Annotated in this window: 53 protein-coding genes (1 of these 53 running past the window's edge); 38 read left to right on the forward strand and 15 right to left on the reverse strand. The window is 50.1% G+C overall.

Going from position 1 to position 57,671, the window contains the following annotated elements; translation table 11 throughout:
• Positions 1 to 778: 778 nt before the first annotated feature.
• The gene (locus CWE11_RS08740) at positions 779 to 1,123 is read right to left on the reverse strand and encodes a DUF4870 domain-containing protein (protein ID WP_126777242.1); all 345 of its coding nucleotides are present in this window, start codon (positions 1,121 to 1,123) and stop codon (positions 779 to 781) included.
• A 111-nt stretch (positions 1,124 to 1,234) separates the two neighbouring features.
• Here CWE11_RS08740 and CWE11_RS12260 point away from each other — a divergent pair, with 111 nt between their 5' ends.
• The 12 genes from CWE11_RS12260 to CWE11_RS08800 all read left to right on the forward strand — a co-directional run bounded on the left by CWE11_RS12260 (position 1,235) and on the right by CWE11_RS08800 (position 12,598).
• Complete coding sequence (locus CWE11_RS12260) at positions 1,235 to 1,858, forward strand: alpha-ketoglutarate-dependent dioxygenase AlkB family protein (RefSeq protein ID WP_126777243.1); 624 nt, start codon at positions 1,235 to 1,237, stop codon at positions 1,856 to 1,858.
• 46 nt (positions 1,859 to 1,904) lie between these two features.
• A complete protein-coding gene (locus CWE11_RS08750) occupies positions 1,905 to 2,228 on the forward strand; it encodes a BolA family protein (protein ID WP_126777244.1) in 324 nt (107 codons plus the stop codon).
• A gap of 80 nt (positions 2,229 to 2,308) precedes the next feature.
• A complete protein-coding gene (gene fabV, locus CWE11_RS08755) occupies positions 2,309 to 3,487 on the forward strand; it encodes an enoyl-ACP reductase FabV (protein ID WP_126777245.1) in 1,179 nt (392 codons plus the stop codon).
• 233 nt (positions 3,488 to 3,720) lie between these two features.
• Complete coding sequence (locus CWE11_RS08760; RefSeq protein WP_126777246.1) at positions 3,721 to 5,061, forward strand: Na(+)-translocating NADH-quinone reductase subunit A; 1,341 nt, start codon at positions 3,721 to 3,723, stop codon at positions 5,059 to 5,061.
• Positions 5,062 to 5,063: 2 nt separating this feature from the next.
• Positions 5,064 to 6,293 (forward strand): NADH:ubiquinone reductase (Na(+)-transporting) subunit B, encoded by a 1,230-nt coding sequence (locus tag CWE11_RS08765; protein ID WP_126777247.1) that lies wholly within the window; start codon positions 5,064 to 5,066, stop codon positions 6,291 to 6,293.
• Entirely contained in the window at positions 6,283 to 7,041 is a 759-nt protein-coding gene (gene nqrC, locus CWE11_RS08770; protein ID WP_126777248.1) for an NADH:ubiquinone reductase (Na(+)-transporting) subunit C, read from the forward strand. The genes CWE11_RS08765 and nqrC overlap by 11 nt, the downstream gene beginning before the upstream one ends.
• The gene (locus tag CWE11_RS08775; protein WP_126777249.1) at positions 7,042 to 7,677 is read left to right on the forward strand and encodes an NADH:ubiquinone reductase (Na(+)-transporting) subunit D; all 636 of its coding nucleotides are present in this window, start codon (positions 7,042 to 7,044) and stop codon (positions 7,675 to 7,677) included.
• A 3-nt stretch (positions 7,678 to 7,680) separates the two neighbouring features.
• Positions 7,681 to 8,289: an NADH:ubiquinone reductase (Na(+)-transporting) subunit E gene (gene nqrE, locus CWE11_RS08780; RefSeq protein WP_126777250.1), complete on the forward strand. Its 609-nt coding sequence runs from the start codon at positions 7,681 to 7,683 to the stop codon at positions 8,287 to 8,289.
• Positions 8,290 to 8,331: 42 nt separating this feature from the next.
• The gene (nqrF, locus tag CWE11_RS08785; protein WP_126777251.1) at positions 8,332 to 9,558 is read left to right on the forward strand and encodes an NADH:ubiquinone reductase (Na(+)-transporting) subunit F; all 1,227 of its coding nucleotides are present in this window, start codon (positions 8,332 to 8,334) and stop codon (positions 9,556 to 9,558) included.
• A gap of 9 nt (positions 9,559 to 9,567) precedes the next feature.
• Entirely contained in the window at positions 9,568 to 10,422 is an 855-nt protein-coding gene (locus tag CWE11_RS08790) for an FAD:protein FMN transferase (RefSeq protein WP_126777252.1), read from the forward strand.
• 10 nt (positions 10,423 to 10,432) lie between these two features.
• Positions 10,433 to 10,666, forward strand: a complete 234-nt coding sequence (gene nqrM, locus CWE11_RS08795) for a (Na+)-NQR maturation NqrM (protein ID WP_126777253.1) — start codon at positions 10,433 to 10,435, stop codon at positions 10,664 to 10,666.
• Positions 10,667 to 10,789: 123 nt separating this feature from the next.
• Complete coding sequence (locus tag CWE11_RS08800; RefSeq protein WP_241971765.1) at positions 10,790 to 12,598, forward strand: aminotransferase class V-fold PLP-dependent enzyme; 1,809 nt, start codon at positions 10,790 to 10,792, stop codon at positions 12,596 to 12,598.
• 18 nt (positions 12,599 to 12,616) lie between these two features.
• Here the strand turns inward: CWE11_RS08800 and CWE11_RS08805 are convergent, their stop codons facing one another.
• Positions 12,617 to 13,618 (reverse strand): hypothetical protein, encoded by a 1,002-nt coding sequence (locus tag CWE11_RS08805; protein ID WP_126777255.1) that lies wholly within the window; start codon positions 13,616 to 13,618, stop codon positions 12,617 to 12,619.
• A gap of 124 nt (positions 13,619 to 13,742) precedes the next feature.
• On the opposite strand from CWE11_RS08805, the gene CWE11_RS08810 reads away from it, so the two are divergent.
• A complete protein-coding gene (locus tag CWE11_RS08810) occupies positions 13,743 to 14,702 on the forward strand; it encodes a CpcT/CpeT family chromophore lyase (RefSeq protein WP_157981331.1) in 960 nt (319 codons plus the stop codon).
• On the opposite strand, the gene CWE11_RS08815 is transcribed toward CWE11_RS08810, so the two are convergent.
• Positions 14,680 to 15,474, reverse strand: a complete 795-nt coding sequence (locus tag CWE11_RS08815) for a S1/P1 nuclease (protein WP_126777257.1) — start codon at positions 15,472 to 15,474, stop codon at positions 14,680 to 14,682. The two genes, CWE11_RS08810 and CWE11_RS08815, sit on opposite strands and share 23 nt — an antisense overlap.
• Positions 15,458 to 16,210, reverse strand: a complete 753-nt coding sequence (locus tag CWE11_RS08820; RefSeq protein WP_126777323.1) for a YciK family oxidoreductase — start codon at positions 16,208 to 16,210, stop codon at positions 15,458 to 15,460. Before CWE11_RS08820 ends, CWE11_RS08815 begins: the two co-directional genes overlap by 17 nt.
• 204 nt (positions 16,211 to 16,414) lie before the next feature.
• Between CWE11_RS08820 and CWE11_RS08825 the strand changes: the two genes are divergently transcribed.
• Both CWE11_RS08825 and sohB read left to right on the forward strand, forming a co-directional pair.
• Positions 16,415 to 18,832 (forward strand): VolA/Pla-1 family phospholipase, encoded by a 2,418-nt coding sequence (locus CWE11_RS08825; protein ID WP_126777258.1) that lies wholly within the window; start codon positions 16,415 to 16,417, stop codon positions 18,830 to 18,832.
• 145 nt (positions 18,833 to 18,977) lie between these two features.
• Entirely contained in the window at positions 18,978 to 19,988 is a 1,011-nt protein-coding gene (sohB, locus tag CWE11_RS08830; protein ID WP_126777259.1) for a protease SohB, read from the forward strand.
• A gap of 118 nt (positions 19,989 to 20,106) precedes the next feature.
• Here the strand turns inward: sohB and CWE11_RS08835 are convergent, their stop codons facing one another.
• Both CWE11_RS08835 and CWE11_RS08840 read right to left on the reverse strand, forming a co-directional pair.
• Positions 20,107 to 21,465 carry a dicarboxylate/amino acid:cation symporter gene (locus tag CWE11_RS08835; protein WP_126777260.1) on the reverse strand — a complete coding sequence of 453 codons (1,359 nt, stop codon included), beginning with the start codon at positions 21,463 to 21,465 and terminating at the stop codon, positions 20,107 to 20,109.
• Positions 21,466 to 21,622: 157 nt separating this feature from the next.
• A complete protein-coding gene (locus CWE11_RS08840) occupies positions 21,623 to 22,222 on the reverse strand; it encodes a Yip1 family protein (RefSeq protein WP_126777261.1) in 600 nt (199 codons plus the stop codon).
• A 149-nt stretch (positions 22,223 to 22,371) separates the two neighbouring features.
• Between CWE11_RS08840 and miaE the strand changes: the two genes are divergently transcribed.
• Entirely contained in the window at positions 22,372 to 23,157 is a 786-nt protein-coding gene (gene miaE / locus CWE11_RS08845; protein WP_126777262.1) for a tRNA isopentenyl-2-thiomethyl-A-37 hydroxylase MiaE, read from the forward strand.
• On the opposite strand, the gene CWE11_RS08850 is transcribed toward miaE, so the two are convergent.
• The 3 genes from CWE11_RS08850 to CWE11_RS08860 form a co-directional block, all read right to left on the reverse strand.
• Positions 23,154 to 23,900: a UDP-2,3-diacylglucosamine diphosphatase gene (locus tag CWE11_RS08850; protein ID WP_126777263.1), complete on the reverse strand. Its 747-nt coding sequence runs from the start codon at positions 23,898 to 23,900 to the stop codon at positions 23,154 to 23,156. The genes miaE and CWE11_RS08850 overlap by 4 nt on opposite strands.
• Before the next feature lie 4 nt (positions 23,901 to 23,904).
• Positions 23,905 to 24,402 (reverse strand): peptidylprolyl isomerase, encoded by a 498-nt coding sequence (locus CWE11_RS08855; protein WP_126777264.1) that lies wholly within the window; start codon positions 24,400 to 24,402, stop codon positions 23,905 to 23,907.
• Positions 24,403 to 24,476: 74 nt separating this feature from the next.
• Positions 24,477 to 25,241, reverse strand: coding sequence for an LOG family protein (locus tag CWE11_RS08860; protein WP_126777265.1), 765 nt, complete (start codon positions 25,239 to 25,241; stop codon positions 24,477 to 24,479).
• A gap of 73 nt (positions 25,242 to 25,314) precedes the next feature.
• Between CWE11_RS08860 and cysS the strand changes: the two genes are divergently transcribed.
• Both cysS and CWE11_RS08870 read left to right on the forward strand, forming a co-directional pair.
• Positions 25,315 to 26,700 carry a cysteine--tRNA ligase gene (gene cysS / locus CWE11_RS08865; protein WP_126777266.1) on the forward strand — a complete coding sequence of 462 codons (1,386 nt, stop codon included), beginning with the start codon at positions 25,315 to 25,317 and terminating at the stop codon, positions 26,698 to 26,700.
• Between the two features lie 23 nt (positions 26,701 to 26,723).
• A complete protein-coding gene (locus CWE11_RS08870) occupies positions 26,724 to 28,259 on the forward strand; it encodes a M17 family metallopeptidase (RefSeq protein WP_126777267.1) in 1,536 nt (511 codons plus the stop codon).
• 61 nt (positions 28,260 to 28,320) lie between these two features.
• On the opposite strand, the gene CWE11_RS08875 is transcribed toward CWE11_RS08870, so the two are convergent.
• The 3 genes from CWE11_RS08875 to CWE11_RS08885 all read right to left on the reverse strand — a co-directional run bounded on the left by CWE11_RS08875 (position 28,321) and on the right by CWE11_RS08885 (position 31,398).
• The gene (locus tag CWE11_RS08875) at positions 28,321 to 28,593 is read right to left on the reverse strand and encodes a hypothetical protein (RefSeq protein ID WP_126777268.1); all 273 of its coding nucleotides are present in this window, start codon (positions 28,591 to 28,593) and stop codon (positions 28,321 to 28,323) included.
• Positions 28,594 to 28,635: 42 nt separating this feature from the next.
• Positions 28,636 to 29,034: an acyl-CoA thioesterase gene (locus CWE11_RS08880; protein WP_126777269.1), complete on the reverse strand. Its 399-nt coding sequence runs from the start codon at positions 29,032 to 29,034 to the stop codon at positions 28,636 to 28,638.
• A gap of 114 nt (positions 29,035 to 29,148) precedes the next feature.
• The gene (locus CWE11_RS08885; RefSeq protein WP_126777270.1) at positions 29,149 to 31,398 is read right to left on the reverse strand and encodes a TonB-dependent receptor; all 2,250 of its coding nucleotides are present in this window, start codon (positions 31,396 to 31,398) and stop codon (positions 29,149 to 29,151) included.
• Between the two features lie 205 nt (positions 31,399 to 31,603).
• Here CWE11_RS08885 and CWE11_RS08890 point away from each other — a divergent pair, with 205 nt between their 5' ends.
• On the forward strand, positions 31,604 to 33,313 hold the full coding sequence (locus CWE11_RS08890) for a M28 family metallopeptidase (RefSeq protein ID WP_126777271.1): 1,710 nt from the start codon (positions 31,604 to 31,606) through the stop codon (positions 33,311 to 33,313).
• A gap of 49 nt (positions 33,314 to 33,362) precedes the next feature.
• Positions 33,363 to 33,809, forward strand: coding sequence for an HIT domain-containing protein (locus tag CWE11_RS08895; protein ID WP_126777272.1), 447 nt, complete (start codon positions 33,363 to 33,365; stop codon positions 33,807 to 33,809).
• A 4-nt stretch (positions 33,810 to 33,813) separates the two neighbouring features.
• Here CWE11_RS08895 and fldB read toward each other — a convergent pair whose 3' ends face one another.
• Positions 33,814 to 34,350, reverse strand: coding sequence for a flavodoxin FldB (gene fldB / locus CWE11_RS08900; RefSeq protein ID WP_126777273.1), 537 nt, complete (start codon positions 34,348 to 34,350; stop codon positions 33,814 to 33,816).
• Positions 34,351 to 34,550: 200 nt separating this feature from the next.
• Here fldB and CWE11_RS08905 point away from each other — a divergent pair, with 200 nt between their 5' ends.
• A complete protein-coding gene (locus CWE11_RS08905; protein ID WP_126777274.1) occupies positions 34,551 to 34,841 on the forward strand; it encodes a YfcL family protein in 291 nt (96 codons plus the stop codon).
• A 2-nt stretch (positions 34,842 to 34,843) separates the two neighbouring features.
• On the opposite strand, the gene mnmC is transcribed toward CWE11_RS08905, so the two are convergent.
• Positions 34,844 to 36,820, reverse strand: a complete 1,977-nt coding sequence (gene mnmC / locus CWE11_RS08910; RefSeq protein WP_126777275.1) for a bifunctional tRNA (5-methylaminomethyl-2-thiouridine)(34)-methyltransferase MnmC2/FAD-dependent 5-carboxymethylaminomethyl-2-thiouridine(34) oxidoreductase MnmC1 — start codon at positions 36,818 to 36,820, stop codon at positions 34,844 to 34,846.
• Positions 36,821 to 36,920: 100 nt separating this feature from the next.
• Between mnmC and fabB the strand changes: the two genes are divergently transcribed.
• From fabB to CWE11_RS08965, 11 genes are all read left to right on the forward strand, one after another.
• Positions 36,921 to 38,132 (forward strand): beta-ketoacyl-ACP synthase I, encoded by a 1,212-nt coding sequence (gene fabB, locus CWE11_RS08915; RefSeq protein ID WP_126777276.1) that lies wholly within the window; start codon positions 36,921 to 36,923, stop codon positions 38,130 to 38,132.
• 144 nt (positions 38,133 to 38,276) lie between these two features.
• Positions 38,277 to 39,413 (forward strand): 4-phosphoerythronate dehydrogenase, encoded by a 1,137-nt coding sequence (locus CWE11_RS08920; protein WP_126777277.1) that lies wholly within the window; start codon positions 38,277 to 38,279, stop codon positions 39,411 to 39,413.
• Positions 39,414 to 39,503: 90 nt separating this feature from the next.
• Positions 39,504 to 40,520 carry an aspartate-semialdehyde dehydrogenase gene (locus CWE11_RS08925; RefSeq protein WP_126777278.1) on the forward strand — a complete coding sequence of 339 codons (1,017 nt, stop codon included), beginning with the start codon at positions 39,504 to 39,506 and terminating at the stop codon, positions 40,518 to 40,520.
• Between the two features lie 72 nt (positions 40,521 to 40,592).
• Positions 40,593 to 41,873 (forward strand): FimV/HubP family polar landmark protein, encoded by a 1,281-nt coding sequence (locus CWE11_RS08930; RefSeq protein WP_126777279.1) that lies wholly within the window; start codon positions 40,593 to 40,595, stop codon positions 41,871 to 41,873.
• A gap of 3 nt (positions 41,874 to 41,876) precedes the next feature.
• Positions 41,877 to 42,680: a tRNA pseudouridine(38-40) synthase TruA gene (gene truA, locus CWE11_RS08935; RefSeq protein ID WP_126777280.1), complete on the forward strand. Its 804-nt coding sequence runs from the start codon at positions 41,877 to 41,879 to the stop codon at positions 42,678 to 42,680.
• 145 nt (positions 42,681 to 42,825) lie between these two features.
• On the forward strand, positions 42,826 to 43,692 hold the full coding sequence (gene accD, locus CWE11_RS08940) for an acetyl-CoA carboxylase, carboxyltransferase subunit beta (protein ID WP_126777281.1): 867 nt from the start codon (positions 42,826 to 42,828) through the stop codon (positions 43,690 to 43,692).
• A gap of 12 nt (positions 43,693 to 43,704) precedes the next feature.
• On the forward strand, positions 43,705 to 44,970 hold the full coding sequence (gene folC / locus CWE11_RS08945) for a bifunctional tetrahydrofolate synthase/dihydrofolate synthase (protein ID WP_241971764.1): 1,266 nt from the start codon (positions 43,705 to 43,707) through the stop codon (positions 44,968 to 44,970).
• Positions 44,971 to 44,989: 19 nt separating this feature from the next.
• Positions 44,990 to 45,571, forward strand: coding sequence for an SPOR domain-containing protein (locus CWE11_RS08950; RefSeq protein ID WP_157981332.1), 582 nt, complete (start codon positions 44,990 to 44,992; stop codon positions 45,569 to 45,571).
• Between the two features lie 67 nt (positions 45,572 to 45,638).
• Entirely contained in the window at positions 45,639 to 46,127 is a 489-nt protein-coding gene (locus tag CWE11_RS08955; RefSeq protein WP_126777283.1) for a CvpA family protein, read from the forward strand.
• Between the two features lie 18 nt (positions 46,128 to 46,145).
• Positions 46,146 to 47,657 (forward strand): amidophosphoribosyltransferase, encoded by a 1,512-nt coding sequence (gene purF, locus CWE11_RS08960; RefSeq protein ID WP_126777284.1) that lies wholly within the window; start codon positions 46,146 to 46,148, stop codon positions 47,655 to 47,657.
• A gap of 41 nt (positions 47,658 to 47,698) precedes the next feature.
• Complete coding sequence (locus CWE11_RS08965; RefSeq protein ID WP_126777285.1) at positions 47,699 to 48,616, forward strand: TraB/GumN family protein; 918 nt, start codon at positions 47,699 to 47,701, stop codon at positions 48,614 to 48,616.
• A 31-nt stretch (positions 48,617 to 48,647) separates the two neighbouring features.
• On the opposite strand, the gene astB is transcribed toward CWE11_RS08965, so the two are convergent.
• Positions 48,648 to 49,985, reverse strand: coding sequence for an N-succinylarginine dihydrolase (gene astB, locus CWE11_RS08970; protein ID WP_126777286.1), 1,338 nt, complete (start codon positions 49,983 to 49,985; stop codon positions 48,648 to 48,650).
• Between the two features lie 315 nt (positions 49,986 to 50,300).
• Between astB and topA the strand changes: the two genes are divergently transcribed.
• The 6 genes in view from topA to CWE11_RS08995 are tightly spaced (at most 60 nt apart) and all read left to right on the forward strand, a layout consistent with a single transcriptional unit that may run on beyond the window.
• Complete coding sequence (gene topA, locus CWE11_RS08975) at positions 50,301 to 53,012, forward strand: type I DNA topoisomerase (RefSeq protein WP_126777287.1); 2,712 nt, start codon at positions 50,301 to 50,303, stop codon at positions 53,010 to 53,012.
• Positions 53,013 to 53,072: 60 nt separating this feature from the next.
• On the forward strand, positions 53,073 to 53,480 hold the full coding sequence (locus tag CWE11_RS08980) for a hypothetical protein (protein WP_126777288.1): 408 nt from the start codon (positions 53,073 to 53,075) through the stop codon (positions 53,478 to 53,480).
• Positions 53,477 to 54,979: a hypothetical protein gene (locus CWE11_RS08985; protein WP_126777289.1), complete on the forward strand. Its 1,503-nt coding sequence runs from the start codon at positions 53,477 to 53,479 to the stop codon at positions 54,977 to 54,979. Before CWE11_RS08980 ends, CWE11_RS08985 begins: the two co-directional genes overlap by 4 nt.
• Positions 54,976 to 56,133, forward strand: a complete 1,158-nt coding sequence (locus tag CWE11_RS08990) for a hypothetical protein (protein ID WP_126777290.1) — start codon at positions 54,976 to 54,978, stop codon at positions 56,131 to 56,133. Before CWE11_RS08985 ends, CWE11_RS08990 begins: the two co-directional genes overlap by 4 nt.
• 2 nt (positions 56,134 to 56,135) lie before the next feature.
• Positions 56,136 to 56,666 carry a hypothetical protein gene (locus CWE11_RS12060; protein WP_157981333.1) on the forward strand — a complete coding sequence of 177 codons (531 nt, stop codon included), beginning with the start codon at positions 56,136 to 56,138 and terminating at the stop codon, positions 56,664 to 56,666.
• On the forward strand, positions 56,645 to 57,671 hold the 5' portion of the coding sequence (locus CWE11_RS08995) for a GspE/PulE family protein (RefSeq protein ID WP_157981334.1). Its footprint extends 497 nt past the window's final position; only the first 1,027 of its 1,524 coding nucleotides appear in the window; the start codon lies at positions 56,645 to 56,647; the stop codon falls past the right edge of the window. Before CWE11_RS12060 ends, CWE11_RS08995 begins: the two co-directional genes overlap by 22 nt.

Below are 57,671 nucleotides of genomic sequence, written 5' to 3' on the forward strand. Positions count from 1 at the left end.
AGAAGTGAAACATGTCAGCGCCGATGGTAGTGTGGGGCCTCCCCATGTGAGAGTAGGACACCGCCAGGCATCCAAATAAAATAGCCCTTCGCGTAAGCGAGGGGCTTTTTTATTTGTTTCACATCTGAGTGTACTACTCTCGAGTAGGGCGGAGCAGGTTCCTGGTGAAGCCAACAGTTTGGCTTCACCCTGCGTAGCGGGGCGAGCTCTGCGAGTCCCTGGCAAACCGCCAGGCATCCAAATAAAATAGCCCTTCGCGTAAGCGAGGGGCTTTTTTATTTGTTTCACATCTGAGTGTCCTACCGTAGCCAACGCACGTTCCGTAACGGTGCGTTGGGCCAGACCTTTTAATACCCCGTTAAGGACCATGTGTTGGTTACATCAATGCAATGCATAAGTCTTGGTGGTGTATTCAATTACGCTCCCAACGCGGTGCGTTGGCTACATCAATTCAATGCAAATGTCTTGGTGATGTATTTAATTGTGCTCCCAACGCGGTGCGTTGGCTACGTCAATTCAATACATAGGTCTTGGTGGTGTATTTAATTACGCTCCCAACGCGGTGCGTTGGCTACGTCAATTCAATGCATAAGTCTTGATGGTGTATTCAATTACGCTCCCAACGCGGTGCGTTGGCTACGTGATACTTGGCTCCCAACGCGGTGCGTTGGCTACGTCGCGTTCCTACGCACCGTTATGGTCCGTGCGTTGGTCACCTCGGCACCCAACGCCCCTTTATGGAAGGTGGCGTTGGGGCATTAAAGCGCAATCTACTTGCTTATACTGCGGTGGACTTCAGGATTTTGAGTGAGAGTGGATAAGGCCATACCTCTCCATCTGCCGCTCGAATACCACCAACGATTGCAAAAATGAGCGTACAGATCCCGATAGCGATAAAGATTAAAACGCCAATTCCAATCACCAACAGAACGGTAGCGATGATTGCATAGATTAAAGAACTGATAATCCAGTTGGCAACAATTCGCCCATGTAGATCAACTTCTGGATTTTCCCTTTTTAGAAGCCATAAAATGATGGGTACGACGAGCCCCATTCCGGGTAAGATAAGCCCACTTAACAGCGATAAGTGGATGAACATACAATATTGCCGGCTTGATTCCATGATTTTCCCCTCTTTGCAAAGAATCAGAATTATCGTTCTAAACGTAGCAGAGTTTTGATTGATCACAATAATTTTGCCGGCATCTGAGCAACCAAAAAAGGCCCTCCTTTTATGCAGCACCGAATAGCTATACCTTCGAGATATCGGCTTGATGCGCAGGATTCCGAGCTTTATTACATTGCTGATTGGCTTCCGATAAATGAGGCCAATTCCGCATTTCAATCCTTACGCGAGGAAATTACTTGGGAGCAGGGCGAGGTTTTTATATTCGGCAAACACCATTTGACTCCCCGTTTGCAGTCATGGCATGGCGAACCGGATGCGGTGTATGCGTATTCAAATAAAATGTTATTGCCAAAGCCTTGGACCCCAAGTCTTTTAAACTTAAAACGGAAGCTTGAAGATTTAGGTATTTTCACGAATTCGGTACTCGCGAACCTTTATCGGGATGGGAATGACAAGATGGGCTGGCATCGGGATAACGAAAAGGAGCTAGGGCCTCAACCCGTCATTGCGTCGCTAAGTTTTGGAGGACAACGAGACTTTGTACTCAGGCATCGGTTAACGAAACAAAGAATATGCATCCCACTTGAGAATGGGAGTCTCTTTGTTATGGCAGGTCAAACTCAGCATTTTTGGGAACACTGTCTTCCGAGGAGAGCACGATGTCATCATGAGAGAATCAACCTGACATACCGAACCATTATCATGGGAAACCCTGAAGAATTTGTCTGAAAAGGCTATAATCAAAAACCAGTTTATTCGAACGCACGGAGTGGTTATGGCGAGCGTTTATGCGCAAATTGAGCAAAAGCTTTTAAAGGCTTTTAGTCCCACGCATCTTGAAGTAAAAGATGAGAGCTACATGCATAGCTCTGGTCCACAAGCAGAATCCCATTTTAAGGTGACTATAGTGACATCTTCCTTTGATGGTAAGCGTTTACTACAACGACATCGAGAGGTGAACAAGGTGTTGGCGAACGAATTGCGTGATCGTATTCATGCTTTGGCACTCCACACGTATACGGATTCAGAATGGCAGAATCTCTCGAATCAAATCCCTGAGTCACCGCGCTGCATGGGTGGAAGCAAATTAGTAGATTAAGCACATCAGATGTGCAGATATGTTGGCTTCAGGTAAGATGTTGAAAATTTTTTTGCGAAGATAACAACAGGAATAGAGCAATGGTCATTCAACCACGTATTCGCGGTTTCATATGTACGAATGCACATCCAATCGGTTGTGCTGAAAATGTCCGTCAGCAAATAGCTTATGTTAAATCAGAACCGCACATGAACATTGGGCCAAAACGTGTGTTAGTCATCGGGTGCTCGACTGGCTATGGCCTTGCTTCTCGAATTGTATCGGCCTTTTCAAGTGATGCGAAGACGATTGGTGTTTGCTTCGAAAAAGAGCCAACAGAAAAGAAGACGGGTACTGCGGGTTGGTACAATACCGCGGCTTTCCATGCTGAAGCAGAAAAAGCAGGTCTTTATTATCACACCATTAACGGCGATGCTTTTTCCGATGAGATTAAAGCGGAAACTATCGCAAAGATTAAAGAAGACCTAGGACAAGTTGATTTAGTGGTCTATAGCTTGGCCTCTCCAAAACGCAAAGATCCGGTCACGGGTGAAGTCTACTCATCAACACTGAAGCCAATCGGTCAATCGTATACGACAAAAACATATGATACCGACAAGGATCTCGTGCACGAAATTTCCCTTGAGCCTGCCAATGAAGATGAAATTGCGCAAACGGTTAAGGTGATGGGCGGTGAAGACTGGGAACGTTGGATTGAACAGCTTCATGCCGCAGGTGTGTTGGCTGAGGGATGTCAAACCACGGCTTATACCTACATTGGTAAGAAGCTCACCTGGCCAATCTACGGACACGCAACGATCGGAAAAGCGAAAGAAGATTTGGACCGCGCTGCAGCTGCGCTTCGTCGCGGTTACAAAGACATTAAATTGAAGGCTTGGGTCTCTTCGCTCAAAGCGCTCGTGACGCAGGCTAGTTCAGCAATTCCAGTTATGCCCTTGTACATCTCGCTCATTTATCGTGTGATGAAAGAAGAGGGAACTCACGAGGGCTGCATTGAACAAATTTATCGTTTGTTCACCGAAGATCTTTATGTGGAAGTTCCGGAAATCGATGATCACAACCGTCTCCGTGTGGATAGTTGGGAAACAAACGACAAGACGCAGGCGAAGGTTGAGGCATTGTGGGATCAAATCACCCAAGAGAACTTCCATCAACTGGCCGACTACGCTGGATATCACAGCGATTTCTTGCGCTTGTTTGGTTTCGGTATCGATGGAGTGGATTACGCTGCAGATGTCGATCCCGTTGTTCACTGGTAAGCATACAATACGCGGCCATGCTCATTAATTTTCAAGATTAGCGTGGCCAGTTTTAGCAAAAATATGTAGAATACGGCCCTGGAAGTTACAGGGTAGCTTTAGCATGTTCCGCGCCTCACTGGTTTTAGTCGACCAATCTGAGGCGAGCGGCGCTTGCTTATATGGTTGTATTCTGTCGCGACAAACGAATTTTGAGCTTTCAATCTTCCCTAAATTGAGTAGTGCAAACGCGTATGATTACGATAAAGAAAGGTTTGGACATCCCTATTGCGGGTGCTCCACAACAAATCATTGAAGATGGCCCAGCCATCAAGACCGTTGCTACATTGGGTGAAGAGTATGTGGGTATGCGCCCGACCATGCATGTCCAGGTCGAAGACCGGGTCAAGAAAGGTCAGGTTCTTTTTGAAGATAAAAAGAACCCAGGTGTCAAATTCACAGCTCCTGCAGCCGGTGTAGTGAAGGAAGTGAACCGTGGTGCGAAACGTGTACTGCAATCGGTCGTTATCGAAATTGATGGCGACGAACAGATCACGTTTGCAAAATACGACGAAGGCAAATTATTGCAACTAAGTCGTGAAAATGTGCAGCAGAACCTCGTTGATTCAGGTCTCTGGACTGCATTGCGTACGCGCCCGTACTCGAAGTCTCCAGCCTTGGATTCAGAACCAAAAGCAATTTTTGTCAACGCAATGGATACCAATCCGTTGTCTGGCGACCCGCTGTTGGTCATCAAGGAGCATGCGAAAGATTTTAGTAACGGCTTGAAAGTGTTGAGTCGTCTCACGGAAGGCAAGCTGTACGTCTGTACTGCGCCTGACGCCGATATCGATTTTGACAGCGCCCCTGTGACGCACGAAACGTTCTCGGGTCCTCACCCTGCCGGCAACGTAGGTACTCACATTCACTTCCTTGAAGGGGTGAATATGAACTATCACGTATGGCATATCCATCCACAAGACGTTATCGCCGTCGGTAAATTGTTCACCACGGGTGAAATCTTTACGGATCGCGTTGTTGCGCTTGGCGGACCGGGTGTAAAGAACCCGCGTTTACTGCGGACTCGTTTGGGTGCAAACCTGAATGAATTGACCGCGGGTGAGCTTGTTGAAGGCAAGCAGCGCATTGTGTCGGGTTCGATTTTGAACGGTCACAAAGCGTCTGGCGCCCACGCTTACCTTGGACGTTTCCACAATCAAGTTTCCGTACTTGAAGAAGGCGATGAGAAGCACCTGTTCGGATGGATTTGGCCTGGTAAAGAAATGCACTCGATTACACGTGCATATGCGGGTCACTTGTTCCGTGGCAAGTTGTTCAATATGAACGCCTCAACCAATGGTTCAGACCGTGCGATGGTTCCAATTGGAAACTACGAGCGCGTCATGCCATTGGATATGCTCCCAACCCTGTTGTTGCGTGACTTGTGCTCTGGGGATATCGAGAGTGCACAAGCTCTAGGCTGTCTGGAATTGGATGAAGAAGATCTGGCGCTGTGCACCTACGTGTGTCCAGGCAAATATGACTTCGGCCCAATTCTGCGTAAGTGCCTGACTACGATTGAGAAAGAGGGCTGATCATGAGCTTGAAGAATTATATTGAGAAAATTGAACCCCAGTTTGAGCCGGGCGGAAAGCACGAGAAGTGGTACGCACTCTATGAAGCAGTTGCGACTATTCTGTACACGCCAGGATATACAAACAAAGGGACAACCCATGTACGGGACAACGTCGATCTGAAGCGAATCATGATTTTCGTTTGGATGATGACGTTCCCAGCGATGTTCTACGGCATGTACAACATCGGTTTTCAAGCATCTTTGGCGGTTGCTGAGGGATATCAACTTGCTGACGTATGGCAAGTTGGATTGTTCCAAGCACTTGGCGGAAGCTTAGAGAACGCTGGATGGGGCGCAATGATGTGGTATGGGGCCTGTTGGTTCTTACCGATTTATGCGACTGCCTTCGTAGTGGGTGGTTTCTGGGAAGTTTTGTTTGCCTCGGTACGTAAGCACGAAGTGAATGAAGGCTTCTTTGTAACTTCAGTTCTGTTTGTCCTTACCCTTCCAGCGACTATTCCTTTATGGCAGGTCGCCCTTGGTATCACATTCGGTATCGTTATCGGTAAGGAAATCTTTGGTGGTACTGGACGTAATTTCCTGAACCCAGCGTTGACTGGTCGTGCATTCTTGTACTTCTCGTTCCCAGCTGCAATTTCAGGCGACCAAGTTTGGACCGCTGTCGACGGATATTCTGGTGCGACTCTATTAACCCAAGCCTTCAATGGTGACGTGGATTACAGCAACATTGCAGGAACTGGTGTGCTTGAGAATGCATACACCTGGATGGACGCCTTTATTGGTCGTGTGCCGGGCTCAATGGGTGAAGTATCAACCCTTGCTATCTTGATTGGTGGCTTGGCCTTGATTTACTTCCGCATTGCGAGCTGGCGGATTGTCGGTGGTGTGTTCATCGGAATGATCTTGTTCTCAAGCTTGTTGAATCTGATCGGTAGTGAAACGAATGCGATGTTCGCGATGCCATGGTACTGGCACCTCGTCATCGGTGGCTTTGCGTTCGGTATGATGTTTATGGCAACTGATCCAGTGTCAGCATCTTTCACCAATGAAGGAAAGTGGGCATACGGTATTTTGATCGGCTTTATGACGGTTATGATTCGTGTCATCAACCCCGCGTTCCCAGAAGGTATTATGCTTGCGATCTTGTTCGCGAACGTATTCGCACCATTGTTTGACCACTTTGTAGTACAGGCCAACGTGAAGCGGAGGGCGTTACGTCATGGCAAGTAAGAACGATACAATTAGTAAAACGTTTACGGTCATTATTCTTCTCTGTCTGGTGTGCTCGATCATTGTATCGGGTGCAGCGGTCGGTCTGAAGGATCGTCAAGAGGCCAACGCAGCGCTTGCGAAGCAACAGAACATTCTGCGCACTGCAGGCGTTGATCTCGGTGGCCGTGCGGCAGATTCCGTGTTCGCGGAGCGTGTTCGTCTGTTGACATTTAATCGTGAAACTTCAGAAATTTCAGAGTTCGATTCACTGTTTGACCTCGAAGAAGCGTTAGCGCAATCTTCAGCGAAGGATGGTGGAGAGCGTGCGAGCGCAGCGGGTGTTCGTGGATTGCGTCGTGATATCCCAGTCTATGTGATTCGCGGTGACAACGGCGATTCAATCGATGCGTACGTGATTGACATCCGTGGTGCGGGTCTGTGGGGCATGATGTATGCATTTTTGGCTATCGACCCTGATGGCCAAACGATTCGTGGCATTAACTTTTACGACCACTCAGAAACTCCGGGGCTCGGTGGCGAAATTCAAAATCCTCGCTGGCGTTCAAACTTCGAAGGCAAAGATGCGGTCGATAGCGATGGTCAAGTGGCTATTCGTGTCCGCAAAAGTGCAGGGGACAATGAAGTTGACGCACTGTCAGGTGCAACCATCACGAGTGATGGCGTAGACCGAACGCTTCAGTTCTGGTTAAGCCAAGAAGCGTATGGTGCGTTCCTGGCACGAGTTCGTGAAGAGGGGACGATCTAAATGGCTAGCACAAAAGAAATGAAGCAAACGTTGTTTGGCCCAATCTTCGCCAACAACCCAATTGCATTGCAAATTCTCGGGGTCTGCTCAGCGTTGGCAGTCACCTCGAAGATGGAAAATACGTTGGTTATGTGTATCGCACTAACATTCGTATTGGTTCTATCAAACGTTTCAATTTCAATTATTCGGAATCACATTCCATCCAGCGTGCGAATCATCGTTCAGATGACTATTATCGCGAGCTTGGTTATCGTGGTTGACCAGTTATTGAAAGCATTCGCTTATGATATCGCTCAAGAGCTATCGGTATTCGTTGGTCTGATTATTACCAACTGTATCGTCATGGGTCGTGCTGAAGCCTTTGCAATGAAAGAAGGCCCAGGAATGTCATTCTTGGACGGCTTAGGGAACGCTTTGGGTTACTCAGTGGTTCTCCTGACCGTTGGCTTCTTCCGTGAGTTGTTTGGCTCGGGTAGCTTGTTCGGTTACCAAATCCTGCCTTTGATCACCGAGGGCGGTTGGTATACACCGATTGGTTTGTTGGTGTTGCCACCAAGTGCGTTCTTTATCATTGGCGGATTTATTTGGGTACTTCGTATCTACCGTCCAGAACAGGTCGAAGCGAAGGAGGTTTAAGCCATGGAACACTATTTAAGCATGTTTGTCCGTGCCGTGTTCATTGAGAACCTCGCACTTTCGTTCTTCCTTGGAATGTGTACATTCCTCGCGGTATCAAAAAAAGTAACCACAGCTTTAGGTTTGGGTGTGGCGGTTATCGTTGTGCTTGGAATCGCGGTTCCTCTCGGTAACTTGGTCAACACCTTTGTCTTGGCTCCAGGCGCACTTTCGTGGGCTGGTTTCCCAGACGCTGACTTGAGCTTCCTGCGCTTTCTGACCTTTATCGGGGTGATTGCAGCGTTGGTTCAAATTTTGGAAATGACACTGGATAAATACTTACCTGCGCTTTACAACGCACTGGGTATTTTCCTTCCGCTGATCACTGTGAACTGTGCGATCTTTGGTGGCGTTCTGTTCATGGTTGAGCGTGATTACAACTTCACCGAAAGTATTGTTTACGGCGTGGGAAGCGGCGTGGGCTGGGCCCTTGCAATTACCCTGTTGGCGGCAGTACGAGAAAAACTGAAATATGCGGATATTCCTGATGGCCTGCGTGGTCTGGGGATCACCTTTATCAGTACCGGTTTGATTGGTTTGGGCTTTATGTCGTTCTCTGGCGTATCCCTGTAAACCGTTGGTGTAACGAAGTAGCGGAATAAAAGGAACAAGTCGATGCAAGAAATATATCTTGGCGTGGGCATGTTCACCATTATTGTAGTAGCTCTGGTTTTGGTGATTATGTTTGCCAAATCAAAGTTGGTACCTTCTGGTGATGTCCAGATCATCATTAATGATGACGAAGAAAAAACGATTACAACCCAACCGGGTACGAAGCTTCTTAATGCGTTAGCAAATGCCGGAATCTTCGTTTCCTCTGCGTGTGGCGGCGGTGGCTCGTGCGGTCAGTGTATCGTTCACGTAAAAGAGGGCGGCGGCGACATTCTCCCAACCGAGCGTGATCACATTACACGTGGTGAAGCACGTGACGGTGCCCGTCTGTCATGTCAGGTGAATGTAAAACAGAACATGAAAATTGAGCTCGAAGAAGAAATCTTCGGGATCAAGAAGTGGGAATGTACGGTTCGTTCGAACGATAACGTTGCGACCTTCATTAAAGAGCTTGTCTTGGAAATTCCAGATGGCGAATCGGTTCCGTTCCGGGCCGGTGGTTACATCCAGATCGAGGCACCGCCTCACCATGTCAAGTTCAAAGACTTTGAAGTCGAAGACCAATACCGTGGAGACTGGGAGCGCTTTAAGCTGTTTGATCTGGAGTCAAAAGTCGACGAAGAAGTTATTCGTGCTTACTCTATGGCAAACTACCCTGAAGAGAAAGGCATCATCATGTTGAACGTGCGGATTGCAACCCCGCCACCAAATGATATGACCTTACCTCCAGGTAAGATGTCTGCTTATATCTTCAGCCTGAAGAAAGGCGACAAAGCAACGATCTCAGGCCCATTCGGTGAGTTCTTTGCGAAGGAAACTGAAGCAGAGATGGTCTTTGTTGGTGGTGGAGCAGGCATGGCGCCGATGCGTTCACATATCTTTGACCAACTCCGTCGCTTGAACTCGAAACGTAAGATCTCGTTCTGGTACGGTGCGCGTTCTAAACGTGAGATGTTCTATGTTGAAGACTTTGACATGCTCGCAGACGAGAACGAAAACTTTGAATGGCATGTCGCTCTGTCTGATCCAATGCCTGAGGATAACTGGGAAGGGTACACCGGGTTTATTCATAACGTATTGTATGAAAACTACCTAAAAGACCACCCAGCACCAGAAGATTGCGAGTTCTACATGTGTGGTCCACCCGTAATGAATGCGGCGGTCATCAACATGCTCAAGGATTTGGGCGTGGAAGATGAGAACATCATGCTGGATGACTTCGGTGGTTAAGGTTTCCGCATGGTGAATGCATTCGTGCAGAGACATCTAAAATGGCTGGCCCCTCTGGGGCTAGCCTTTTTTGTTTCCGCATGCAGTAACTCGGCAGAAATGGAAACTCTCCAAGGCGAAGTGATGGGCTTTGAGTACGAACTCATGTATCTGCCTGCTCATCCAAACCACACTGAATCTCGAATTTCTCAGCGGGTTCAGGGAATTATGCAATACGTGGGAATGCAATTTAGTGTAACGCACCCACACTCCGAGATTGCTCGATTTAATGAATGGCGTTCAACGGAACCGCTCGTTTTGACACGCGAATTGGAAGGGCTTCTCCGACAGGGTTTGCAACTCCATGAAGTCAGTAACGGTGAAATTCAGCTGTTCGTATCGGAGCGTGAGGCGGAGACGCCTCGGGTTTATATTCGCAATCACCAGATCGTGAAGTCTGATCCATCAGTGCAAGTTGATCTCGACGGATTATTACGAGGTCACATGGCAGACCGTATCGCCGATATTTTTGACTTAATGAATATTCAGCAATACTCCGTTCGTGTTGGACAAGATTACCGAGTGCGCGCGGGGAAGCGCGGAAGGCAGCGCCCGGCACTCACATGGGACGAGGTTCCAGATTTGTCACTGCAAGTCCGAGAAGGTGCGGTTTCAACTCGAACAACAGAGACCGGCGATTTTGTCATCGTCCTACATGAAAGTGCAGCGATTTCTGAGGCATTGACCCGGTGGTTCGCGGGTGGCGATTATGAGAGAGCACTGGCAACGACCGAGCAACACGGTATTGCAGCGGCGGTTTTCGTGCGTGAAGATTCGGGTATAACGCGGTATAATAACGCAGCATTCAACGCAATTGTTCTATGAGGTACCGTTTATGCAAACCTTGATGTTGGCTTTCGTTCTTATGCTGATCGTGATCGCAGGGATGGCCATTGGGTATTTGGTCCAGCGTAAATCCATCAGTGGAAGCTGCGGCGGCATCGGTGCTTTGGGCATGGACAAAGCGTGTGATTGTGATGATCCATGTGAATCACGTAAAGCGAAAATGGCAAAAGAATCCGCCAGAAAAGCGAAAGAAGAAGCGTGGCAGGAAAATCGCATTCACTAATTTCTGTGTGGCTGTATGCTGAATTTAGAGAAAGCGCCGACACTGTCTGCGCTTTTTTAATATCTAAATTTCGATATACTATATGGATATAAGATATAACAAAGAGGTATGAGCGTGCGCTACATGTATCCTGAAGGCTTTGAAGTACGAGGGCGTGAAATATTCATGGATGCAAATGCAACGACCCCGGTCCACCCTGAGCTCCGAAACGTCATGGAGCATGTCTATCAATCTCACTACGGTAATCCGAGCAGTCCTCACTATGCGGGTATTCGTGCGAAACGTATTCTGGCAGAAGCGCGTGCGGAGGGGGCTACACTTCTGTCCTGCGCTCCGGAATCGCTCGTTTTCATGAGCGGTGCTACGGAGGGAATTAATACTGCCATTCTCTCCGTGTTAAGTCAGTACACCGCAGGGAAGGGAAAAGGAAAAACGTTGTTATATGGTGCGACCGAACATAAAGCGGTTCCTGAAGCTTTAAAACACTGGAATGAGGTGCTTGCTGTGGGCGCTCGAGTTGAGCCGGTTGCGGTTGATGAGCTCGGATTGATTCATCTCGATGATTTGGCAAGAAAACTGCCTGATGCCCTTATGATCTGTACGATGGGTGCAAACAATGAAACAGGCGTGTTCCAAGATATGGGAGCGCTCGAGGAGAAAATTCGTGGGCTTCGACCGGATATTCCGTGGATGGTCGACTGTGTCCAGATGCTCGGGAAACGTCCTGTGGCACTTGGGCGAACAACCATAGATTATGCGCCTTTTAGTGCCCATAAGCTTTATGGTCCTAAGGGAGTCGGAGCGCTTTATGTTCGTCCAGGCGCACGTTATGTGCCCCTGCAAATTGGGGGTGGACAGGAAGCAGGAGCCCGAGGCGGAACGGAGAATGTGGCGGGAATTGCGGCGTTAGGTCGAATTTTTCACTGGTTGAATCACCCAGAATTAGGTCCCTTTCATTCACCGAATACCTTATATGAAATGCGCAATGCCTTGCTGACGAGCTTACAGCAAGCATTTCCAAAGCTCGTATTAAACCAACCACTTGAAGTTTCCCTGCCGACAACGCTCAATTTTTCAGTGGCTGGATATAGCTCAGCGGAGTTGATCGCTATCTTTGATGCAGCAGGTATTCGAGTCAGCGCTGGCTCTGCATGCAGTACGGGCAAATCTCGTAGTTTCGTCCTTGATGCCATGAACCTGCCGACATGGCAATCCGAGGGGGCGATTCGTATGTCCTTTGGTCCTACTTTCACGCAGGAAGAGCTGTTGGAGGTTTGTGAGCGCTTGCGGTTCATCGGTGAGCAATTATCGCACGCACCCCTTCACAGGGATTGTGCGTTTTACCTACCGGACCCGTTCACATCAAACAGTGCTTGGATTGCTTGTCCCGAATCCGCACTTGTATTGATTCTTGAGCTGCAGCAAAAGCATGAAGAACAGCTGAAAAGGGAGTTTCCCGTGACCCAATGGACGCATCGTACGTGGGGTGGAAGTGAAGAGGATTTTGCAGGTTTTCGCATTACACCAACTGCAGAGGGCTTTGTGCTCCGCTATCTGAAAACCAACCGCGAGCTTCATGTTCATGCCGATGGAATTCATCAACCGGCAAACACAGCACCTGTGCGAGCACTGACATCGCTCGAGGAGGGGGACTATCAGTTTGTCGATGTCCGCGAGGACGTTGAGCGCGCAATGGAGCCTCCGCGAGTCGCTCAGGACAAAACCCTCTCTATTGTCCGAAGTGGATGGGCCGACTTTCTATTAACCCGCTCACAGGATGAGGTAAAAACACCGGTATTCTTTTGTCGTTCGGGGCGTCGGGCACGCGATGTGGCAACTTGGGCGCGTGTTCTTGGCTGGCACAATGCGGTTGCATGTGACGCGAGCGCCAGTGAAGTTAATCACTGGCTTGCACGGAAAGCAAAAGTGTAGTGCCGATCCGTTGGAATACTAGTCGTGGAGGCGAGCGTGTTGCAGCTCATGATCCGCGTCAATAAACCAACATGCGCCATCGTTCAGACACGACAGAGAAATTGCGCCCGAACCGGAAACTTGAGACCAAGAATCACCAAAGTCGCGTGAAAAATAGAGCCCTTGAGGATTCCCCGCGACGATCGCATCGCCAGATACGGTCATTTGGGTTAGCGCGCCTGAAATGGGCGGGCTCGTAAGCTGGGTAAACGACCCGCTTTGATATCGAAACAACTCAGGTGCTGCTTCGTCATCATTTCCACCGCCTGCTATTAGGAAGTCCCGATTTGCCAGCGGAAACACCGAATGAATACCGCTATTTAAACCGCCAGTGAGGGGCGTGTCCACCACACTGAAGCGCAGTGCAGTTCGACCCTTGTACATGATGCGTGGGGTAGACGCGTTCAATGTACCCATCACCCAGTTGTTATTCGCAAATACTGTGCAGTTGCCTGTGTTCGATGCAGCCTCACCGGTTAGCGGCCGTTCCGCAAAACCACTGCGTGATGCGAGCCAGTGGTTTCCATTACTGCTGCGCACCACATGCCAATTGTCATTTAGTGTGTCGCCGAGCACCCAAGCTTCCCCATCGGGGATTAAGCCAAAGCAGCGCAGTTCTTCATCACCATTGCCACGATACATTTGTCGCCAAGAAAAGCCCCCATTGCGTGTCATCAAAAGACGACTACGTTCCCCACGTCCGGTCGAGAGTGCATATGCGTGCCGGTCATCGAACGCTTTCAATTGGCGAATTTCCAGGTTTGCTGTGCGGCCACCTGGGGTTGTAACATTCCATGTCGCGCCACCATCGCTTGTGACGGCGACATACCCGTCGCGATTACCTAGCCAAACGATGTCTTGGTTGACCGCGTAGACTGTCGACCAATCTCCATCGGGGAGACCATCGTTTTCAGCGGCGATAATAGGGCTTGCCATGAGGCAGCCGAAGATAGTCAGAGAACTCAATAAGCGCGCTTTCATAACGATTACACAATCCTTTCTCTGTGAAAAAACAACATGTGATATATTGCCAACAAATGTAAACGGACACAAACCAAGCTTGGATTCCTTTTGTGTCCGAAACCGAAAGAGAACCTTATCTACTATGACATCTGTTTTTCAAAAAGTACTCGGCGCCTTCGCTCTTATTACCTTTCTTGTTGCGTTTCCGGCGGTCGGCCAGGCCGAGGAACGCGAGTCGCAACGAAGTCTGTTGTTGCAATATCTGGTGGGTGAGTTCTCGAATCTGCGCACGATTTTAGAGACAGGGCGAGGCGCAGGTCATGCGCCTATATTTGTGCGCAATCATCGTCTGGCTTGGGACGATGAGGATGTGATTTGGTCGCGCCAATCATTGCTTAACACACCGAACGCAACGTACCGCCAGCAGGTATATCGGTTTGTCTTGCCGCGCCGAAACACCGGGATTGTTCAGCAAATCTACCTTGCCCCCGCTTCGTGGGAGCCCCAATCTGATGATTGGAGCGCTCTAGAACGTCTCCAAGGCTGTGATATCGTTTGGCGTTATACGGGGGATGGCTTTGTGGGAAGTCGAGAAGGGAGCCAATGTGGATTTGTTGATGAACAGGGGCGTGCTATTTTCTTAGCGACACACCTGCAGGCGAATTCTGTGCGATTCACGGTCGAAGATGCTGCGCTATCTCGCGGAGGCGAATTAATTCTCGGTGACCTGAACGGCGAACCCGTTGTCCATGAACGAATTCGATTCTTTGATGTGAATATCGAGTTTTTACCTGCGGGAGCAAGTTCAGAGAATGATTCAGCGTGGATTGTGGCTGAACCTTTTCGAGACCTACATGATCATGATATTCGCGTCCCGCTCGTATCTTCCGATGAGAGAATGTTTCTTGGTCATGATATTCAAGTCCTTGGAAATTCTGAGGAGCCAACAGGGCTGACTATTCGGGTGTATCGACAAGCAGAAGAGCAGCCGGTTCTCTCGTTGAAAGTAGAAGGGGAGGATGGACGGTGGAGTGCGGAAGCTGAGCGCTTCCGCATTCAATTACGTGCGCAGGAGCGATTTAGCGACTCGCCGCATCATTAATGATCAGTGCCATGCGTTGTGCTGCATGAATAAGCTGTGACTCAACAATAGGGCGTGCTTGGCGAAAATAACGCTCACCAAGTTGCGCACCGTCTTCTGCCTGAGGGTATGCGTTGCCCCGTGCGAGGTGATACGAGTCATTAGCCCAATCGACAATGGCAAGCGACCAGTCATCCTCTTTTTCTGGGAGTGGATTTAGCTCAGCTTGCATCGCAGGCCCAGGCATTTCATCCATGCCACGGATAAGGACAGTGTCCCACAGCCGGTGCAAATTTGTTTCGCTGCCGAAGAATGTCACGCGAATATCATTTCCGCCTCGATCGCGCTGAAAGCCCATATGCAAAGGTTGATGCATATCGGTTATCCAATGAGTAAAGGTGCGAAGTGCTTTCGCTTGTTCCTCAAGTGAACGCTCCGGATCCATCATGATTTTCACATCATCGATCGCCGCAGCGACGACACAGCGGCGATTCGGGCAATCACGCTCCATGTCGAAATAATCTTCTTCCGGAGGAACGTTGGCAAAATGTAATGGGCCTAACCAACGACCTTCCTCAGTTCCGCGCACGCGATCGGCCCACGTGGTCATCGTTGCGAGTGAATCCTCACCAACGTAATCCATCCGCTCCTGAACCCACTGTCGTGCCTCTGGCGTGAGATAGTTCCAGGTCATTTCACCGATATATTCATGACCTTGAAACCCCCAAGTAAATGCTTTGGTGGGGGTTAGTAGAAAAATTGTGATGATCAGTGTACTAACGAGTCTGCGCATCGAGCGATTCTCCTGTGATTCCAGCTGCCGCGTCCGACATTAAAAAGATATACACGGGCATGATTTCTGCTGCGGTCTTCAGTTTTCCTGAGTCTTCCGCAGGATAGGCCCGGGCACGCATTGCAGTGCGCGTGGCGCCGGGATTGATCACGTTGACGCGTAATGACGTATTTTCATATTCATCCGCGATGATCTGTGCCATCCCTTCGGTTGCGAATTTCGAGACTGCGTAAGGCCCCCAATGAGCACGCCCCGTGCGCCCGACACCCGATGAAGTAAAGATGATCCGTGGAGAAGGGGCCTTGAGCATTACGGGAATAAGTGCCTTGGTCATCATAAACTGGGCTGTCACATTGACATGGAGGACATCGTTCCAGGTTGGTAAATCGATGTGCGTAAATGGTGAGAGGACGCCCAAGATACTCGCATTGTGGAGCAATCCATCAAGTTTTCCGAACTGGTCCTCAATGGTTGCCGCCATATCGCGATAATGACTTTCTGTCGCGCCTTTCATGTCAAGCGGGATAATAGCAGGCTCAGGGTATCCAGCCTCAATGATTTCGTCGTAGACAGCTTCGAGTTTCTTGGTTGTGCGGCCCAGCAAAATCACCGTAGCGCCAAGTCGAGCATAGGTTAACGCGGCCTCGCGACCAATTCCGTCGCCAGCCCCAGTCACAAGGATAACTTTTCCTTGCAGCGCCCCCTCAGGGGCTTGATAATTTTGGTAATCCTGCATAACTTTGAGTGAGGTTAAATGAAGTTTAGCGTCCATTGTACCTCGGAACGCAACAGAACTCAGTAAAGTGATCCGACACTCAACGATTTTTCTTTAATAATCATCGACAGACGTGTATAACTTTCTGTTAACGATTCTCGAACAGCTGTTTTATACTGCTGCTCGAAAAATGAGAATTAGAACAACAAGGATTGGGGATACCTCATGAAAAAACTGTTTCTTTCATTGGCCATTACGTCGGTACTCGGCCTCGCCGCATGTACACCGGATGGCGATCAAGCTCCTAGCTCGGAAACCGGAAGTAATATTCCTGCGACGCGGGTAGCCTTTGACCCGGGTGCCGGTAATGTTCCGGTTCCAAGCGATATTTTATTGGCCGGAACGACTGATGGAACATTGAATATCCCAGTGCCCGATCCAACTGACTTCAGTAACCCACAAAACGCATTGAATGGCCTTGATGGTTGGTCTACAGCGATGCCACTTACCTTCGGCTTCACGCTCGCGCGCGATGAAGACGGGAATTCGATTGGGATCAACGGTGGCTCGGTTACAGCTGAGGGTTCTGTTCGTGTATTCAAGGTGGTGATGGGTGGCGATGTGAGCGATCCAGATTGTGCAACCCAGCCAGCGGGTACGGCGTGTAAGTTTGTTGAAGAGCTTCAGCACGGCGTCGATTTCACCGTGGCATTTAGTGGTGGCCAAGTGCAGGTCATCCCGCTGCGTCCGTATCAACCGAAGACGGGTTATATTGCAGCGTTAACCGACAACATTCGCGACGATTTGAATCGTCCAGTGCAGCCTTCGACGACTTACTACCTGTTAAGTAAGCCGCTGGCCACGGATCCAATCGGTGGTGCCCAAGAGCAAGCCTTGCAGGGGATCATCAACAGTCATCAGGCCGTTCTCGCTCAAGGTGGCGTGAATACAGGCTCATTGATTTATACTTCTGGCTTCACGACGCAGTCTGTGGGTGATGTCTTGGGTGTGGTAAAACAGTTAATGCTAACCCCTGAGCTTCGTCCGCAACTAAATGCTGAGCCGACTGGGTTAACGGCAGCAAACTTGCTTGGGATTCCACCAAGTACGTCACCAACGTTCTTGATTGCAAATTCCGCAGATATTTATGGTGGTGAAGTAAGCTTGCCATACTTTAGTCCGATTCCAACGGAAGACAATCCCACGGCGCCTCTGACAGGCCGCTGGGAAGCAGGCTTTGTCAGCCCAGCAACCATCTTGATTGCATTGCAATCGAATGCAATCACAGTAGAAGAATTGGTCGGCCTTGGTCTGGATCCAGCCCTATTGGCTAATCCGGCATCGCTTGCTGGCCAAATTCCTTACGAGGCAGCAGCGGGCACCGTGCTTGAAGAGCGCGACCGTTTCCGGCATTTGACGAAATTCAACCCAATTCCGCGTCCGCGGACGATTGCCGATGTTCCACATTGGATGTCTGTACCGAATGTAGCGAATGCGAACATTGTCCGTGCAGCGAATGGAATGGAACCATTGGTCATGCCTGAGGGTGGTTGGCCAGTCGTGATCTTCCAGCACGGTATTACTGGGCAGAAAGAGAACTTCTTGGCAATTGCAGGAACACTGGCGGTCTTTGGTCATGCAGCGGTTGCGATCGACCATCCATTGCATGGGGAGCGCGGCTTCACGATAACGGACGAGGAAGGCAACGTCGTTGCGAATATCAATGCAACAACGGGCTCACCAACGAGTTATCTGAACCTAGGCAGCTTGCTGACAGCGCGTGATAATTTGCGTCAGTCCAGTTCAGATCTGATGGGTCTGCGTTTGGGCCTTAACTTCTCAAATGTCGCTGGCACGATAATTAATCCAACGGATGTGAAGTTCATTGGTCACTCTCTGGGTGCCATTGCAGGAACAAACTTCCTTGCAGCTGCGAATACACCGTTAACAGGTGATTTGGCTTCCGCGCAGGGCTTGTTCCAGACTCGCGCTGCGGCATTGGGTATGCCAGGCGGTGGCCTTGCTCCATTCTTAGTGGCTTCAGAGCGCTTTGGACCCGTCATTGGTGGCTCGATTGCATTCCAATCGTTCAGCTACTTCCGTGACTACGCAATTCAAGAAGCCGTGTCATCAGGTATCGATCCGCAATCACCTCAGTTTGAAGCTTTCTTGCCTCAGGCATTCGTCCAGTTCTATCAGGGCGGAGTTGCGACATCAGCGCAACAAGCAGAGCTGCAAGCGACTCTTGCGCAGTTCCAGTTTGCTGCTCAAACCGCGGTTGATTCAGGGGACCCGATTAACTATGCAGCACAGTTGCGGGCGACTGAAACTCCGATTTATCTGATTCAGGCCAATGGTGATAAAGTGGTTCCAAACAGCACCCCACATCCATTGGGTGGAACAGAGCCACTGATCCGCGCGCTCGGATTGCCATCTGTGAGTGGTCCGACGCAAAGCGAAGATCCAATCAGTGCAGCCGTTCGTTATGTTGGAGCAGGTCATAGCTCTCTGTTGAACCCGGCGGACGCTGATGCAGATCCTGACACAGCGGCAGCTATTACCACGGATATGCAGCAATCAATTGCACTTTACTTCGAAACAATGCAGCGTTTGTTGCAAGTGAACCCTGATCTGGTTCAATAGTCAGCGAATCGGTTTTGAGGAAAATCAGAGAGGCCAGCGTATAAGCTGGCCTTTTTATTTGCTCACGGACCCATCATAATGCTTTGAACAGTGCTTTCACTGTGCCCGTCTACTTGGGAAGCAAGTTGTATTAGAGGAGATAAATATGCTCGAAGCGCTCATGGAATATGGTGTGTTTCTTATCAAAACCATCACGATTGTTGCTGCAATCGTATTCGTCATCGCAACCATAATGAATGCGGCTCAACGACAGAAAGAAAGTAAAGGCGAGCTAAAGATTGAGAATATGAGTGATGATTTCCGAGAAACGCAAAAAGAAATTCGTCTGAGCTTGTTACGCGGTAAAGCCCGCAAGCTCGCTGAGAAAGAGGCAAAGAAGGAAAAGTCGGTCGATGCTTTTGAGCAACGCAGCTTTGTCATTGATTTCAAAGGATCGATGGACGCGCGCGAAGTTGAATCACTGCGTCGCGAGGTGACGGCTATTCTAACGATTGCCGACCCGAAGAAAGACCAGGTCGTGGTCCGTTTGGAAAGCCCAGGTGGCGTTGTCCATGGGTATGGTCTTGCTGCTGCGCAGCTGAAGCGTTTACGAGATGCTGGGATTGATGTCACGATAGCCGTTGATAAAGTTGCGGCGAGTGGCGGGTATATGATGGCGTGCCTCGGGAGTCAGGTTGTCGCGGCACCGTTTGCGGTCGTTGGTTCAATTGGAGTATTGGCTCAATTACCTAATTTTCATCGCCTGTTGAAAAAGAACGATATCGACTTCGAATTGATTACAGCGGGTGAGTATAAGCGAACGCTGACCGTATTCGGCGAAAATACTGAGAAGGGGCGCAAGAAATTCCAAGAGGATATTTCGGATATTCATTTGCTTTTCAAAGATTTCGTTGCTGAGAATCGGCCGAGCTTAGATATAGAAAAGGTGGCGACTGGAGAGGTCTGGTTTGGCAAACGCGCGCTTGAACGAGGTCTCATTGATAAAATACAAACCAGCGATGATCTTTTGCTTGAGCTCGCGAAAGATCGCGAAATTTTTAAGGTGTGTTATAAGCCAAAAGTAAAACTAGCAGATAAGTTAGCGCATTCAGGGCAAGCGATGATGGACCGAATGGTGATGGATTGGCTTCAACGCGTTCAATTCTGGCGTTTCTAAGCTTTCGAAACGACTTCAAATAAAAAGCTTGTCCGGTTTTGAAATGCCCCCAGTCATTGGATATCCCATGACTGGGGGCATTTCAGTTTGTCAGTATATTGTTTTGTTCGTGCCAGCCTTAGGATGGCGGTTGTTTCATCTCGTTTGTGGCAGCTTGAGCGTCCGAAGTCACGCTCTGCCCTCCGATCACCGAGCCATCGTTACCGGCTTCGGGATCGTTGTAAATGGATTCGTCGAACTGCCCCTCTGATTTCCCAATCACGGTTGTGACCATTGCATCACCGGTGATATTGACTGCAGTACGCGTCATGTCGAGGAGTCGATCGATACCCATAATGAGTGCGATAGCATCAATTGGTAAGCCAACTTGCTGGAGAACCATGGCGAGCATGATCAGACCAACACCCGGAACACCCGCGGTGCCGATCGAAGCGAGGGTCGCCGTTAAGATAACCATCAGGTAGTCGGTAAAGCTTAAATCAACGCCATAGAGCTGCGCGATAAAGACCGTGGCAACACCCTGCATGATGGCTGTCCCATCCATATTGATGGTAGCACCAAGAGGCACGGTAAAAGAACTCACACTATTATTGACGCCTAAACGCTTTGTCGTCGTGCGGAGGGTTACCGGAATGGATGCATTGGAGCTCGAGATACTAAATGCAAAAATTTGATTGCTAAACATTTTACGAATGAAAACAATCGGGTTGAGACGTGTAAGAAGCTTGAGAAGTAATGGGTAAACCACGAAACCATGCACTAATAGCAAGAGGAGGACTGTGAGGAAGTACTTGAGCAAATCACCGAGTAATTCGCCAAAGCCCAAATTTGCGAAGGTTCGCGCAAGTAACGCAAAGACACCATAAGGGGCGACTTTCATGAGAATCATGACAAGCTTCATGATGACTTCATTCACGTCTTCAAAGAACCCTTTCAGACGATCACCGGCTTTGCCAGTTAAAGCCATCGCAATACCAAATAACAACGCGAAAACAATGATTTGTAGCATATTGCCTTCGGCCATCGCGTTGATTGGATTCCGTGGAACCATATCAATCACAACATCGACAAAGCTCGGTGCCTCAGCGACACTCACGCTCTCGTCGAAACTGTCGGCAAATGCCGCATTACTTCCCGGTTTAACAATGGTTGCAACCGTGAGCGCAATTGAGATTGCAATACAGGTTGTTACCAGATAGAGCACCAAGGCCTTTCCGCCGAGTCGCCCGAGTTTACTAGGGTCACTCAGTTGGCAAGTGCCTACAATCAATGACACAAAGACGAGTGGAACCACTAACATCATCAGGGAGGTGATGAAAAACTCACCGACGATTCGTAATATTCCATCGACAACGAGTCCGTGGAATAAGGGAGTTGCCTCTGGCGAACTCCATAAATTAAACAGGATACCGGCGATAATGCCGGTAAACATCCCGAGGACAATTTTGCCCGTGAGGCCCAGCTTCTTTTCACTCATGCGTGCTTACCCACGTATTGTTGTAATAATGAACCCGCTAAGGTTATCAGACGTGAAGCAATTCCCATAGTCTGACCATTCCACCAAATAAAAAAAGAGGAGCAGTGTGCTCCTCTTTTGCTCGATTCATCTCTGTGAACGATAGAAACCGATAATTTTAGCCAACAAACGTTGGTGCAAAGCCATTGGTCCATGCAATCACGGTTGCGGTCATTAAGCAGACCATAAGAATCAGCCCTGCGGTGACTACGGAGCTTGCATAAATGAAACCGCGTTCCTCTGGAATGTGCATTAGAATCGGTACGCCCGCGTACAGCAAATAAACTGAGTAAGCCACGCCGGCGAGGAAGACCATCGAGACGAACCAAAGCTCAGGATACAATGCGGCGATGCCCGACATCATAACGGGTGTCGCTGTGTACGCTGCCAATTCAATTGACTGCGTAAAGGTTGGGGTAGCGCCGAATGTTTTTGCCATCCAATGTACGAGGTAAGCAAGTGCCAAAACACCGCCAATGAGTCCAACGTACATTGCGCCCGCCATCATGAGCGCGCTCCCTTGTGTCATGTAAATGCTCTCGCGAGCGCCAATACTCCATCCAATGTGCGCCGACGCGAAGTAGGCAGCAATGCATGGAATCAGTGCGACGATAAGGATGTGGGACAGGGAAAATCGTAAACTCTCATGTCGTTGGTCGATGGTTTTCCATTCTTCTACCGGATGAGCGTAGAGACCCCAGATATGATTTAGTATCATGTAAAACTCCTTGAAGCCGCAGCTCCTAAAACCCTAAAAACCACAACGGTGGTGGGACCATTATAGGTTGAGAATTCGAGGTGAAATCAAGAATGAAAGGTTCTGAACAATTTCTGTTCAGATTATTTTGTTATAAAAGCGTTAATCATATGAACGAGCAATTACCTGAATCTTATCAAGTGCTTCTTGAGCCGATCGAGCGCCTTTTAAAGTGTCCGACGCCCAAGGCCTGGATCGACCATGCAGTGCGTCCAGAAAATATCCCACTTATCCTGATCGACCATTTGCATTGTGAGTTAAAAGCGGCACAGAGTGCAGGGTTACTTTTGCGTCGATATGCCCTCGATAACGAGGCAAAAGAGCAGGTTTTGGACTGGCTACTTCCCTATGAGGACCGTTTATATCGTCATCAAGTTGGTACCTTCGGGAGTAAGAACAAACATGTGCCTCGAATTCGTTTACGTGGCGCGGAGCCTTGGCAGGAGCGTTTGGTCGATCGGATGGTCTTGCTCATGAAGGAAGAGTTACATCATTTTGACCAGGTTTTTGACATTCTAGAGGAGCGCTCAATCACGCTGTTTCCAGTCTCCGCGTCTCGCTATGCAGCACGCATGCTTCGGGACATTCGAGGTGGAGAAAAAACTGGTTTAATTGATAAATTGATTATCGGCGCGATTATCGAGGCTCGCTCTTGTGAACGCTTTGCCGCGCTTGCGCCGCATGTTGATGAGTCGTTGGCTCGCTTTTATTTATCGTTACTCCGTTCTGAAGCCCGACATTATGAAGATTATCTTGCGTTGGCGCAGCAAGTTGCAGAAGAGGATATTTCTGAGCGCGTGGCGTATTTTTTAGGGCTTGAGAAGACCCTGATCGAGAGCCCTGACCAGGAACTTCGTTTTCACAGTGGGATTCCTGTGCTGAGCGACGTTGCCTAATCTTTGATGAGTGGCTCGCTACGGAGGGTGGTTCCGGACGCATCGACATCGAGGATGCTGCCTTGGTCATACCAATCACCTAGCACGATACGAATACCATGCGGATGTTCATGGATATTGGGGCGATGCGTATGCCCATGAATCATCTGCACCGTGCCTGTGTCTTGAAACAGCGCGTCGACTGCATGGGGTGTGGCATCATATTTGGCCAATTCCGCTTCCGTCAGAGGCTTGGTCTCTTGAGAATTTTCGGAATTCCCACTGCTGTTATCCCTCAGAAAGGTGGCAATTTTTCTTCGCAGTGCCAAAGGGAAAGTGCGTGCGATGCTGAGCAGCCATGGATGACGGATTATTTTTCGAAAGCGCTGGTAGCTCGTGTCGTCTGTGCACAGAGTGTCACCATGTAAAATCACGGTGGGAACTCCGTACAACTCAATCACCGAAGGCTCTGGAAGGAGTTCAACACCGGTCTCATCAGAAAATCGTTGTCCGACTAAAAAGTCACGATTCCCGTGAATGAAATAACAAGGGATGCCACTTTGCGTGAATGATTTAAGCTCGGACTTTATGTGGCGGTGAAATGGCGTTTCGTCATCGTCACCAATCCAATACTCGAACAGGTCACCCAGAATGTAGAGCGCTTCAGCTGAACGTGCTTCATGGCGTAAAAAGTCCACGAACAGACCCGTAATATCGGGTCTGTCCGCACTCAGGTGTAAGTCCGAAATAAACTTAGTCGTCACGCGATTACTCGGAGATCGTTGCTTTTTCGATGATGACGTCTTCGACGGGAACATCGGCGTGGTAGCCTGAACGACCGGTTTTTACAACGCGAATCGCATCGACGGTTTCCATACCGTTCACCACTTCACCGAACACACAGTAACCCCAACCAAATGGATTCGCGCCCGTAAAGTTCAAGCTGTCGTTATCCCGCACATTGATAAAGAATTGGGCTGTGGCGGAGTGAGGGTCTTGGGTTCGAGCCATCGCGATGGTGCCGCGTGCATTCGCTACGCCGTTGTCTGCTTCGTTCTTTATTGGAGCGCGAGTTTTCTTTTGCTCCATTCCAGGTTCAAAGCCACCACCTTGAATCATAAAGCCATCAATGACGCGATGAAAAATAGTGTTGTCGTAAAAACCATCGCGAACGTATTGAACAAAGTTGGCGACCGTTTCAGGTGCTTTATCGGCAAACAAAGTGAGTTCAATCTCACCGTGGTTTGTGTAAAAGGTCACATTCATAAGATTTTTTACTCATATTTTCGGGAAAAACAGGTCCGTTATTCTATCGGATCTCAGTCCACATCGAAATGCTTTCAGGGCGCTTCATATTCTGCGTGAAGATCAGCCAGAATGGGCGCTATCCATTCCCATGCTTCATCGACACTATCGACCATGTGATACAGGGCAAGATCTTTCTCATCGATCATTCCCGTTCGCGCGAGGTGTTTCACATTCAGTAGGCGGTCCCAAAATTGTTTTCCGTATACGAAAATCGGGATTCGAGGCATTTTGCCTGTTTGAATCAACGTGAGGGTTTCAAACAGTTCATCAAGGGTTCCAAAACCACCAGGGAACACAATCAGTGCCCGAGCACGTTTTAAAAAGTGCATTTTGCGCAAAGCAAAATACTGAAATTCAATACTGTGTTTTGCTGCGATAAACGGGTTTAATCGCTGTTCGCGAGGAATGACAATATTTAATCCAATGCTGTTGTGGCCCGCATCATAGGCCCCTCGGCTTGCGGCTTCCATAATACCGGGGCCACCGCCAGTTATAAGCCGTGTGTGGATCATCTGATTGGACTCAATGTACGCGCCAATTCGTTTTGAAATCTCGCGGGCATCGGCATAATACTGCGCCATGTCGAGGCATGGATCCGTATTTGTGCAATCACTCGGATCAGGAATCCGTGCGCTACCGAATATAGAAATTGTGTGTTTTACATTTTCGGTATTGAAGGTCTTTTCGGCGGTCATCCATTCGCCGGATAGGTGCTCGGCATGGGTGCGTTCAAAGGATTCGACGCTCTCGGTTAAATGCATTTTTGAGAGGGGTAAATCCCCATTTGATTTTGCCATGTGAGTTCCTCGTTTCCGCGTAAAGTGCTAGTATACTCGCTTTCATTCGGTTCCGAACAGAGATAGATATCCTATGCTCCGCATATACAATTCATTGACGCAAGAGAAAGAAGAATTCAAGCCGCTTGAGCTCGGAAAAGTGAAACTCTACGTCTGTGGTGTGACAATCTACGATTTCTGTCACATCGGGCATGCGCGGACTTATGTTGCGTTTGATGTTGTGGTGCGTTATCTGCGCTACTTGGGCTACGATGTGACGTTCGTGCGAAATGTGACGGATGTAGATGACAAAATTATTAAGCGTGCGGCTGAGAATAACGAAGCCATTGATGATGTCACCGAACGTTTTCTTGGTTATATGCACGAGGACTTTGCGGCGTTGAATCTTGTTGAACCGGATATTGAGCCCCGCGTGACGACACACATGCAGGACATTATCGAATTGGTGCAGACCCTCATCGATAAAAAGCATGCTTACGTGGCGGCTTCTGGGGATGTTCTGTTTGATGTATCGAGTTTCGCAAATTACGGCAAATTGAGCGGTCAGAACTTAGCGCAGTTGCAGGCAGGAGCGCGCGTATCCGTTGCGCAAGACAAAGAGGATCCCCTTGATTTTGTTCTTTGGAAACGCGCAAAATCCGGTGAGCCCAGTTGGGAGTCTCCTTGGGGCGCGGGCCGTCCTGGCTGGCACATTGAGTGCTCTGCGATGAACGGTAAACACCTAGGCGCTCATTTTGATATTCATGGAGGTGGTTCTGACTTAATGTTCCCCCACCATGAAAACGAAATTGCCCAATCCTGCTGTGCTCACGGCACACCGTATGTCAATTACTGGATGCACTCTGGGATGGTCCAAGTGAATCAAGAAAAAATGTCCAAATCATTGGGTAATTTCTTCACGATTCGCGATGTTCTTAAGTCGTATACAGCAGAAACTGTGCGTTTTTTCTTATTGTCGGGGCATTATCGGAGTCAGTTGAACTACTCTGAATCGCATCTTGACCAAGCGCACAGTGGCCTTGAGCGTCTCTACACCGCATTGCGGGGGATTGTCTGCACAGCACCATCGGAAGCGACACGATCCGAATATGAATCTCGCTTCCAAGCTGCGTTAAATGATGACTTTAACGTCCCAGACGCGATGGCGGTCTTGTTTGACATTGCACGAGATTTAAACAAGGTACGGACCGAGCAACCCGATTTGGCGAATGAGCTCGGTGGTCTATTGCAAACGTACGGTGCAGTACTCGGAATTTTGCAACAGGAGCCGGATTCGTTCTTACAAGGTAAAACGGATACTTCGGTCGACGTCGCGCACGTCGAAGCACTTATTGCTGAACGTAACGCCGCGCGTGCAGCAAAAGATTGGGGTCGTGCAGATAAAGCGCGAGATGAATTGCAGGCGCTCGGGATTGTACTTGAAGATACGCCTTCGGGAACGCTCTGGCGCAAAGCTTAATGTTTAAAGAACGAGGAGTCGGAATGGCTACACCACACGTTCAGGTTTTTTCTACGCTTAACGAGCTCTCGGATCATACGCATGATTTTGATGCGGTGATTTTAGTAGGGCCACATTTTTCAGGCCTTGATTCGCGAATTGATGAGGCCCTCAAAAGCGCGACTAAAGTTCACGAGAATATCACCCGGACTGGCGGTGTGATTGCATGTGAGCTTGTCGCGTCCGGTCGCTTGATTCTGGCGCCCACAGGCTCGCTGGATAGAGATTACGACGATGTCCGTCGGTTTTATGATGCCGCTCGAAAGGCAGCCGATGTGGCTGAGCAAAGCGGCGCACGCAAACCCGTGTTGATGGCGGTGAACGTGCCACAAGACGCGACCTTCGAAAATGCACTTGCGTTGGTGTATTTCGGGTTTAGCCAAGGGTTATATCAGCCCTTAGAAGCACGCGAACACTTTGGCGAGGGGCTCGAGCCAATCCAGCAGGTTGGCCTAATCGGTGAAGTGGACGGAAAGTGGTTACATGCAGTGGAAGAGGGACGCCGCGTTGCTCGTGACCTGTGCGGGACAGAACCTGAGCGGATGTCACCGTTGCGTTTTGCGGAATACTGTCAGAGTGCTTTCGCGGGCACCGCGGTCAAGGTAACGGTCCTCGATGATCGTCCGCAACTTGAAGTGGAATATCCCTTACTCTCTGCCGTTGCACGCGCCTCATTTGAGACGAATCAACGCCCTTGTGTTATTCGCTTAGAGTACACGCCTGAGGGGCCGGTGGAGCAGACGTTAATGCTGGTCGGCAAAGGGATCACCTACGACACAGGTGGAGCGGATTTGAAAGTCGGTGGACACATGGCGGGGATGAGCCGTGACAAGGGCGGTGCAGCGGGCGTTGCGGGTTTTGTGAAAGCTTTGGCACACATTCAGCCGAAAGGAATCAAAGTGGTAGCCGAGTTAGCTGCGGTTCGAAATAATATTGGTGAGACGGCGTTTGTAGCAGACGAGATCATTACAGGGCGTTCTGGAGTCCGAGTTCGTATCGGGAATACGGACGCTGAGGGCCGTTTGATAATGGCAGATTGCCTCGCACGTATGACCGAACTTGCAGTGGATGAAAAGGAGCCGGTGCTCTTTACGGTAGCGACCTTGACCGGACATGCGGCACTCGCAAAAGGCCCGTATACAGCATTGGTCCCAAATAAGACGGCTGAACGAAGCGGCTCGGTTGATGCGCTGCTTAGCGCGGGAGAGCTCTGGGGCGATCCTGCAGAACTATCTCCGAGCCGTCGCGAGGATTATGATTTTGTCGCTGGTCGGACGAAAGCTGATGATCTGCTGTCCTCAAACAACGGTCCTTCTGCAACGACCAAACGTGGGCACCAATTCCCCATGGCATTTTTAGTGCGTGTGGCGGGTTTGGATAAACACCAGTTTAGCAGTGAAACTCCAATCCCTTATGTGCATATAGATATTGCAGGGAGTGGCGTCGAGGGGGGTGATTGGCAACATGGCAAACCAACGGCAACCCCCGTACTGGCGCTATCGGGACGTTACTTGCGATAACGGGCACGATAAAAAGAAAAAACCTGCACTCGGTGCAGGTTTTTTTTTGCCCGCTACTTTTCTATAGTCCGCGGCTTTGTTTATCGACCACACGACGAGCGACAAAGGTAACGTGCACGTGGCGCTCATCCGTGCCCCAACGACATTCGTTTGGCCGGTCAAAGTTATCACACCAAGTTGGCGTCCCAAGGATATGAACTACTTCTGAATAGCGCATTCCCATATCGACGTTATTATATTGGCTGCGCGTGACTCTGCTGTCGGTGCAAGCTGACAATAAAAGGAGTGGCACCGCACAAAGGAGCCCTATGAGTACTTGATTATACCGTTTCATCAAACACCTCCATGATTGATCATGAGCAATCGTGAAAGCCAGTCACGATGGTGGATCAATAGTGAGTTTATCGAGTTGCTCTTTCGTTTTCCCATGAGGTTGAGGAGTCCTCGATTCACTGTCGATATGAACAAAGACGATATCGTCTGCGATGCAGATGTTCTGTTTTGTCCCTTTATTCCGAACAACGCAAGTCACGGTTAGTGAGGTCCGTCCGACACTTTTAATAGCGAGTCCGAATTCCACTACATCTCCTTGAAATGCTGATGCTTGAAAGGTTATTTCCCCAATGTGTTTGGTCACCAGGCTTTTTTGATCGAGTTGGCAGCTGGCAAAAATGTATGCTTCTTCATCGATCCACTCAAGTATGCGCCCTCCAAATAGAGAGCCGGCAAAATTCAGATCATTCGGCATGACAAGTCGTCGAGACAAAAATCGCATGGAGAATCCTCGTTATGGAACCTGTGTTAAGTATAACGTAGTTTGTATTTTTTAGCGGGGTCGCGAAAACAAAAAAGCCCTCTAAAAAGAGGGCTTTGGTCAGGTTGTTATGGGTTAGAAACGCGCTCTAAAGCCGACGCCAAAGTTGCGTCCTGGCATGGGAGCGTAATCCCGAATGAAGCTGTTGTGAACAAAGCCAAGTTCGTTGGTGATGTTCTCAACTTTCAAATACAACGCAATGTCTTGTCCTGCGAAGATGCCAGGGTAGTAGTTCACGTGAAGATTCACTAATCCAAAACCATCGGTTGCCTGCTCATTCTCTGCGACTCGATTTTGCGCAAGATAGTGGGTGTAACCGAGAGTACCATCCCAATTTGCTTCTGAATATGTCGCACTCAAACCGAAACGCTGGGCTGGAATTCGCGGTACGTTGCCACCTGAGGCAAAAACTGCGCGGGTATAGTCAGTAAACCCGTTAACACGCCAGTTTTCATTGAAAACATAGCGGCCTGAGATCTCGTAACCATACAATTCAGCTGTACGCTGTGCATGCTGATACACCGGCAAACCACTGTGGTCGTGGTCGTGATCATGCCCATGATCATGTCCGTGATCATGGCCGTGGTCGTGACCATGTCCCATTCCCAGATCGATTTCACCATCCAGCTCACCGCTCAAAATGCCGGTATTCTGCAGGTAGATGAAATTGTTAATGCGGTTGAAGAACACATTGGTGTCTAGGTGCCAGCGATTACCTTCAAAGTGCATCCCGAAATCAAAGTTGTGCGATTGTTCCTTCCCGAGCGCGCGATCAGCAAGTTCTAGATGGAAAGCCTGATCGTGGTCGTGTCCGTGATCATGGTCATGGTCATGTCCGTGGTCGTGTCCATGGTCGTGCTCGCCGTGAATACGATACACGCCGCCCACCTCATAGGTACGCGTCGCAAAGTGCGCGCCATTTGAGAACAACTCATTGGCTTGTGGAGCTCGCTCACTGTAGCTCAAGCTCCCTGAGAGTTTCACCATTGGTGAGACTTGCCAGTTTGCGCCAAACGATAAGCTTGCAGGATGGTACTCGAGCGCGTGGAAGCCCTGGCTGCGTAACTCGACTTGCTCAATGCGCCCACCAATTTCATAGGTAACGTCGCCTACTTGGCGTTCGCCGATCCAGAATAGTCCCATCAAGTCGGTATCAGTTGCCGGAGTGAATGCTTCTTCTCCAAATGAATCATATTTCTGACGCGAAATTTGCGTGCCTAATGCACCACGCCAACCCATGATCGGGGCATGGCGCGCAATAATCCGGAGCTCTGTTTGTTCGAGCATAAAGCCGGTTTCTACGAAGTCATCTTCAATTTCTTCGTGCAGAAGGTCTGTGTATCCGAAGTTGAAATCGATGCGCTCAACACCACGCATCGGCTCATTGATGCTACTAATGAACTGGAACCGGTCTTGTTTCATTTTCGCAAAGATACCGTCGTCATGTCCGTGGCCACTATCGTGACTGTGTCCGTGGTCATGTCCATGGTCATCGCCTCCATGATCGTGGTCGTGCCCAGGAAGTCCATATTCGCGTTCAATACGGCCAAATGAGAAACCGGCAAAACCACGGTCAAAGAAATAGCTTGCGCCGACGGTCGCACCGCGGTCGTCTGTAAATGAATTCTCGATTTCGCGTTCAAGATCACCGTCTGGTGTCACGAAAGCAGGGACTCGGTAGTCTTCTGCATGACGATAAAAACCGTCAAGGTGCAGGACGAAGTCTCCATTACCCACGTTGAGGTCAAACGCAGCAGAGCGACCTTCTGAAACGCTGTCATAGCGAGCGCCATAACTTCCTTCGATGCCTTCAAGCGCTTGGCGAGGGACGCGGTTATCAACTACGTTGACTACACCACCGCTGGCGCCACTTCCAAACAGAAGGGTGGCAGGACCGCGAAGAACTTCGATCTGTTGTGCTGTGGTTGCTTCTGTCGTTACCGCATGGTCTGGACCGCCACGAGATATGTCGGCGACATCAAGACCGTTTTGGGTGATCTTGACGCGCGGACCATCGAGTCCGCGAATGACCGGACTACTTGCGGTCGGACTGTAATAGGTTGACTGAACACCGGGTAAGTTCCGGAGTGTTTCACCGAGCGTGGCGGTCTCCGCGCTACGCAGCTCATCCCCATGAAGGACGTAAATGGGTTGTGCTGTTTCAAGCGGTGTCCGATCAAACGGGTTTGCAGTGACAATAATTCGCTCGTACTGTTTTTCTGTACTCGTATCAGGACTGTCCGGTGCGGTCTCTGCAATGACCAGTTGGGGAGATAGGAAAGCTGCAACAGCAAGTGCAATCGGGGTCTTCTTCATCTTCAACATGGTAGTTCCTGCATTTCATCGTGTTAGCGTGTTTGTGATAATATAACATTACAACTGTTCAGTGCAAGCAACAACAGCCTTCGGTGCGATTGCGACCAATCGCTCGTCTCGTGCGATTAGACTCATCGTGCGTTTGAAACAATTGATTGTATGTCGTCGCTTTTTTGCCGACACTAGGGATTCCTTTATCCAACGTTGATTTGTCATGAGTTTTCTAAGTACATCGAAATACCGCACAGCCCTTATTGCGTTCGTTGCGATTCTTACTTTGGCGGGGTGCAGCCCAAAAAATGAAGAGTCGATAAAAATCGCGCTCCCTGCGGCGAAACCAACCTCGCTTCAAGCCCACCTTGAGTTTCTTGCCGATGATTTGCTCGAAGGCCGAGACACGGGCTCACGCGGGCATGAGATTGCATCAAAGTACATTGCTGCGCAGTTCCAATTGCTGGGGCTTGAACCTGCCGGGACGGATGGCTATTTCCAACGTATTACCTTTCGGAGTAGTCGTTTGGTGCAAGAAACCCCACCAAGTTTTCAGTTGGCGTTTGGTGAGCAGAACATAGAATTGCGTTATCCGAATCAATTCATGACTGGGCCGAGTGCTACCCATGAACACGCGGAAGTGACAGCGGACTTGGTATTTGCAGGATATGGTCTCGTGTCCGAGCAATTTGGTATTGATGACTATGCGGGTCTTGATGTTGACGGGAAGATCGTTGTCGTATTGCAAGGGCGTCCAGATTTTCTACCGAGTGAAGAAGCCGCCCATTTGAACGCACAAAAGACTCAAAATGCCGTAGAGCGCGGTGCTGTGGGTTTCATTACCCTCCATTCTCCCGCTACAGAGCGAGTTCGGCCCTGGCGTAGCTCGATGATTTTTCTCAATAGCCCTCGCATTCGCTGGCTAAACGAAGATGGTGAACCGCACAATGACTTTGGCCAATTGCTAGGCAGTGCGACGCTCCATTTCGAAGCTGCTGGACCCATATTCGAACATGCAGGTCATGACCTCGATGCCATTTTCTCGCAGGCCGAAGCCGGAGAAATGCCATCAGGTTTTGCATTGAATGCGCAAGCTTCTATGACACGCCATTCAACCTTTGAAGAAATTACCAGTCCCAATGTATTGGCGGTTTTACCGGGGGCCGATCCCGAGTTAAAGCATGAGTATGTTATTTACACTGCGCACTCAGATCATACGGGCGTCGCCCGGGACTTCAGTTCTACGTCAAACATTAATAATGGTGCGTTGGATAATGCAGCCGGTGTTTCTGTGATGTTGGAAACAGCTCGGATATTTGCCGAGACCGCGGCCTTAGGGCAGCGCCCTAAACGCAGCATTTTGTTCGCAGCGGTCACTGCAGAAGAGCGAGGTTTGTTGGGCGCCGATTACTTTGCCCATAACCCCACGGTGCCACTCGAAAGCTTGGTGGCAAATGTAAATCTTGATATGCCCGTTTTGTTGTATCCATTTGCCGATATCATTGCCTTTGGTGCAGAGCATTCGAGTTTAGGAGCGGTGGTTGCGCGGGCGGCGGCGCGTCATGACACAGCGCTCAGTCCCGACCCCATGCCAGAACAAGCTATCTTTACGCGTTCAGACCACTATACATTGGTACGCCAGGGGATTCCTGCGGTGTTCTTGATGACAGGTTTCACGTCTCGGAATGAAGATGAAGATGGCGGTGAGATCTGGGCGCGGTTTTTTGCGGAGAATTATCACCGTCCGGGCGATGATATTGAAACTTTAACCGAGATGTACGGCGGAATTCGCTACGATTACGGCGCTATTTTTACCGATATCAATGTAGAGATTGGTAAAGAAATTGCGAATGATGCCAAGCGTCCTTATTGGTTACCGGAGAGCTACTTCGGGACGATCTTCGCTCCCGATAGGGCGGGAGTGCGGCATTAAATTGGTGGGTGAGCTGCCATGTTTTTAGACAATAGTGAGCCTGAAATTGATGAACTATCACTTGCACCCCCAACTTGAGAAAGATTGCTTTAAAGTGGGTCGTCTGCCCTTGTGCCAGGTACTGATGATGAACGACCGTCAATACCCCTGGTTTATTTTGGTCCCTCAACGAGCGGATGTGCGTGAAGTGTTTGAGCTGTCGAAGCAAGAACAACAGATGTTATGGCATGAGGTTGCTTGGCTTGGCGAACACTTGATGACAACCTATCAGGGTGAAAAACTGAATATTGGAGCCCTAGGGAATATGGTGCCCCAGCTTCACGTGCATGTGATTGTTCGTGATCAATATGATGCGGCTTGGCCTGCACCGGTCTGGGGGAAAAGTCCGGCAAAGGCATTTCGAGTTGAGGATGCTGCGCAGCGGATCGCGCGGGTCGAAACCTTGCTGACCACGTACGTACCACCGACCTTCGGGAATGTAGATTCAGAAGCCTGAGTTTTCAGGCCTCTGCAATTTCCTCAAGGAGTTGTGTACACCACTGAGTTATGCGTTCATCTGAGAGCTCATATTGCGAGTCTTCATCAAGTGCCAGTCCAACAAAGTGGGTTTTATCTTCGGTGAGCGCTTTTGACGCGATGAAGTCATATCCTTCATTTGGCCAGAACCCAATTCGGCGGATGGTCGCGCCACCGGAGCTTGCGGCAATTTCATCATGCAGCATTCCAAGCGCGTCTTGAAACCATTCGCTGTATCCTTGTTGATCACCCATCCCATAGAGTGCGATCACCTTGTCGGCAAGATTGAGGTCACGGATCTCGTCCCAGTGACTCTCCCAATCTTCTTGAATCTCTCCAAAATCCCATGTGGAGAGGCCGAAAATCACATAGTCATAGTCCTCTGATTTTTTGAGGGGGACGTCTTTAATGTTGTGTAGCTCTACGATATCAGCACCAATAAAATCACGTATTTTTTCTGCTGCGATCTCGGTGTAGCAAGTCGTCGATCCGTAGAATAGACCGATACGAAATTCCGCCATGGAATCTCCTCAATATGGTATCAATGGCGCACGTGCGCGGATGCAAGATCAAGATAATACAACGTGGAATGCGTCTGAGTGGATCGGATCTTAGCAAATTCACGTCCGGATGGGCAGCACTGTTCTGGGTGGCTCGCACGGCGCAACCAATTCAGGTAAACTCCCGCACCTAGCAGTTGGAACATGAATGAGGGGTATCAATGGCACAGTCGGTGACTGAACTTGCAGAGGCGCTTGAATCTGTTTTTGACCACGCAGTAGTTGACGGAAATGACGATGAGTTATTTGCCAGCGGATACTTGCGCGGTCACTTTGACCTTGTGGTTGCTCAGCTTGAAATGGAAGGTCAGCAACAAGCGAGTACGTTGTGGGTCGCGCTCGATGATGCCTTGAACAAAACGCGGGACGAGCTAAACCCCCAAGATCGGCAGCACGTACAAAACATGCTTGCGCGCCTTCGTGAACGCGCAATACAGCTTGAATCTGCTTAGTTTCACCGCTCCCGCTTGCGCGAAGACGCGTTTCCTCGTTCGCGAGCACGACGCTTAAAGCGCATCGGCGAAAGATAAGCTTCGAGTCCACAGGTCAGCGGAGAGGGTTTGCCTTGAATCATGCTGGCCACCGCCTCCGCCGCAAGGGGAGCACTGGTCAAACCCCGAGCACCGAATCCGGTGAGCACATAGAGTCCTTGATGTGTTTTTAATCGTTGGGTTCCGGAAGCAACGTTTTCAATTAAGCCGATCAGCGGGAGATGATCGGGCGTTGTTGCGCGAACGCCAGCGCGCCCACCTTGGATAGCATCCTGTGATACCTGCAGACTAAATTGTGCATTAAATTGTCGTAGGTTCTCAACATCATCAGCCGCATCATATTCGGCCGTCCGGCGAGTTTTATCGAAGGTGGCTCCAATACAGAGACTCCCATTGATTGGAGGCGTCGCATAGCCGCCTCGACACAACACATACTGCAATTGTGCGAGCGCCGGTGTATCCACCCGTAATTGTGTGATCTGCCCGCGTACCGGACGAATCGGTAGATCGACGTCAGGGAGCAGCGTACTCACCTGATCTCCGCAGGCAAGCACGACGGTTGAGAAGTCTGTTGGACTTCCTTGCTTGTCGTGAATACGGCAACCATGCGCAATAGGCTCAACATGGTCCACAGTGACATCCCAGCGAGTTTCCCATGGAAGTGCTCGTTCGCGACGAAATGTTTGCACCTGGGATAAAATAGTCCGCACGACCGCAGCAGCTTCGATCCACCCCGCGTGTGGATGCACGCTGGCACCAACCCCGGGATTGATATTTGTCTTTGCAATGGCTTGCTCTGACGTGATGAGGTCGAAGAGCGCCGAAGGGTAAAGCGCTAGACCTTTTAGTTTGCGCATTCGTTGATAATCGTGCGCGGCGGACGACGATTGGTTCTTCGCATATTCCAGCAGTCCATCAAAATGCGCATATTGCGGCGTGATCTGCTGATAGCGCGCACGAGCAAATAAAAATGCAGCGCTGTAAAAAGCGCTTGTTGGTGTCCATTGAGCCTGTAGGAGCGGATAGACCGCGCCCTGAGGATTGCCCGATGCCGCCTGCCCAGGTTTGCTATCCGCCCATAAACAAAGTGGCCCCGGATAATGACGAAGGGACCATGCGAGATTCGCCGCCGCAATTCCGCTGCCGATGATTAGGAGCGGCTTTGGAGACGTGGACTTGTGAGGTACTGCAAGCACCTGTTTTTGTCCGACAAGCATCTCCCTTTTGGTCCCGAAGCCCGGCACTTTTTGCATCGAGATCCCCACATTCTGCAGTCCCCGACGTACTGCACCGACGGCCGTGAATGTGGCGAGTGAACCTTGATTCTTAAGTGATATGGCGATCGCGCGATAGAGTGCTGAGCGCCACATATCTGGATTTTTTTGCGGCGCAAAACCATCGAGAAACCATGCGTCCACCTGATTGGGATGACGTTCTGACCATGCGGGTATTGCGGTGAGGACATCATCAAAAATTAAATCAAGTGTAATCCGGTCATGCAGGACAATCCGGTGTGTTCCCTGAATGGGGGGCGGGTAGCCCGCGCACAACGGCTCAATAAAGGGCTGTAAGCTTGGCTCAACCGCAACGAGAGTTTCGAGTGCACGTTCGAGGTCCTCAGGGCGCAAAGGATAGCGTTCGACACTGACGAAATGAAGGAGGGCGTCAGCAGGAGCTTCTTGCAAGAAAAGTGCACTGGCAAGTAACACGTTCAAACCGGTTCCAAAACCGGTTTCAGCAATCACGAAAGGCTGGGTAGACTGATGGTGCCGAAATCGTGAGGCAAGTTGATTGCCTGACAAAAAAACGTAACGACTTTCTGCTATACCTTGAGCGCGAGTGAAATAGATGTCTCCAAACCCTTCAGACTCTGGCGTGCCTGTGGCGTCAAAGCGAACATTCGCGTAGGAAATAGGGGTGGAAACATTGGGCCTGAACATGAAAAAACCTGTGATTTAGAAAGCCGACCACTTCGGTGTACGTTTTCGTTTTGGCGATGAAGCGGTATGATACCCCAAATTTGGCAACAGGACAGAATCAATGAGACGAGCAGTCGTAACTGGAATCGGTATCGTTTCCAGCATTGGAAATAACCAACAAGAAGTGGCGGCATCGCTGCGCACTGGAAAGTCAGGCATTACTCGCTCTGAGAGCTTTGCTGAGATGGGCTTGCGCTGTCAGGTGTGGGGTGATCTTAAAATCGATGTGAGTGAGCACATCGACCGCAAGGCGCTTCGTTTTATGGGTGATGCTGCGGCCTATGCTTATATTGCACTTGAGCAAGCGATCGCCGACGCCGGTTTAACGGATGCGGAAGTATCAAATGAGCGGACCGGTTTGGTCGTAGGCTCTGGCGGTGCTTCGGGTGAACACCAAGTTGCTGCTGCTGATATTCTTCGTGAAAAAGGCGTGAAGCGCGTCGGCCCATACATGGTTCCTCGGTGTATGGCATCGACGACATCAGCCTGTCTGGCGACACCGAAACAAATCAAGGGTGTTAACTACTCGATCAGTTCAGCGTGTGCTACAAGCGCACATTGCATTGGGCACGCACTTGAGCTGATTCAGCTTGGTAAACAGGATCGTGTGTTTGCGGGGGGTGGTGAAGAGCTGCATTGGACGCTTGGTATGGAGTTTGATGCCATGGGCGCCTTAAGCACTAAATATAACGAGTCGCCTGAAAAAGCCTCACGCACCTACGATGCGAATCGTGATGGGTTCGTGCCTTCCGGGGGCGGTGGCATCCTCGTCATCGAGGAGCTCGAAACCGCCCTTGCGCGTGGTGCAACAATTTATGCGGAAGTTGTTGGCTACGGGGCAACCTCGGATGGATACGATATGGTCGCTCCATCTGGTGAAGGAGCGGTGCGTTGCATGAAGATGGCGATGCACGGAATTAACGAGCCGATTGAATACCTCAATACGCACGGTACCAGCACGCCAGTGGGTGATGTAAAAGAGCTCGAGGCGATTCGCGAAGTCTTCGGTGACAACACGCCTTTGATCAGCGCGACGAAAGCTATGACAGGTCACGCACTTGGCGCGGCGGGTGTCCATGAGGCGATTTATTCGTTACTGATGATGCGCGATGGTTTTGTTGCTCCATCGATCAACATCGACACACTCGATGAAAAAGCACAAGGAATGAATATTGTGCGCGAGCCGCTTCAGAAACAAGTGAACCTTGTGATGTCGAATAGTTTTGGCTTTGGTGGTACCAACGCATCATTGGTATTCAAACGCTACAGCTAGTTCGCGTTATCGCGGTTGAAAGCCATGTAAGACCTCTCGGTTTTACATGGCTTTTTTTATACGCGAAGCTCAAAAATAGAGTTTTTGTATTCTGGTTCGAAGCGTGCATAATGGGCGTTCTACGGGTTTTCAAATAATAAAAACATGAACTTTTTGATTGATGAGAATTTGCTTGCCGCGGAGTCCCTGTTTGGGGCCTGGGGTGAGCTGCAGTTTTTCTCCGGCCGCGAGATTCCGCGGGATTTGCTTGTGAAGGCAGAGGTTTTATTAGTGCGTTCAACCACCTCGGTTGATGCGTCTGTGCTCTCTGATGCACCGCATTTACGCTTTGTGGGGACGGCCACAATAGGAAGTGAACATATCGACCAAGCCGCCCTAATCAGTCAGGGTATCAAGTTTTCAAATGCTCCGGGCTGCAACGCGATTGCAGTTGCAGAATATGTTCTGGCAGCAATCCTCACGCCTGAAGTACGGCAGGGGCGTGATTGGCGTGGTAAGAAAGCAGTCATCATTGGGGCCGGCAATACCGGCAGTGCCACAGGTCGTCGGCTTGCGGCACTGGGAATGGATGTTTGTTACGTTGACCCATTTCTGGCTGCAGGGCACGATTCGCGATGCTTCGGTGGAATGCAAATGATTGAGCGTGCGGACTTAGTCAGTTTGCATGTCCCTTACACACAGGATGGAGCACATCCAACGCATCATATGTTCGATGGGACTGTCTTGAATTCGATGCGCTCAGATGCAGTGTTGTTAAACGCGAGCCGGGGAGCGGTCATCGATAATCAAGCACTGTTCGCTTTGTTGCAGAAAGAGCCACGCACGGTCGTTCTCGATGTGTGGGAGGGGGAGCCCGAGGTGCTGGCACCATTAGTGCCACACATCACCATTGCCACGCCTCATATTGCCGGCCATAGCGTGGAAGGGAAGGTGCGGGGTAGCTATATGTTGTATGATGTGTTGCATGCTGAATTTCAATTGACGGACGAAAAGATTCCATTAAATAAGGTCCTTCCACAACTTGCACTGGAAGGTGGCCGGTGGGAGACCGAGATGGATGCACCGGATTTTATCGATCGTGTGACTGACGCTGTGCTGTCAATTTATGATCCTCGTGTTGACGATCAACAGTTTCGGGCGCGCGGGCAGACGCCGGAAGGATTTGATGAATTGAGAAAACAATATAAGAAACGGCGTGAATTGAGTGCACTTCGTTTCTATACTGAGTCAGCTCACGTAGGCCGACTCCGAGCATTAGGTTTTACAGTGGAATCTGATTAGAATATCAGGGTACGCTTTGAAGCGGCTTTGAAAATCCATGAATACAGCACACGATGTGTGCTCTGAACTTGACGTAGGAAAGGAAGTAAAATGACGATTGAAGTCAATGTGGCAGTGCTTGGTGCGACGGGGCTCGTTGGAAAGCAAATGATGGAATGTCTTGAAGAGCGAAACTTTCCCGTTAAACGATTGTTCCCGTTAGCAAGCAGTCGGTCAGCCGGTACATCGGTAAATTTCAAGGGCGAGGAATTAACCGTTGAAGACGCAGATACCTTTGACTGGAGTCAGGTTCAGATCGCTTTCTTTTCGGCCGGTGGCTCGATTTCTGCGAAGTACGCACCGATTGCAGCGGAAGCGGGTTGTGTCGTTATTGATAACACCAGTCATTTCCGTTACGAGCCAGATATTCCGTTAGTTGTTCCCGAAGTGAATGCGCATGCGATCGCCGAGTTTCGGAATCGCAACATCATTGCGAATCCCAACTGTTCCACCATTCAAATGTTGGTGGCATTGAAACCTATTTATGACCATTTTGGTATTGAGCGCATTAACGTGGCAACGTATCAGTCGACATCTGGCGCTGGCGCATCGGCAATGGATGAATTAGCAAAGCAGACAGCAAATCTGTTGAACGCTAAACCCGTGGAACCGGAAGCGTTCAGCCGCCAAATTGCATTTAACTGCATTCCACAAATTGATGTGTTTTTGGAAAATGATTTCACGAAAGAAGAAATGAAAATGCACTGGGAAACCCAGAAAATTTTGGGAGATGAGGGCGTCATGGTGAATGCCACAGCGGTGCGTGTACCTGTGTTCTTTGGGCATGCGGAGGCGGTTCATTTGGAAACGCGAATGCCGGTAGACGTTGAGCAAGTCAAAGCGCTACTGCAGCAAGCCGAGGGCGTTACCTTGCTCGAAGCGAATGAGGACTTCCCAACGCAAGTCACCAGTGCAGCAGGTAAAGATAACGTGTTTGTCGGGCGTGTGCGGAAAGACTATACCCATCCTCACGGACTGAACCTGTGGGTTGTAGCAGATAACATCCGCAAAGGAGCAGCAACCAATAGCGTGCAAATAGCCGAACATCTATTAAGGGATTACTGGTAGTCACACATGCTCTAAACCGCGCAGGTTGGAGAGGGGCGTCGTTTCGAATTGACCATACAGCAGGGACCAATAATGAATAAGAAACATCCTGTAGCTCGTTTTGTGATTGGGAAAGCACCCAGATGGCTGGGTGCTTGTGCTGTGATTTTAATCAGCAGCGCTTGGTTCACCCCCCTTGCTGAGGAGGTCGCCTCCGAATCGGAAACAAATCAACAAGAACGCGTCATTCAAACCTACGGCCCGGTGCAAGCATTGGATACCCTGTGGGTGATCGCCAATCGTTTTCATCCAAATCGAAGTGTAACCATCTATCAAACGATGGCTGCAATTATGGATGCCAATCCACAGGCATTCCCCACGGATAATGTCCACGATTTGCACGCAGGACACTTTTTGGAGATTCCAACCGGCGATCGCATTCGTCAAATTGATGCAGAAGAAGCGTATCAGCGGATTGTGCCGCAACTGGGCGGGACCGTTCAGGCACGCACGCGCGCTCAGCAAAACGCTGAGTTAGCTGAACGCGAAGCGCAGCTTGTCACGCTTCGTGAAGCGCTCGAGCAAGCACAGCAAGACGCAGAGCGTTACGCTGCGGACAATGACGCTATGCAATCGCGCCTTCGGGAATTGGAGCGTGTTCTCGAGCAGGTGCGGGCGGAACTCGAAGCCAGTGTCGCACTGGAGCAGGAAACTGGAGAGGCACTTCGTTTAGCGCGCCAGGAGCGAGAGCAGCTCGCGCAGCAAGTTTCCGAAGCTGAAGTTCCTGATTGGCGTTGGTTTATTCAGTGGCCTGGGGTTTTGGTCACGGTCGGGCTTCTGATTCTTTTACTCCTTGCATTACGGGGAGCGAGTCGAGGCCGCGACCGGAAGGAAGTGCATGACTCACCGCACAAAGTTGCGACTGCGGCCCACTTGAGCAAACAGGACGAACCACAAGTAGCTGAGATTGATAGTACAGAAACGCCGGAGCATGATGCGAGCGAACGCACTCGATCCGAGTCCGTTGCGGCATCGGAAACAGGCGAAGACGCGGAGCCTTCGGAGGCCGAAGCGCTTGAATCTCAAGCACCGGAAAGTACCCGTGAGGCGTTCCGCGAGATTGATGAAATTCTGGCAGAAGCAGAAGCCGATGCAGACCCAGATAGTGATGTGGATGAGGGCCAAACAGAAGACGAAGCGGCCGCGTTTTCACGTGACCAACAGGCAGCGCAACTTGATCTTGCGCGTGCTTATATAGAGATGGGCGAGCTTGCCGAGGCGCGTGCGGCGATCGATGAAGTATTTGATCAGACCGACGCCGAGTTACGCGAAGAGGCACTCGCGTTATTGAAAAAAATCGAGGACAAAGAATAAGCAATGCGAATCGCGCTCGGGGTTGAATACGATGGCAGTCGTTATTATGGCTGGCAACGTCAAGATGCAGTACCCAGCGTCCAAGAGGCTTTAGAGAAAGCGCTCTCGAAGGTCGCAAATGAATCAATTTCAGTTGTATGTGCGGGACGCACTGACGCGGGTGTCCATGCTACGGGACAGGTTGTGCATTTTGACACAACACAGCTGCGCGCCATGCAGGCCTGGACCATGGGTGCAAACTCGAATTTGCCGAAAGATATTGCGGTGCGTTGGGCCTCAGGAGTTTCTGATGATTTCAACGCGCGCTTTTCTGCAACCGCACGGCGCTATCGGTATGTCATTTATAATCGGACGTTACGCCCCGGAATTCTGCAAGCTGGGGTGACACACGTCTATGGAGAGCTTGATGCGAAGCGAATGCATCGAGCTGCTCAATGTTTGTTAGGGGAACAAGATTTCACATCGTTCCGAGCGGCACAATGTCAATCGAATAGCCCGTATCGAAATGTTCACCACATAACGGTTCAGCGCATCGCAGACTATGTTGTCGTTGATGTGCAAGCGAATGCATTTGTGCATCATATGGTGCGCAACATCGTGGGAAGTCTGATTGTGATTGGCAAGGGTGAGCAGCCTGAACAGTGGCTTGCGGAGGTACTCGCGGCAAAAGACCGCACGCAGGCGGCGGCAACTGCGAAACCGCATGGTTTATACTTAGTTGATGTACTTTATCCTGAATCGATCGGACTTCCTCGGTCAACGCTTGGTCCGCTATGGTTTCCCGATAGACTTGTTGACCTAGCATAGAAATAAAGTGCTTAGACCACTTGAAGCTGCACACATAGCGCGGATTGTGCTTTAATGTGCAGCCCTGATTCCGGATTTTCAGCTGCAGATGATGCAGCTCATATCTGCCACGTGAAGCGTGCAGCGACGAGAGAGTAGATTTTTTATGAGTTGGATTGAACGAATTCTAGCGAAGCCACAGTCACCAAAGCGTAAGAATATCCCGGAAGGGGTATGGAGCAAGTGCGGTGGGTGTGAACAGATTTTGTACAAGGCTGATCTCGAACGGAATCTCTATGTTTGCCCTAAATGCGGCCACCACATGCGTGTCGGTGCTCGCGAGCGGCTTTACGCGTTTCTCGACCCGAATACTCCACAAGAAATTGGAGCTGAACTTGAGCCGCAAGATAAGCTGAAGTTTAAAGATACCAAGAAATATAAAGATCGCATCAGCGCAGCGCAAAAAGCAACAGGTGAGAAGGATGCGTTGGTCGCTATGAGCGGAACCCTCAAGGGAAACCCAGTTGTTGCGACGGCTTTTGAGTTTGACTTTATGGGTGGTTCAATGGCTTCGGTCGTTGGAGCCCGTTTTGTTAAGGCGGCCGAAGTGAGTCTCGAACGGAAAATTCCTTTGATTTGCTTCTCGGCTTCAGGTGGTGCGCGGATGCAAGAAGCATTGCTGTCCTTGATGCAAATGGCAAAAACTTCAGCAGCGCTCGCACGTCTTTCTGAAGAAGGGATTCCGTTTATTTCGGTTCTGACGGACCCGACCATGGGAGGTGTTTCTGCAAGTCTCGCGATGTTGGGGGATATTAACGTGGCGGAACCTAAAGCGTTGATTGGTTTTGCGGGACCTCGCGTGATTGAGCAAACGGTTCGTGAAACGCTGCCTCCGGGGTTCCAGCGAGCAGAGTTCTTGCTCGAGCATGGTGCTGTCGATATGATTGTTGATCGACGTGAAATGCGGGATCGTTTGGCGGGTATTCTCGCTAAACTACAGAATCTTCCAACGACCTACGCGAGCGACGAGTAGTCGCGAGTTCATATGAAGATGTCCGATACGACTCCAGAGCAACAAGCGGCCTGGAGTCTTTCTCAGTGGCTTGAATATCTCGAGCAGATACATCATCGTCCGATCGATATGGGGCTTGATCGTGTGCGCGCTGTCGCGCAGCGAATGGACTTGCTTTCACCGAGCGGCACGGTCTTTATTGTCGCAGGGACGAACGGAAAAGGATCGACGGTTCGGTATTTAGAAGTCATTTGCCAGCAAGCAGGCTTCACCACTGGAACCTATACTTCACCTCACCTGATTGATTATCGCGAGCGCGTGCGCGTTAACGGTGCCGAACTCGATGATGCGGCACACGCCAAAGCATTTTTTGCTGTAGAGCGTGCACGTGGCGAAATATCGTTAACCTATTTTGAGTTCGGAACCTTAGCCGCGTTATTTCTCCTCCAGCAGCAGCCTATAGATGTGCTTGTGCTCGAAATTGGCCTGGGAGGCCGACTCGATGCCGTGAACATCATCGATGGTGATGTTGCGATCGTCACCAGTGTCGGTATTGACCATATTGAGTTTCTTGGCCCGGATCGCGAGGGGATCGGATTCGAGAAAGCCGGCGTGTATCGGACCGGCAAGCCTGCAATTTGTGGCGATCCCCAACCGCCTAAACGCTTAGTTGAGCAGGCGACCGCGATTTCAGCAAACTTGCTTCTTTGTGAGCAAGACTTTCATGTCACGGAGTCAGCGGATCATTTCACGTTTCATGGTCCGCAGGGGATATGGGATGAACTACCTTATCCGTCGTTGCCGCTGGTCAATGCCAGCACCGCGCTTGCCGCTCTCCAATCCAGCGGATTAGCCATTCATATCAATTCAGTGCGCCAAGGGTTGCGGATGGCAACACTTCCCGGAAGAATGGAACAAATTCGGGAAGAACCGACCGTTCTCCTTGACGTCGGACACAACCCGCATGCGACCACCTACATTGCCGCTGAACTCGTACGTCGCTTTCCTGACCGGCGCATTGTGGCCGTCTGTGCGATGCTTCGGGATAAAGAACATGCTGACACATTGAAACCTTTGTGTCCTTTGGTGTCTGAATGGTATCTGGGCTCAATTGAAGGGCCCCGAGGATACGCCGCGGCCGACCTGCGCAAAGCGCTTCCTGAGGGTGCCGATGTGACACTGGCGGTTGATGTGGAACATGCATTTACCCAGGCAATCCGTGCTGTGTCCACAAATGATGTGGTATTATGTTTCGGCTCGTTTTTAACCGTCGCAGCCATCCATAAAATACAACCATGACAGGATGAAGGGGGAAGTTTTGGGGAGCCCACTGAAGAACCGAATTGTCGGCACTTTGATTGTTGGTGCGATCGCCATCATCGTGCTGCCTGATCTTCTCTCCGGGAAAAACTACACGCCTGAAGAGGAGTTTCAGGTCACTCCATTGCGCCCAGAAGTTGCACTTGAATTACGTGGTGCCGAGTTCCCTCCTGATTTTTCAGAACAAGCAACCCGTGTTCCCGAACCATTTGAGGGTGATGTGCAAGACGATGCGCCGGCGCTTGAAATGCGTGAGGCGCAATTAACACCGGCTGCGCGTCCCGCAAATCAGTCTTCAACCGCCTCTTCGTCTGCACAGGAAGCCATTACAGGTGATGCATTCGCAATTCAGCTTGGCGCGTTCAGAAATGCCGATACCGTCGCTGATCTTGTGCGGCAGTTGCAAGCGCAAGGTTTTCAAGCCTACAGCCGAACCACTCAGAACAGCGCGGGTCAATCTCTGACCTTACTGATGGTCGGGCCGGATCTTAATCAACAGCGTTTGAACGACATGCTTCCTCAGCTAAAAGAGTTAACAAATTTAGAGGGGCGTGTCGTCGCATATTCACCGACACGTTAAACAGTAGCGGACAGCGGGCAGACTCTTCTGGTAAAATGCGCGCACTTTGCTCAAGGCGATACCCACGATGGAATGGATTGATTTTGCAATTCTAGGCGTCATAGGCCTCTCGATAGTTATTAGCTTGATTCGCGGCTTTGTCCGAGAAGCTATGTCGCTCGCAGTGTGGATCGCGGCATTTTTCGTAGCGAGTGGATTTTACGAGCATCTCGCCGTGTACTTTTCAGGGTTCGAAGATGCAATGGTACGCAATGGGATTGCGGTCGCAATTCTGTTTGTCGTGACCCTGATCGTCGGTGCGCTCGTGACGCACATTGCAGCCACTCTCGTGCAGAAAACCGGTTTAACCGGTACGGACCGCCTTCTGGGTGCTATTTTTGGTGCCTTTAGAGGCGTACTCATTGTCTGTGCGATCTTGTTTTTTATGGATTCATTTACGCAGTCAGCAAGTACCGATTGGTGGCTGAATGCGTCACTCATCCCCCATTTCGAAATCTATATTCAGTGGTTTTTTGACTACTTGCAGAATACATCCAGTTTTCTACAGCAAAACTAACTTTCGTGAGGAATTAACATGTGTGGTGTTGTCGGTATCGTAGGGAATCAACCCGTTAATCAGGCTCTCTACGACGGACTGACGATGTTGCAGCATCGTGGGCAAGATGCTGCAGGCATTATGACAGTCGATGGTCAAACCTTACGCTTGCGTAAATCGAATGGGTTGGTCCGAGATGTGTTTCATACGCGCCACATGCGTCGTTTGAGTGGGAATATCGGTATCGGTCATGTGCGCTATCCGACCGCGGGTTCAAGCAGTTCTGCTGAAGCGCAACCTTTTTACGTGAACTCACCATTTGGCATTGCCATGGCGCACAATGGAAATCTCACGAATGCCGAGCAGCTTCAAGAAACCTTGTTTGCAAAGGCCCGTCGCCATATCAACACATCATCTGACTCTGAGATTCTTCTTAACATCTTTGCCTATGAATTAATGCAAGCGGATCAATTGGAATTGACCTCTGAGGATATCTTTGCCGCAGTGCGGAAACTGCACGAACAGGTCAAAGGTGCGTATGCGGTCGTTGCCATGGTGATTGGCCACGGGATGGTGGCCTTCCGTGACCCGCATGGTATTCGTCCCCTGGCTCTCGGAAAGCGTGAAACACCGCAAGGAACCGAGTATATGGTCGCCTCAGAGAGCGTTGCGATTGACGGCACAGGCTTTCAGTATGTTCGAGATGTCGAGCCGGGAGAGGCGATTTACATCTCTGAGAGTGGTGAGATGTTCAGCCGTCAGTGTGCAGAAGGTGTGGTGCACAACCCCTGCATTTTTGAGTATGTTTATTTCGCCCGCCCAGACTCATTTCTTGATGGCGTATCAGTCTATGCTAGCCGGATTAACATGGGGCGTAAGCTCGGGGAGAAAATTCAACGGGACCTTCCAAATCTTGACGTGGACGTGATTATTCCGATTCCCGAAACGGCTTGTGATATCGCGCTTGAAATGTCCCGTGTTCTGAACATTCCGTATCGTCAGGGATTCGTCAAGAACCGCTATATTGGCCGAACCTTCATTATGCCGGGTCAGACCCAGCGCCGAAAATCAGTCCGTCGTAAATTGAACGCGATTGGCGCTGAATTTAAAGGGAAGTCGGTTTTGCTGGTGGATGACTCGATTGTTCGCGGTACGACATCTGAACAGATCATCGAAATGGCGAGAGAGGCGGGTGCCAAAAAGGTATATTTTGCATCCGCTGCGCCGGAAATTCGTTTTCCGAACGTATATGGAATCGATATGCCGAGCGCGAACGAATTGATTGGGTACGGGCGAGAAGTCGAGGAAATTTGCCAGCTGATCGGTGCAGATGGTCTTATCTATCAAGATCTCTCTGACCTCGTTGCAGCCGTGCAACAGGAAAACCCGTCCCTAGAGCGTTTCGAGACTTCCGTATTTAACGGTGAGTATGTAACCGGTGATATTAGCCAGGATTACCTTGATCGATTGCATGCATCGCGCAATGATGATGCGCGTCAGGACGCCGATAATCATGGTTCAAACCCCGACGTTCATAACGAAGACGATTAGTGAAACAACCCGTTGAACAGCGCAAGTTCAGGAGCAAGTTAATGAAGCAAGCCCAGCGAGAAATTCCATGGTTTAAGCGGTATGCATGGCATGGGGTTGTGTTGCTGGGCTTACTGATATTGAGTGTCATGCCCCGCGCGGAAGCGCAGATTGTGTATGTCGCTGAGAAAGACCATCAACGTTATATTTTGGTTGGCACGATTCATCTTGGGTCAGGGCCTGAAACACGCCTAAGTGACGCAGTAGCGGATTCTATGCTCCGTGCAGATCATGTGTATTTTGAACTCACTATGCGTGACTTGCAGAGTGGCTTGTTTGACATGATGCGGGCGGGTCGACGTCAAGAAGGAACGCTCGAGCAGGTGCTCGGCCCCCAGTTATGGGAGGAGTTCTCGGCGTTTACTCGAGCGCATGGCATGCCGGGTGCTCAAATCAATCAACTGGAAATGTGGTTAGTCACTACGTTGTTGTCTGCGCAAATGTCGCAGAAAGCTGGCTTTTTTGCCCATTATGGCATTGAGGCTCCACTCTACGGGCGTCTCGCTCAGCAGCAGATTCAAGAACGGGGACTTGAGCGAACAGCCGCGCAAGTCGAGGCACTGCGAGCAACCTTTAGCCGCTATGATGACGCAGAGCTAGCGAAACGGCTTATGGAGGATGCCGAAGGCTTACACGAAGAGTTAACCCGTCTTGAAGCTTCGTGGCGCGCGGGTGACCTCGATCGTCTGATGGATGCCATTTATGCCCAGGAAACGACCGAGTCACTGTACGCGATTCTCGATGCACGGAATCTTGCTTGGTTTGCGTACCTTGAATCCGTATATATTCAGCCGGCCGAACCCGTCGAGCTATTCATCGCTGTTGGGGCAGGTCACATCGGTGGAGAAACAGGCCTTAAAACACGCTTTCAAGAGGCTGGGTTCTCGGTCACCCCTTGGGATGAATATTCGGGTGAGTAAACAAAAGAAAAACCGGCTTTCGCCGGTTTTTTTAGCCCCGTTGAAACGGATATACCGAACCGAGGTGCATAATTTGGGTTAGCTCATCAAGCGCCATTCTCGATTCGTCGAGCAGCGCCGGATCGGCAAGGTCGTCTGAAGAGAGTTCATCCCGATAATGTTTGTCCACCCACTGATTTAATCGCGCGAATAAGCTGTCTGTCAGAATGCAATGAGGATTCACTGCTGCAAGCTCTTGGTCGTTCATTGCGACGCGAAGACGCAAACATGCCGGCCCACCCCCGTTACGCATGCTCTGTTTCACATCAAAATAGCGAACTTCTTTGATGGGAGTTCCTTGCGTTACGAGATTTTCCAGATAACGAGATACTACGTCGCTTTCCTGACATTCCGTCGGTGCGATAATCACCATATGTCCGGGTTTTAACGTAACCAGTTGGGTATTAAACAGATAAGTTTTTACAGCATCCTCAACACTCACAAGTGCACTTGGAACTTCAATGAAGTGCATGGATTGACCAAGCTTTTCTTCGAGCGCTCGGAACGCTTCTTCCTGACCAATGAATGCTTCTTCATGATAGAACAAGACATCTTGATTCCCGACGGCGATGACATCATTGTGAAAGACACCTTTGTCAATGACATCAGGATTTTGCTGAAGGAATACCACGTTATCGTCGCTCAACCCATGTAATCGTGCGACCGCTGCACAGGCTTCATAGGTTTGTCGGGCCGGAAACTTCTTGGGTGCAGGGCGGCTATCGTCGAAGGCGTGTCGACCGTACACAAATAGCTCCACACCCGCAAAACCATAATCACAACAAAAACGCGTGTGATTTGCCGCACCTTCGTCGCCGAAGTGCTCATTGTCGGGCAGATGACGGTGATGTTCGAAATATCGGCTATTCGCAAACATGGCGCGCAAAATCCGACCCGTCGTATCTGGTTCTAGTGAGCGATGAAATTTATTGGTCAAATTGGCCGGGGTAAAGTGAATTTTCCCATTCATGGTGTCTGCGCTTGGGGAGACGGTTGCCGCATTGGCAGTCCACATACTAGAGGCAGAGCAACACGCTCGGAAAATCGCTGGGGCTTCTTTTGCTGCCGCCGCGAGGACTTCTTTATCACTGCCGTGGAAACCTAAACGGCGAAGTGCATAAATATCTGGACGCTCTTGTGGGGCGAGCACGCCCTGAACCAATCCCATATCCTTGAGGGCCTTCATTTTTCGCAGCCCTTGCTTGGCGGCAGACTTTGGGCTGGATGAACTTTTTGCGTTGTTTAATGACGCAACGTTCCCGAATGAAAGTCCCGCATAATTGTGTGTAGGCCCCACCAGACCGTCAAAATTGACTTCAAAATGCTGCATGGTTGTCACGCACTCCCTGAGGTTCATATGTGGCAAATCGCCCGTGTTCATGGGTCATTATACGCGAGCATTTGATCCTGAAAAGCCCCAATATTTCGGGGCCTAGCTCGGTATCCAAGGCGGTTGACTATCTATGCAAATTTGATTTGTTTTTAATCTGTCAGCATTCGATGGGTTGTGCCAAAACCATATTCCCTATATATCTGTAATAAGAGAACGTACACCGATTGGGCTTGCACTATTGTAACTGAAGGTTTATACAGGTGCCTGTTTACGCCCTCTCCATTCGCATTCAAAGAAGAGATATCGGATTTCATGGCTAAATCGCTGGTTATCGTTGAGTCCCCCGCAAAAGCAAAAACGATTAATAAATACCTCGGCCCAGACTTTGTGGTGAAGTCAAGCGTCGGTCACGTGCGGGATTTGCCGACCAAAAGCATATCGAAGGCTCCGACAAAGTCTCCGGCTGAAGTTCGTAAAATGACGCCGAAACAAAAAGAAGCATATAAAAAGAAGCGCGATTATCAGAATCTGGTCGCCCGTATGGGAATCGATCCTGAGCATGGTTGGGAGCCGCATTATGAAGTGCTACCCGGTAAAGAGAAGGTGGTCAAGGAGCTTCAGTCGCTCGCTAAGAAGGCGGATCGTATTTATCTCGCGACGGATTTGGACCGCGAGGGAGAAGCAATTGCTTGGCATCTAAAGGAGCTGATTGGTGGGAGCGAGGACCAGTATCAGCGCGTCGTGTTCAATGAGATTACGAAAAAAGCGATTCAGGACGCTTTTGCCCACCCCGCCGAACTGAATGTTGAACGGGTGAATGCGCAACAAACCCGGCGATTTCTTGATCGTGTTGTCGGATTTATGTTGTCGCCTTTGCTCTGGAAGAAAATTGCACGGGGATTATCCGCAGGGCGGGTTCAAAGTGTCGCTGTACGCCTTGTCGTTGAGCGCGAGCGAGAGATACGTGCATTTGTTCCTGAAGAGTATTGGGATATTCATGCGGAGCTGCATGCGCAGCACAATGCGAACGAGGCCGCTCGGTTTGAAGTGGTGAAACATGCCGGCAAAGCATTTCGCCCCACGAACAAGACTGATGCGATGGCTGCTGTTAACGAATTGCAGAAACTGCCTTATCAGGTCACGGAGCGAGAAGATAAACCGACCCAAAGTCGCCCATCAGCGCCTTTCATCACGTCAACCTTGCAACAGGCTGCGAGTACTCGCCTTGGATTTGGGGTGAAGAAAACAATGATGCTGGCGCAGCGTTTGTATGAAGCCGGGTATATTACATACATGCGGACTGACTCGACGCATTTGAGTGGGGATGCGCTGAATGCCTGCCGAAGCTTGATTGAAAAAGATTTTGGGCCGGCCTACTTGCCAGAAAAACCAAACTTCTATGGAGCCAAATCAAATGCGCAAGAAGCGCACGAGGCGATCCGTCCTTCCGATGCGCGGGTTCGCTCGTCCCAATTAAGTGGGATGGAGCGGGATGCTGAACGTTTATATGAACTTATTTGGCGACAGTTCGTTTCCTGCCAGATGACGCCAGCAAAATATGATGCAACCACACTAACAGTGACCGCGGGCGATTATCAGCTGCGGGCGCGGGGCCGTGTCTTACGTTTTGATGGCTGGACACGTGTGCAGCCGCCAATGGGCCGCAAAGGTAACGAAGATACGTCACTCCCTGATTTACAGAAAGGACAAGCCTTGGCGCTTGAGAAGCTCGACCCACAGCAGCACTTCACCAAGCCGCCCGCTCGGTACTCCGAGGCATCATTAGTAAAAGAGCTGGAAAAACGCGGAATTGGGCGTCCGTCGACCTATGCATCAATCATCTCCACGATACAGGATCGCGGTTACGTGAAAGTTGAGCAACGTCGCTTTTTTGCGGAAAAAATGGGCGAGATCGTTACAGACCGTCTGATTGAAAATTTCCGCGACTTGATGAGTTATAACTTCACGGCCGAGATGGAACAACGGCTCGATGATATCGCCGTTGGAAAACAAGATTGGAAGAAAGCGCTTGACGCATTTTATGCAGACTTCAAGGATCAGCTGGAACGTGCAGAAAGCGAGGAAGAATCGGGCGGAATGCGCAGCAATCAAATGGTCCTGACAGACATTGACTGTCCGGCCTGTGGTCGCAAAATGGGCGTCCGAACGGCATCCACAGGGGTATTTTTAGGGTGCGAGGGGTATAACCTACCACCGAAGGAGCGTTGCACTCAAACGCTTAACTTGGTACCAGGAGAAGAGGCCGTTAAGCTATCTGACGATGAGGACGATGAATCAGAAGCGCTTGCGCTGCGCGCTAAAAAACGCTGTCCAAAATGCAATACCGCGATGGATAGTTACCTGATTGATGAAGAGCGCAAGTTGCATGTCTGTGGTGACAACCCCGTGTGTGATGGTCACGTCGTCGAGCATGGGAGCTTCAAAATTAAGGGCTATGATGGGCCTCTGATTGAGTGTGATCGCTGTGGAAGTGATATGCAGCTTAAATCGGGCCGTTTTGGTAAGTACTTTGGCTGTACAAACAGCGAATGTAAGAACACACGAAAGCTCCTGAAAAACGGACAGCCTGCACCACCGCGGGAAGACCCCGTGCATTTACCTGAGTTGCCGTGCGAAAAATCTGATGCTTATTTCGTCTTACGCGATGGTGCCTCAGGGGTGTTCCTATCAGCCAACACCTTCCCTAAATCGCGAGAAACGAGAGCTGTTACGGTTAAAGAACTGCAACGATTTAAAGATCGGATCCCAGAGAAGTTTCATTATCTGGCGGAAGCACCGAACGAGGACAGTCAGGGCAACGACGCAGTGGTTCGGTTTAGTCGCAAAAACAAAAATCAGTACGTTATGACTGAAGAAAATGGCAAAGCGACGGGTTGGGTTGCACACTATGATGGTACGGCGTGGTCAATCGAGGAGGGCAGCAAGCCCAGTGCGAAAAAAACCACACGTAAAAAGTCAGTGACAAAAACCAAAAAGGCCGCAGGAAAGGCAAAATCAACTTAACCTGCGTGCGCTGAGGAGAGGCGGATAGGATGTCCGCCTACCTGAACACGGAGGTTTGCTATGGTATCCAATCAATGGCCCGTTTGGGCCGTTATTTCATTACTTTTGTTTTATTGGTCCTCGCCTGTGGCGGGCCAATCTTACGCCCCTTGTCCGTCACTGACGTTCCATGCTCCCCACGGGACTGAGCGGACGCCAACTGCCGCGCAATCAGCTAATAATGTTTCGGTGACATTACGACCCGCATTGCTGCGCCCACAGTTAGAGGCGCTGCTAAAAACGCAGTGGGGTGTGCAGAATGTTGTGTGGTATGCGGCTCAAGAACATTATTGGCCAACCCATTATGAGATGCACGCTGCCAATGAGAATGCACTGCTTGAACAGCTCCTCACGCCCTATCGTCTGCGTGTCACCTTTCATCATAATCATACGGCGGTTGTTAATTATCTCCCAGGAGGCGCTTTGTGATTCGATTCACCGTGTTTGGTATCTGTATCCTATTGCTAAGTGGCTGCCTCGCAACGTCAGAATTCGATGCGATAAGCGCATCAGCAAATGAACGATTAAATAGCGCTCGTGAGCGGGCAGTCGTGCCCAGTACGCGAGATGTCCATATCATGCATGAGCAGGGATACTTTGTTCCTCCGCTCAATCATCCACAAAACAATACGCCGGGTTGGTTCAATTTACCGGTCCAGTTCGTCTTTTCTGACTACCCCTTACGTAACGCTTTACTGGATATTACGAGCCCTATCGGCGTGAGTGTTCGGCTGCTTGACAATATTGATCCGGAACTTCCTCTCACCATGCAACATTCGGGAACCCTCGCAGAAGCTATTGAACAGATTGCATTGACGACTGGTTTAAGTTTCACCGCGGAAGAGCGCTTGTTAACGTGGAGACAATATGAAATGGCAGAATTCGATGTCGCTTTTTTGGCTGGCGCCACGAATTTCTTTCTTGGGGGAGATGGAAGTACCATGGGTGCGCCCTCGATGCCTCAGGGTGCGCAGGGGCTTCCTTTGAATACGGGGCTTAACGATGACTCTGGGCAATACTTAAACTTTGCAAGCGACGCCCTCTCAGTATGGGACGATCTCGCTCGCGCACTGCAATTGTTGATTTCAACGGAAGGTGAAATAGCAATCAATCAAAGCTCTACGTCTGTACTGGTGCGTGATTTGCCGCAATATGTCCAGCAAGTTCGCGAGTATCTGATGCAGCAAAATGAGCGACTCACCCGTCAAGTCGCAGTCGATGTGCAAGTCATCGATGTGACCTTCAACGATTCAACACAGTCAGCTGTTGATTGGGACTTAATCTATCAGGCAACGGAGGCTAGTGGAGCCTTTAACCTTGGAAGTCATGTAGGCCAGCTTTCAAGGGATGGACTTTCATTGGGGTATGAACGACTGCAAGGTCCGATGGCAGGATCGCAGCTTCTGTTACGCGCATTGTCGCAACAAGGCGTGGTTGAAATCAGTAATCATCCCCGGCTGGTGACTCTCAATAATCAGATTTCAAAAATCATCCTTGAGGATAATGTCACCTATCTTGCATCTGCCGGAAGCTCTTCAACGGCGAATGTAGGATCAAATGACCTCCTCATTCCTGGCGTTGTCCGGACCGGTTTTGAGCTCTATCTCCTGCCTAAAGTGGCGAATGATCAAGTTCTCCTACAGCTGTCTACCTCGTTATCTGATTTAAAAAACATCAATGAGGTGAGCTCGGGAGATACGACGATTCAAACCCCGCAAACCAGCCGAAAAAAGTTCTTTATGAAGGCAATCGTGCAAAATCAAGAATCCTTGCTGATATCCGGCCTGCAAAATAGCCGGTCGCATTATCAATATGATCGCTCGTTGATGTCGCGCATTCTGGGTGGCTCCCGATCGCGATCAACTCAGCATACGGAAACGCTCCTCATCCTAACACCCAGAATCTTACCGTCAGGACGAATGCTATGAGTCTGGATGTCTTATGTATTACGTTGCGCCGTTGGCAACGTTGGCAATCCTTAGCCACCATTGCGAAGCCGTATCAAGCTGAGTTTGGCCTGCGTGTTAAGTGGGGGCAGGCTCACTGTGCCTTAGTCGCACGAGAGCAGACGCCCAATTTCTGGCCGCTGATTTCGTCACGAAAACATACATTGCCGGGTATTTTGGTTGTTCCGTTTCCGGATCGCGATCTGGTCGCGGTGATTGTGTGGACGGAGACGGGAATCGAGTTATGGCGCTGTATTCATCGTGGGGCATTGGCACCCACGTTACGGATTGTGGAGTCTTCAATGAAACACCACATTCGATACGGGTTTTGCCCTCAAGGCTTTGAGCGTTGTGTTTTGGAAGCTTGTTTGCCCTCAACTCAGTGGGAGTCGCTTGACTTCCAGTGGGATGATCTGAACACGCTTCCGGTGCTACAGAGAACCCCAAAATTATCCGCGGCGGTGGTCGCAAGTCTCGCGTTTTTCGCGGTCGCGTGGGTTTGGCCGGAATTGTCGAATGAGGAGGCTCCGTCGACGAATCCGGCCCAGCACATCGTGGAGTTGCGGGAGAATACTCCTTCGCAGACCCGGCCCGAAGACCCGCACGTGCGTGATGCGTTAGCGCATCACACGATCGTATTAAACGCGCTCATTGAGTTGCCGGGGTGGGCACCTGTGAACTTTCGCTGGGATAGAAAGGGAATCCTCGTTCAAGTTCGAGCCGATACCGGCGACCTGCTGGACCTCCATGAATTCGCCATGGGGCAAGGGATTCAGATTCAACACGAAGAGGGTGGGAGAGCTTTATACTGGGCAACAGACAAACCAAGCTCTCATGTTGTGACGCCAACATTACCGTTTGCAGCACAAGGCGATTGGTTAGAGGATCTGATTCATCGTCAGTTTCCAGGATTAGCACTCCACCGCCAACGAGTCACAGAGCATTCAGGTTTGGAGCAACGAGGGCGCTTTAGACTCCGTTTTGATGACTTTTCGTTTTACGACTTTGACCGCTTAGCCGATCTTTTAGCCGCGCATCCGGTCGTGCTTCGAGCCTTGGAGTACGAAGTAACACGACCGCACGCCTTTCCGTGGGTGGGCCGCGGGGAAATGACATTTGAGTACGTAGGAGACTAAACATGAACAGAGCAGGGACGCTTCTGATGGTAGGTTTTGGGTTGTTTGCCCACACAGCTGTTGCACTCGACAGCGATTCTATTTTGGATGGAATGGCGTTGCGTGAAGCTGAGCGATCTCAACACCGAAATCTCGCACTTTCTCTTAGAAACCAACAGATATTGGAAAAGCAGGCTGAGTCAAAAGCGCGCCAATTGATGTTTCAGCTGCAGGCCGCGGAAGCCCTTTCGGCCATTCAAAACTTGAGTCGTCAGCAGGATTCCATCACGCATAACTCAGATCCTTCCGTGCGCGATAGCAAGCCGGATTATCAGATTGACCTCGAGAGGATGACACTTGCTGCCCTTTTGTATTTTGGTGACGAATGGTTTGCTCGGATCCTGTATGGGAGTCGGGTATTTTTTGCCCGAGATGGAGATGTCCTTCTAAATCAAGTCAATGTGCAAGTTCGCAAGGACGGGGTAACGCTCGTACACAACGGAAGACGTCATCGATTACAAGGGGAGTCGTCATGGACACTATCGAAACCTTGAGTGATCTCGGTTATAGCCAAGTTCATGAGGACGCACTGACCACCTGTCTTGAACTCTCGGCTGAAGATGACGCCTGCGCTGTTGTCGTTTTGGCTGATGGTCGAGTGCTTGCTAGTGAAACAAGCTGGCAACAGCAAATGCCCGCGTTACTCGCGTTAACATACCGGTATATCAATGCGGAACAACCATCCCCTTGGCATCGTGCCTCGGCTGATTTAATTCGTACGCTATTAACGGACGCTGATGGGTTAAGACGTGCGCGAGAGCAATTTGTCGGTGATTCAGAAGGTTCCAGTTTGGCGCTTCAATCCTTGCATGACATGGTAAATGACGCACTCACGCAAGGAGCGAGTGACATTCATATACGTTTGAGTGGACTCACTGCGCAGATACGCTATCGAGTCGATGGCTTGCTGATCCCACAGCTTGATCGAAGTCGCGTTTTCGTGACCGAAGTCGTTGCTGCGGCGTTACAGACGCAGTCGGATGACCATGTCGATATCTTTGATGAACGGCAAATATCCTCTGCAACCATTAGTCTGGAGGTGGGTGTCCCGGCACAACCGATTCGACTCCGAGTTCAAAAGTCGCCGTGCCGAGACGGATTCACCGTCACACTTCGGTTACAGCGCATTGGGCAAGGAGAGGTTCCCACATTGGCTCAAATTGGGCTGGATGAATCACATCGACAAACGATGCAACATCTCATGGCTCAACCCAGTGGAATTGTTTTTATTTCGGGACCAACGGGGCATGGAAAAACAACCACTCTTGCTGCATTGAATGAGGCGGTACCCGCAACGCGAAAAATAATTTCCCTTGAAGACCCGATTGAGATTATTCAGCCCCGCGTTGATCAAAAACTAGTTGTTCAGCAGGCGGGTCAGCGCTTCGCGGAATTACTTAAGGTCGCCTTGCGGGAAGACCCTGACATTGTTGAGGTCAGTGAAATTCGTGATCTGGAAACTGCGCAAGCTGCATTGAGCGCGGCACTCACGGGCCACT

It is taken from the genome of Aliidiomarina sanyensis (assembly GCF_003987175.1).
GTDB classification, from domain to species: domain Bacteria; phylum Pseudomonadota; class Gammaproteobacteria; order Enterobacterales; family Alteromonadaceae; genus Aliidiomarina; species Aliidiomarina sanyensis.

Bases quoted from the DNA above. Each gene is read 5' to 3' on its own strand.
- CWE11_RS08740 (WP_126777242.1), bottom strand. From the start codon at position 1,123: ATGGAATCAAGCCGGCAATATTGTATGTTCATCCACTTATCGCTGTTA.
- CWE11_RS12260 (WP_126777243.1), top strand. From the start codon at position 1,235: ATGCAGCACCGAATAGCTATACCTTCGAGATATCGGCTTGATGCGCAG.
- CWE11_RS08750 (WP_126777244.1), top strand. From the start codon at position 1,905: ATGGCGAGCGTTTATGCGCAAATTGAGCAAAAGCTTTTAAAGGCTTTT.
- fabV (WP_126777245.1), top strand. From the start codon at position 2,309: ATGGTCATTCAACCACGTATTCGCGGTTTCATATGTACGAATGCACAT.
- CWE11_RS08760 (WP_126777246.1), top strand. From the start codon at position 3,721: ATGATTACGATAAAGAAAGGTTTGGACATCCCTATTGCGGGTGCTCCA.
- CWE11_RS08765 (WP_126777247.1), top strand. From the start codon at position 5,064: ATGAGCTTGAAGAATTATATTGAGAAAATTGAACCCCAGTTTGAGCCG.
- nqrC (WP_126777248.1), top strand. From the start codon at position 6,283: ATGGCAAGTAAGAACGATACAATTAGTAAAACGTTTACGGTCATTATT.
- CWE11_RS08775 (WP_126777249.1), top strand. From the start codon at position 7,042: ATGGCTAGCACAAAAGAAATGAAGCAAACGTTGTTTGGCCCAATCTTC.
- nqrE (WP_126777250.1), top strand. From the start codon at position 7,681: ATGGAACACTATTTAAGCATGTTTGTCCGTGCCGTGTTCATTGAGAAC.
- nqrF (WP_126777251.1), top strand. From the start codon at position 8,332: ATGCAAGAAATATATCTTGGCGTGGGCATGTTCACCATTATTGTAGTA.
- CWE11_RS08790 (WP_126777252.1), top strand. From the start codon at position 9,568: ATGGTGAATGCATTCGTGCAGAGACATCTAAAATGGCTGGCCCCTCTG.
- nqrM (WP_126777253.1), top strand. From the start codon at position 10,433: ATGCAAACCTTGATGTTGGCTTTCGTTCTTATGCTGATCGTGATCGCA.
- CWE11_RS08800 (WP_241971765.1), top strand. From the start codon at position 10,790: ATGTATCCTGAAGGCTTTGAAGTACGAGGGCGTGAAATATTCATGGAT.
- CWE11_RS08805 (WP_126777255.1), bottom strand. From the start codon at position 13,618: ATGAAAGCGCGCTTATTGAGTTCTCTGACTATCTTCGGCTGCCTCATG.
- CWE11_RS08810 (WP_157981331.1), top strand. From the start codon at position 13,743: ATGACATCTGTTTTTCAAAAAGTACTCGGCGCCTTCGCTCTTATTACC.
- CWE11_RS08815 (WP_126777257.1), bottom strand. From the start codon at position 15,474: ATGCGCAGACTCGTTAGTACACTGATCATCACAATTTTTCTACTAACC.
- CWE11_RS08820 (WP_126777323.1), bottom strand. From the start codon at position 16,210: ATGCAGGATTACCAAAATTATCAAGCCCCTGAGGGGGCGCTGCAAGGA.
- CWE11_RS08825 (WP_126777258.1), top strand. From the start codon at position 16,415: ATGAAAAAACTGTTTCTTTCATTGGCCATTACGTCGGTACTCGGCCTC.
- sohB (WP_126777259.1), top strand. From the start codon at position 18,978: ATGCTCGAAGCGCTCATGGAATATGGTGTGTTTCTTATCAAAACCATC.
- CWE11_RS08835 (WP_126777260.1), bottom strand. From the start codon at position 21,465: ATGAGTGAAAAGAAGCTGGGCCTCACGGGCAAAATTGTCCTCGGGATG.
- CWE11_RS08840 (WP_126777261.1), bottom strand. From the start codon at position 22,222: ATGATACTAAATCATATCTGGGGTCTCTACGCTCATCCGGTAGAAGAA.
- miaE (WP_126777262.1), top strand. From the start codon at position 22,372: ATGAACGAGCAATTACCTGAATCTTATCAAGTGCTTCTTGAGCCGATC.
- CWE11_RS08855 (WP_126777264.1), bottom strand. From the start codon at position 24,402: ATGAATGTGACCTTTTACACAAACCACGGTGAGATTGAACTCACTTTG.
- CWE11_RS08860 (WP_126777265.1), bottom strand. From the start codon at position 25,241: ATGGCAAAATCAAATGGGGATTTACCCCTCTCAAAAATGCATTTAACC.
- cysS (WP_126777266.1), top strand. From the start codon at position 25,315: ATGCTCCGCATATACAATTCATTGACGCAAGAGAAAGAAGAATTCAAG.
- CWE11_RS08870 (WP_126777267.1), top strand. From the start codon at position 26,724: ATGGCTACACCACACGTTCAGGTTTTTTCTACGCTTAACGAGCTCTCG.
- CWE11_RS08875 (WP_126777268.1), bottom strand. From the start codon at position 28,593: ATGAAACGGTATAATCAAGTACTCATAGGGCTCCTTTGTGCGGTGCCA.
- CWE11_RS08880 (WP_126777269.1), bottom strand. From the start codon at position 29,034: ATGCGATTTTTGTCTCGACGACTTGTCATGCCGAATGATCTGAATTTT.
- CWE11_RS08885 (WP_126777270.1), bottom strand. From the start codon at position 31,398: ATGTTGAAGATGAAGAAGACCCCGATTGCACTTGCTGTTGCAGCTTTC.
- CWE11_RS08890 (WP_126777271.1), top strand. From the start codon at position 31,604: ATGAGTTTTCTAAGTACATCGAAATACCGCACAGCCCTTATTGCGTTC.
- CWE11_RS08895 (WP_126777272.1), top strand. From the start codon at position 33,363: ATGAACTATCACTTGCACCCCCAACTTGAGAAAGATTGCTTTAAAGTG.
- fldB (WP_126777273.1), bottom strand. From the start codon at position 34,350: ATGGCGGAATTTCGTATCGGTCTATTCTACGGATCGACGACTTGCTAC.
- CWE11_RS08905 (WP_126777274.1), top strand. From the start codon at position 34,551: ATGGCACAGTCGGTGACTGAACTTGCAGAGGCGCTTGAATCTGTTTTT.
- mnmC (WP_126777275.1), bottom strand. From the start codon at position 36,820: ATGTTCAGGCCCAATGTTTCCACCCCTATTTCCTACGCGAATGTTCGC.
- fabB (WP_126777276.1), top strand. From the start codon at position 36,921: ATGAGACGAGCAGTCGTAACTGGAATCGGTATCGTTTCCAGCATTGGA.
- CWE11_RS08920 (WP_126777277.1), top strand. From the start codon at position 38,277: ATGAACTTTTTGATTGATGAGAATTTGCTTGCCGCGGAGTCCCTGTTT.
- CWE11_RS08925 (WP_126777278.1), top strand. From the start codon at position 39,504: ATGACGATTGAAGTCAATGTGGCAGTGCTTGGTGCGACGGGGCTCGTT.
- CWE11_RS08930 (WP_126777279.1), top strand. From the start codon at position 40,593: ATGAATAAGAAACATCCTGTAGCTCGTTTTGTGATTGGGAAAGCACCC.
- truA (WP_126777280.1), top strand. From the start codon at position 41,877: ATGCGAATCGCGCTCGGGGTTGAATACGATGGCAGTCGTTATTATGGC.
- accD (WP_126777281.1), top strand. From the start codon at position 42,826: ATGAGTTGGATTGAACGAATTCTAGCGAAGCCACAGTCACCAAAGCGT.
- folC (WP_241971764.1), top strand. From the start codon at position 43,705: ATGAAGATGTCCGATACGACTCCAGAGCAACAAGCGGCCTGGAGTCTT.
- CWE11_RS08955 (WP_126777283.1), top strand. From the start codon at position 45,639: ATGGAATGGATTGATTTTGCAATTCTAGGCGTCATAGGCCTCTCGATA.
- purF (WP_126777284.1), top strand. From the start codon at position 46,146: ATGTGTGGTGTTGTCGGTATCGTAGGGAATCAACCCGTTAATCAGGCT.
- CWE11_RS08965 (WP_126777285.1), top strand. From the start codon at position 47,699: ATGAAGCAAGCCCAGCGAGAAATTCCATGGTTTAAGCGGTATGCATGG.
- astB (WP_126777286.1), bottom strand. From the start codon at position 49,985: ATGCAGCATTTTGAAGTCAATTTTGACGGTCTGGTGGGGCCTACACAC.
- topA (WP_126777287.1), top strand. From the start codon at position 50,301: ATGGCTAAATCGCTGGTTATCGTTGAGTCCCCCGCAAAAGCAAAAACG.
- CWE11_RS08980 (WP_126777288.1), top strand. From the start codon at position 53,073: ATGGTATCCAATCAATGGCCCGTTTGGGCCGTTATTTCATTACTTTTG.
- CWE11_RS08990 (WP_126777290.1), top strand. From the start codon at position 54,976: ATGAGTCTGGATGTCTTATGTATTACGTTGCGCCGTTGGCAACGTTGG.
- CWE11_RS12060 (WP_157981333.1), top strand. From the start codon at position 56,136: ATGAACAGAGCAGGGACGCTTCTGATGGTAGGTTTTGGGTTGTTTGCC.